This is a genomic window from Aquimarina pacifica (assembly GCF_000520955.1).
GTDB classification, from domain to species: Bacteria; Bacteroidota; Bacteroidia; order Flavobacteriales; family Flavobacteriaceae; genus Aquimarina; species Aquimarina pacifica.
In genome coordinates this window covers 1-54,481 of record NZ_JACC01000034.1, presented here as the reverse complement: position 1 = coordinate 54,481, position 54,481 = coordinate 1, and the positions used below count along the sequence as shown (strand labels likewise).

Here is a 54,481-nt window from a genome sequence, read left to right as displayed (position 1 = left end):
ACAAAAAAACGCACAAACAATGAAAAAAATACATGAAACTATTGAATCATCACCTTAGCACTTACACTTTTCTTATTACTAGACAGTCTATATATATAATGACCTGAGGATAATTGCGCATTTAACGATTGCTCTAGATCAATCCTATAGCTACCGGGAAGAAATATCTGATTTTTAACATCTCCTAATTTTTGACCAGAAATACTGTACAACGAAACAACTATATGTTGTGTAGTCACAACATCTAAATCAAGGTATACTTTATTATCATCATAAACTGTAGCATGATTAAACACCCTATTACCTAATGAATCTGGCAAATCTCCAATATCGTCATAATCTACAACTACTACATCCCCTTCTTCTTCATCTGTTTCTTCAGTTTCTTCATTACCGCACTTAAACCCTAACTCTAATGATTCATACTCATCATAAAGAACAATTGAATTTACTACAGAAGCATCCACACACATCCACTCTTTCAATATAGAACCATACACACTTCTAAAGTCAGTATTATGATACATATCACCATTAGACAAAAGATCTGTTAAACTTGAATGCTCCCCTACCATTCCACTTCCATTTAAACCTCCGCCAAACAGCATTACAGCACCAGCAGTTCCATGATCAGTACCCGTACCATTTTCTTTAACCCTTCTTCCAAATTCAGAAATCCCCATAGACAACACTTTATCACCCCAGCCTGAATTAGTCAAATCTTCATAAAAATAAGAAATACTATCCGCCATATCTTTAAGCAGTATTGATTGTCTATCAACTTGTTCTGAATGGGTATCAAAACCACCTACGGTAATCATATATATTTTAGTCCCCAAATTACCTTTAATCAGTCTCGAAATAATACTTAATTGCCTTGAAAAATTATTATTAGGATAATTACCGTAATCATTAGAACTATTATAAGCATCATAGATCACATCTGCATAATTAAATGTACTATTCACTAAAGCTCTTACAAATTCTAATTTATCTCCTCGCGTACAATCCGGAAGCCCTTGTAAATCATAAACATTACCCTCTGAAGCTATAGCTTTTAGCCTATTTATATTTGCAACAGAGAAACTATATTGAGAACTCCCCTCTCCATTAAACGTTATATTTTTAAGGTTTCCGATCTGAATAGCCGTTGGGGATTCTGGTGGGTTTAACAAATAATCAGGATATTTATCCTCTAAATACCTACCTAGCCAACCGCTATGCTGAACAGTTCCTAATTGTGCGGACGCCCAAATATCAGACCCTTTAAAGTGCGATCTAGAATGATCTTCATAGCCCACACTATTAATTATTTTCATTTGCCCTTCTCCCCACATCCCTTCTAAAGAGCTCATTACATTATTCATACCATACTCATCACTGAGTTTTATAAGATTGTTTTGAGGAACCTTTATAGTAGGTCTAGCATTAGCGTATGCATCATACTGATTTATTGGCACTATCATATTCAAGGCATCATTTCCCCCAAAGAGCTTCACTATCACAAGAATATTATCACTCTCTGCTTTATTAATAGCCGAACTAAGCATAGAATCTTTAGAATACGCTATTGAAGAACCACCTAATGTCATTGCTCCACCAGTTGCAAGACCTAATGCTTGTAAAAAAGACCTTCTATTCCAACGATCATGATCATTATGGTTACAACTATTATGATTTATAGACTTGTAATGCTTTTTCATTTTTTTTACTTAAGTTGAAATTCTGGTATCTTAATAACATGCAGTAATAATGACAAAACCTGATTGGGCACTTCTTGATAATATAAGTTCCAGGTACCATCTATAAAATAATTATCCGGAACGCCATCTTTAAAAACAGCTATAGCCTCATCGTATTCCGATTCATGCACCAAATCATATGACAAAAAATGATTTACAATTCCCTTTGCAACAAAACTTGCGTCGGCATTGGCATCAAATAAATTTAAAGCAAAAGCCCTAAAAACTTCTGTATCTACTTGTCTTTGATACTCCAACATCCTCTCCATCCTCAACCATCTTTCAGGAAAACTAACCGAAGTTAACCAAGATTCATCCTCTTCCCACCCAGAAACGTTTGGAGGAATAAACAAAACTTGTTCTAAATTATTAAGTGCATTATAAGCTTCGTCGTCCAAATCGTATTCATTGGTAGCAGAAAAATCCATTTCTAATTCTTTTTGAAAACCAATAACTAAATCCACAGGGCTTTTAATTAATGTCGATAAACTATAGTCATCAAAAAAATGATTGCTTTTAAAAAGCTGTCTCAAAACAGGTTCTATTTCGAAGTTATTTGCTAAAAAAGTCTGCGCTAATTGATCAACAATCGAATCATTTATTTCGAAATTGACAAAATATTGATAAAACTTGCCACAAATGAATTTGGCAATTAAATCTCCTTTTTCCTGAAATAAAATATTAATTACGTCATCATAGCCCCAATTTCCTGTGAGACCGAATATAGTCTTCTCTCCATCATCGAAATCCCTATCCCTAAAAACAACATCTCCCCAATGTGGACTCCTATAATTATACCCGGTCAAAGCTCTAGCTGTCTCTACTATATCCTGTTGAGTATAACCATTATCTACTCCGAGCGTAAATAACTCAAATAACTCCCGAGAATAATTTTCGTTAGGACTCCCTGCTTTGTTATAAAAACCATCAAGATACCACAGCATTGCATTAGCCAACCCTACCTCACTTGTAAATTCCTTGAAATTTCCGATTGCATATCTTTGTCTTAAATTAAAGAATTGATATGTATAGCTAGGCGAAGAATTAACTGCAATAAAATGATTAAACCAGAACATCGTTAATCGATCTCTCAAATTATTTTTGCGCATATCTTTACAAAAGGTTCTGGACATTTCATGCCTTAAAGTTCCTGTTGCGGAAGAAACCTGAGAAGAAGTACCATAGAAACTCAAAAAATCTGTATAATCCCAATACCCCCATTCTGGCGCAGGGTCTGTACCCATATTAACAGCTTCATCTATGAGAGTATCTACAAAGTCTAAAGGATTCTTAGACAATGCCTCCTCAATCATAGCGGGTGTTGCTCCAAAACCTATTCGGCGATACACATGTTTTACCCTTTGCTTATCCCAAGGCATAACACTTGAAGGGCTGTACTCAGATAAATCCGATACATTACAAGAAACTGACGTTATTACGACTGACATTATATACTTTATATTGTTAACACATCGTCTAAATTAGAGTTTACAATCATTAATTTCTAAACTATCTAGTATATGCTCCATAAACTCTAGAATTCGTTTAAAAACCTTTTTTTTATTGACTTTTATTTAACAAATAAGACACAAAAACAATACAAACTCTTAAAAAAACCAATCTAAAAACCATAATAGTTTGACTTTTATCTCTTTACATTAAGTATCTTTTCTTAACTATAAATGGCAAGCCGTACGCATATTGAAAGTTATATATTAAATGTAGCAAATACTATTGCGGGAGTTTTATTATCGTCTTATCTTTGCGTCTTATAATTTATAGAACAATGATCAAAATCACGTTACCTGACGGTTCGATTCGAGAATACCATAATAGTATTACTGTTATGGATGTAGCAAAAGATATTAGTGAAGGATTTGCTCGAAATGTTATTTCGGCAAAGTTTAATGGCACTACAATAGAAGCATCGACAGAATTAACAACGGATGGTAACTTAGTTTTATTTACATGGAAAGATGATGAAGGAAAAAAAGCTTTTTGGCATTCTTCTGCTCATATACTTGCACAAGCACTAGAAACACTGTACCCAGGCGTTAAACTATGGGTTGGTCCTGCAATCGACAGGGGGTTTTATTATGATGTTGATCTTGGCGACAAGATAATCTCTGAAAAAGACTTTAAGGCCATTGAGGATAAAATGCTAGAGATAGCACGCGGAAAGCACGATTTCAAAATGCGCTCTGTGAGTAAAGCTGATGCTTTGTCTTATTATAAAAACACAAATGAATATAAAGTTGAACTTGTAGAGGGCTTAGAAGATGGAGATATTACTTTTTGTGACCATGACACTTTTACAGATCTTTGCCGAGGTGGACATATACCTAACACTGGTATTGTAAAAGCCGTGAAAATCATGAGTGTTGCAGGTGCTTATCATAAAGGTGATGAAAACAGCAAACAACTTACTCGAGTTTACGGAATCACTTTTCCTAAGCAGAAAGAGCTAAAAGAATATTTAGCACTCCTAGAAGAGGCTAAAAAACGTGACCATAGAAAACTTGGTAAAGAACTTCAATTTTTTACCTTTTCACAAAAAGTAGGGCAAGGTTTACCTTTATGGCTCCCTAAAGGAGCCGCTTTGAGAGATCGTCTAGAACAATTCCTTAAAAAAGCACAGAAAAAAGCGGGATATGAAATGGTGGTTACTCCTCATATTGGGCAAAAGGAACTCTATGTAACCTCTGGTCATTATGCAAAATATGGTGAGGATAGTTTTCAACCCATAAATACTCCTGCAGAAGGAGAAGAATTCCTGCTAAAACCTATGAACTGTCCGCATCATTGCGAGATTTATAATAGTGGCCCTTGGTCATACAGGGACTTACCAAAACGATATGCCGAATTTGGCACCGTATATAGATATGAGCAAAGCGGAGAACTTCATGGTTTAACAAGAGTAAGAGGATTTACTCAAGATGATGCGCATATTTTCTGTACTCCTGATCAATTGGATGAAGAATTCAAAAAGGTAATCGATTTGGTTCTTTATGTTTTTGGATCTTTAGGATTTGAAGATTTCACAGCACAAGTTTCTGTAAGGGATTTGGATAATCCAGATAAATATATTGGGGATGTTGATAATTGGGACAAAGCCGAAAATGCCATTATTAATGCGGCCAAAGATAAAGGTTTGAATTATGTTATAGAAAGTGGTGAAGCTGCTTTTTATGGCCCTAAGCTTGATTTTATGGTAAAAGATGCTCTTGGTAGAAATTGGCAACTAGGAACGATACAAGTTGATTACAACCTACCAGAACGTTTCGACCTAACTTACAAAGGTAGCGATAACGAAATGCACAGGCCTGTTATGATTCATAGAGCTCCATTTGGTAGTATGGAACGATTTATTGCTATATTGCTGGAGCATACAGGAGGTAATTTTCCGTTATGGTTGATGCCAGAGCAGGTTATTATACTCTCTATCAGTGAGAAATATGAAAAATACGCTGAAAAAGTTTTAAATTTGTTAGAAAATAACGAAATTCGCGCCCTTGCCGATGATAGAAATGAAACTATAGGTAAAAAAATAAGAGAGGCAGAAATGAAAAAAATTCCTTACATTATAATCGTAGGGGAGCAAGAAGAACAAAATGATACAATATCTGTTCGGAAACATGGAGGTGAAGATTTAGGTGCAGTATCAATTGAAGAGTTTTCAAAAATAATAAAAGAGGAAATTAATAAAACATTAAAACCTTTTAACGGGTAAAAAATAATTAAGTTTAATTTAAAATTTTAAGTCATAGCAATAAGAAGAAGAAGGTCTCAGAAACCATTAAGAGTAATCAAAGAAGATGCTCACAGAATCAATCATAAAATTAGGGTTGATGAAGTACGTCTTGTTGGCGATAATGTAGAAGTTGGTGTTTATCCAACTAAGAAAGCACTGACACTCGCCGAAGAGCAAGAACTAGACCTTGTGGAGATTTCTCCCAAGGCAATTCCTCCTGTTTGTAAAATAATGGATTATAAGAAATTCCTTTATGAACAGAAGAAAAGAGACAAAGCTTTAAAATCTAAGGCTACTAAGGTTACGATTAAAGAAATACGATTTGGTCCTAATACTGATGAGCACGATTATGAGTTTAAGAAAAAACATGCTATCAAATTTTTGAGTGAAGGCTCTAAACTTAAGGCATATGTATTTTTCAAAGGACGTTCTATCATATATAAAGATCAGGGACAAATCTTACTTCTTAGACTGGCTCAAGAGCTAGAAGACTATGGTAAAGTTGAACAAATGCCAAAACTTGAAGGTAAGCGAATGATAATGTTCATTGCTCCAAAAAAATAAAAGTAAATTCTTTAAGTAAGGATTTATAAAAAAATAAGTGAGATAATTAAAACAAGGATACAATGCCTAAAATGAAAACAAAATCCAGTGCTAAAAAGCGTTTTAAGCTTACAGGTACAGGTAAATTAAAAAGAAAGCACGCATTTAAGAGTCATATTTTGACAAAAAAATCTAAAAAGCGTAAGCTTGCTTTAACGCACTCAACATTAGTGCACAAAAGCGATGAAAATAGTATTAAAGAACAATTACGTTTAAAGTAAGACTTTTTTAATCAGGTTAAAATTATTATAAACCCAGGAGTTAGGCCAAAATATTTTTTGAGATTTTATATTAAAAAATGATTGACTAAGTATACAAAATCGTATCGCCTACTACTAAAAAATTTAAAGAAATGCCAAGATCAGTAAATTCAGTTGCAAAAAGAGCTAGAAGAAAAAAAGTTCTTAAGCAAGCAAAAGGTTACTTCGGAAGACGTAAAAACGTTTGGACAGTAGCAAAAAATGCGGTAGATAAAGCGATGCAATACTCGTATAGAGACCGTAGAAATAAAAAGAGAACTTTCCGTGCATTATGGATTACTCGTATTAATGCGGGTGCCAGATTATACGGAATGTCTTATTCTCAATTTATGGGTAAAATCAAAGCTAATAACATTGAACTTAACAGAAAAGTTCTTGCTGATTTAGCGATGAATAATCCAGAAGCTTTTCAAGCAATTGTAGAAAAAGTTAAATAACATTATTTAAAAAATAATACAATCTCACTTACAAAAAATCCCGCTCAATTAGAGCGGGATTTTTTATTTCCAACCAACCTTAAACCCACACTTTATCGTCAAAAACTGCACTTTACCTATAAAAAACACCTGTATACCGTATTTTTTCATTACTTTTAGCAAAACTCATTTGGTTATGAAAAAAAACCTTTTTACACTTATTTTGGGATTGCTTTTTAGTGGTCAAATACTAATCGCTCAGGAACACAGTGCACTTCATAAAAGTACATTTGATGCAGAACAAATTTTTGGGCTTTTAGAAATGCCTTTTCTTGCAATAGCACTTATTTTTAGTTTTTTGACTGCAACTCGACTAAAAGGAGGAAAATTTGGGTCAGGAATGACGCTTTTAGCATGGGGTTTTGTTGTTATGGCTCTTGGGCATCTACATATGCAAATTGCTCATATTTTTAATTACAGCGTATTCAAAACTTTATTCGGAGATACCATAGGCAACTATATATGGTTTGTCGCCCTAATTTTAACCTGGGCATTGTCAGCAATAGGGTTTTACAAAATATACAAAGCCAGTAAAATATGAATCATTAATGAGTAGAAATTGGTTTAAGAGAATATTAAAACCTATCAAAGTCCCTTCTGTAGAGACCCAAGAAGAACAAGAAATTATTGATCTTATTGACTTTTTATGGAACAAAATTGACATACCCGTAAATGCTTCAGATTTAAAAGTAAAAATCAAAAATTTCAAACAGTTACCTGGAACTAAAAAAATAGAATCTCTTCCAGAAATATACCTGCACGTAGAAAAACATATTACAGAAAAAAATAAAATCAATTTCTTAAGTGCTCAATCCATAAGAACAGAACTTTTAGAAAAGTATCCTTTCATAAAAGAATTCAAAAACATTAGACTAATATTTACCTCACTTCCCGAACAAGAGTTATTAATCTGTAAGTTTTTCTTATTTCAGGTCTTAAACAAATCATCCGAACTTATGGGAGTTAACAATGACCCTAAAGTTATAAGTATAAAAAAATATCTCAGTGATGACCCAAAACCACAAGAAATAGACTTAATAAAAGAACGAAAAAAGCTATTAGATTTCTCTAATGAAATTTTCAATAAAATTAAAGACAGCCTAGGAATAAATGCAATAACAAATATATATTTACTCATTTACAAAAAACACTTTCAGTCATATCATCTTTTAGATTCATTCACGACTATATTAAATGTAATACCAGAAGAAATTCTGGCTAAAGATCTTATAAATTTCCCCAGTAAGCAACAGATGCTTAAGATGCTTCAAAAACAACTTTATAGTTTAGAAGAAATAAATGAACGACTGACTAAAGAAGTTGTTGGAAGAAAAAAGGTAGAAGATGAATTAAAACATAGTGAACACCTTAATACTACTATCCTAGAAACGGCCATGGATGGTATAATTCTAGTCAACAGTGATGGTATAGTGCTGAACTGGAATAATAAAGCTGAACAAATCTTAGAACTACAAAGAGAAGAAACTATTGGTCATAGCATCTACCCTTTGGTTCCTAGAAAGCTTAGAGAAGAACTCAAAAGAAGTTTTAACAACTATATAAACAATGGTAAGGATGATTTAATCAATAAAAGAGTAGAGACTTCGGTTAATAGAAGAAACGGCTCAATTGTTTATGTCGAACTTACAATTATTGCTATAAAATCTAAGGGAGACTATCTCTTTAATGCCTTTTTTAGAGATATTACAAATAGAAAAACAAGAGATAACGAAATTCGAGAAGCCAAAGTAATTGCTGAAAAATCTGCAAAAGCAAAATCGGTATTCTTATCGAATATGAGTCATGAAATTAGAACTCCTCTAAATGTTATTCTTGGGTTAACTGGTATTCTACAAAAAAGTGATTTTAGTAATCCAGAAATTGACAAAAATAATCTAAACGGAATACAGTTCTCTGCAGAAAATCTATTAATACTAATTAATGATATTCTAGACTTCTCTAAAATTGAAGCAGGAAAACTTACAATTCATAATACCGATTTCAACATATTTAGATTAATAAACAATATCTCGAGAGGTTTTAAGATCAAAGCAGAAGAAAAAGGCTTAAAATTTATTACTGAAATTGACCCAGTAATTCCGAAATTTATAGTCGGAGATCAATTAAGGCTCAATCAAATTCTAATTAACTTAATTGGTAATGCCATAAAATTTACTCAATCAGGTAAAATAACCTTACAAGTAGTAGCCAAAAAAATTGAGGATACAGATATCACTATTAATTTTTTGGTAAAAGATACGGGTGTTGGTATTCCCGATGATAAACTAATAAATATATTCGAAAGCTTTTATCAAGTTCACAAACCAGGAAAAAATAAAATTGAAGGAACTGGACTTGGACTATCAATATCTAAACAGCTTATCGAAATTCAGGGAGGAAATCTTAACGCTCAAAGCAAATTAGGTAAAGGATCGTCTTTTGATTTTTCTATTCAATACAGTAAAAGTGACTTTAAATCGGTTGATATTAATACAGATGCACTTTCTATAAAAAAAACAGACAATTTATCTGGAGTTAAAATATTAGTGGTCGAGGATAATAAAATGAATCAATTCTTTATTCAACAATTATTATCGAATTGGAACATCGAAGTTGATACCGCCGACAATGGAAAAATCGCATTAGAAAAACTAAAAGATCATACATACAACCTTATCCTTATGGATATGCATATGCCTGTTATGGATGGACCTGAGACGGCTCTAGAAATTAGAAAATCAAGCAACTTAAGCATTAACCAAATACCTATAATTGCGTGCTCTGCAGACGTTTTCCCGGAATCAAAAAAGAAAGCAATTGAGTCAGGTATGAATTTTTATCTTACGAAACCAATAAGCGAACAAGCCCTTGAAGAATTATTGCTATCGATACTTGATAAAGAATTAACAAACAACCTTTCTAATAAAGCATATCCTATTGATAATACTTCTAACATAAACCTTATATCGAATAGTAATCTACTTTGTGACCTATCGTTTTTAAGAAAGACCTTTGACAATGATAAAGAAACTATTCAAAGTGTTCTTGAAATGTTCATCGAAGAGACCCCAAAAGATTACGAGAAACTAAAAAAAGCCATATCAGAATCTGATCTAAATACAACAAAGGGGTTGGCCCACAAGCTTAAGTCCAGTTTTAGAACTATTGGATTGCAAAATGAAAGTAGTATTTTAGAAAGAATTGAAAATTTTTGCACTGAAAAAGACAAGCATGAAACCCTTCATCAATACTTTAGTCAATTAGATGATTCTTATCTTCAAATCTTAAAAGAAATCGAAGAGGCTATCAAAGAATTATCATCGACAAACTCTTAAAAAAAACAGTCTTTTCCTTGCTATTATTATATCTTTGTCTACATGCAGCATCAGATAAAAAGCATTCAAAATGAAAAAATAAAACTTCTTTTTCAACTTAAAGAAAAATCTAGAGTACGTAAAAAAGAAAAAAGTTTTATTATTGAGGGTAGACGAGAACTTACTTTGGCCATTCATGGCAACTATACAATAACACAGGTATACTATTGTTCATCCATTATACCAGAATCAGAAATTTTGGAACTAATCAAAAAGTCAAAAGTTCAAATTTCTGTATTTGAAGTTACCCCTGAAATATATCAAAAAATAGCATATAGATCAACCACAGAAGGCCTAATAGCTGTAGTGAAATCTAAAAATATTGATATAAAAAATCTAGAATTACCATCAAAAAACCCACTTATTCTCGTTGCCGAAGCTCCTGAAAAACCAGGTAATATTGGCGCTTTGCTTAGAACTGCAGATGCCGCTCAACTAGATGCTGTACTTATTGCCAACCCAAAAACAGATTTATTTAATCCAAATGTAATTCGATCAAGCGTGGGTTGTATTTTTACAAATACTGTGGCAACAGGATCCACCCAAGAAATCATAGACTTTCTTAAACAAAAAAACATTGCAATGTATGGAGCCGCTTTAGAGGCCTCAGTAAATTATAACACCCAAGATTATACTAAACCAACCGCTATTATCGTTGGTACTGAAGCCACTGGTTTGAGCAATACATTTTTGTCTAACACAAATCAAAACATTAAAATACCAATGAGTGGAGTAATTGATTCAATGAATGTTTCTGTAGCTGCAGGAATCCTCATTTTTGAAGCAAAAAGACAACGAGACTTTTAGTAAGAAAAGTTGCAAAACAACACAAAAAACATAAAACAAATTAAAAATCATTAACTTACACTCTGCTAAATTAATCCTGACCCCAAATGTTTGACTCTTTAACCGCAATAAACTAATGACCCCCAATTCCTTATTTTACTTACTGATTGCAATTATTGTAATTGTTTTTCTTATTGATTCGCTTTTAGACATTCTTAATGCAAGACATTATAATAATACAATTCCTGAGGAACTCGAGGATGTCTATCCCGATGACGAATATCAAAAGTCTATTGACTACAAAAAAGCAAATTTTAATTTTAAGCTTGTTTCATCTACTGTATCCTTAGTGATAATGCTCTTGTTTTTCTTTTTAGACGGTTTCGCATTGATTGACAACTTAGCACGAAGTATATCTAATAATTCTATCTTGGTTGGTCTTATTTTTTTCGGAATAATTATGATTGGTAGTGATATTATGTCTACCCCAGCCGCCTATTATAAAATTTTTGTAATCGAAGAAAAATTTGGTTTTAATAAAACTACTGTAAAAACTTTTTTTATCGATAAGATAAAAAGTCTAATCATGATGATGATTGTAGGAGGAGGATTATTGGCTATAATTATCTGGTTTTATGAACTCACAGGAAGAACATTTTGGGTGTACGCATGGGTATTAGTGTCTCTATTCACACTGATGATGAATATGTTTTACGCCAAACTGATTGTGCCGATATTCAATAAGCAAACACCATTAGAGCCTGGCGAATTAAGAGATACCATAGAAGCGTACTCCAAAAAAGTTGGTTTTCAGCTAAAAGATGTTTTTGTAATTGATGGCTCTAAAAGAAGTACCAAAGCTAATGCCTATTTTTCTGGTATTGGTAACGAGAAAAGAATTACATTATATGATACGTTGATTAAGGACTTAAGTAAAGAAGAAATTGTTGCTGTTCTAGCTCATGAAGTTGGGCATTATAAAAAAAGACATGTGATTTTTAATCTGCTCCTATCTGTCGGTCTTACAGGATTAACCCTTTGGTTTTTATCTTTATTTATAGCAAATCCGTTACTATCAGAAGCACTTGGTATTACTGTACCTTCTTTCCATATAGGACTTATTGCTTTTGGAATTTTATATAGTCCCATTTCTGAAGTAACCGGATTAATTATGAATGTAGTATCCAGAATTTTTGAATACCAGGCAGACAATTATGCTAAAAAAACTTATGACGGGGAAGCTTTAATTAATAGTCTAAAAAAATTATCTAAAAATAACTTGAGTAACCTAACACCTCATCCCGCAATGGTATACATTCACTACTCACACCCTACTCTTTTACAAAGGATTAAAAAACTCCGTGAGTAAATCCATTGCTTAAGACTTGGTGGTTACATTTCTTAATTGTATTTTTAATACTTATTGATGAATGATTTCGTATCTACTATATACCAAAATCTCGTTAATAAACTGGGGAATATTATATTACATAATCAAAATAGGGCTTTCTTAAAATACGTTATGTTATGACCGAAGCTGCTATAGACGAAGAAAACAAGAAAATTGCCAAGCAATATAAAGAGTTGCTTCGTATTAGTTATAGGGATCTGAGTAAGGAGGACCAAAAACTTATTCGACAAGCTTTTGACATCGCTGTAGATGCACATAAAAACCAACGACGCAAAAGCGGAGAAGCTTATATCTTTCATCCAATTGCCGTAGCAAAAATTGTTGCTAGCGAGATTGGTTTAGATGCCACATCTATTGCCGCTGCACTATTGCATGATGTCGTCGAAGACACAGAATATACACTAGTAGATCTTGAACAGATTTTTGGAGAAACCATAGCACGCATTGTTGATGGACTCACCAAAATTTCATCTCTAAAAAAAGATAGGGATATATCGCTACAAGCAGAGAACTTCAGAAAAATGCTGCTTACACTTAATGATGATGTTAGAGTTATCATTATTAAGATCGCTGATCGCCTGCATAATATGCAGACAATGGACGCAATGCGCTCTGACAAACAAGTAAAAATTGCCTCCGAAACGTTGTACATATATGCCCCTCTTGCCCATAGAATTGGCTTGTATAACATCAAAACAGAATTAGAAGATCTAGGATTAAAATATACCGAGCCAGAGGTATACAAAGATATTCTTGAAAAAATCAAAGAAAGTAAAGAAGAGCAAGATGCTTATATTAAGAGATTTTCTGATCAAATTAGAGAAGGTCTTGATAAAGAAGGATTAAATTATGATATAAAAGGGAGACCGAAATCCATTTTCTCAATCCGCAGAAAAATGGTTAAACAAAACATATCATTCGATGAAGTATACGATAAGTTTGCCATAAGGATTATTTACAAATCTGATCTTGAAAATGAAAAATTTATTGCCTGGAAAATTTATACCGTAGTAACCGATTATTTTAGACCCAATCCTATAAGATTGAGAGATTGGATTTCTCAACCTAAATCTACAGGCTATGAAGCATTACATATTACAGTTATAGGTCCCGATAGTAAATGGGTAGAAGTCCAGATACGCAGTGAACGTATGCATGAAGTCGCAGAGAAAGGGTATGCCGCACACTACAAATACAAAAATACAGAAGAGAAACAAGATCAAGGTCTCGATGGCTGGTTAAACCGATTACAAGAAGCTCTTGAAAATTCAGAATCTAATGCGGTTGATTTTGTAGAAGAATTCAAATTAAACTTATATGCCAAAGAAATATTTGTATTTACTCCAGAAGGGGATCTAAAATCATTACCAAAAGGAGCAACAGCTCTAGATTTTGGTTTTAGTGTACATACCGAGATAGGGTTAAGAACACGAGGAGCCAGAGTTAATGGCAAATTAGTCCCTTTGAGTCAGGAACTCAAAAGCGGAGATCAGGTAGAAATAATAACATCTACTAAATCAAAACCCTCCTCTAACTGGTTAGACTATTCTACAACAGCTAGAGCTAGAGCAAAAATAAAGTCAGCCTTACGTGATGAAAAGAAACAAATCGCAGAAGAAGGAAAAGTTATATTGAAACGTAAGCTTCGTTCTCAAAAAATAACAATGAGTGAAAAAGTAGTAAACGAACTTGTGCTATATTTTAAACTCAAAACAAGTCTTGACTTATTTTATCGAGTCGGTATTGGTACGATTGATAATCAAAAAATTAAAGATTTCGCTACTACCCGAAGTAATGTCTTTATGAATTTTATCAAAAATCGAATTCGACGAGGCAACGTAAAGGATATTAACAAAGAAGAAATTACATCCAAATATGACCTGCTAGTTTTTGGAAAAGACTCAGAAAAACTAGAGTATAAGCTATCAAATTGTTGTAACCCTATACCGGGAGATGAAGTATTTGGTTTTATAACTGTTAATGAGGGAATCAAGGTACACAAAAATAACTGTCCTAATGCATTACAACTACAAAGCAACTATGCATATCGTATTATAGTTGCAAAATGGATAGATTCAAGTCAAGAAGAATTTAAGGCCGTAATCAGGCTAAATGGTATCGATAATATTGGGGTGGTTAATGAAGTTACACAAATCATATCCAACAATATGCATCTAGCCATGTATAATATGAATTTTGATACAGATGATGGTGTTTTTACCGGAAAAATAACCGTTGGTGTTAAGAACAAAGACACCCTAAAAACCGTTATGAAAAATCTTTCGAAAATTAGTGGTATTGACAAAGTTGTTAGAGAATAGTTTACTTTGATCTAGTAATAACAACTTATTCGATAGAATTAAATTTTATATTTAGATATTAGGAATTCTACCGTCGACATTTTGACAAAAACAGAAAAAGAACTAAAAAAACGGTACTTAATTCAATTCTCTCTTTGGGGGGTTAGGGAGCTAATAAAAAATAGCGTAACTTTGCGTTTTTAAACGTATGAGCACTAAAACAACTACACAAAACGACCAGGTAATCGTTAAAAATGTGTTTACCAGCTTCTTAGAAGAAAATGGTCATAGAAAGACACCCGAAAGATACGCTATACTTCAAGAAATTTATGACAGTGAAGAACATTTTGATATAGAATCATTGTATATCAAAATGAAAAACAAAAACTATAGAGTAAGTCGTGCTACTTTGTATAACACTATTGAACTTCTGTTAGAATGTAAATTGGTCAGAAAACACCAATTTGGGCAAAATCAAGCACAATACGAAAAATCTTATTTTGACAGACAGCACGACCACCTTATACTGACTGACTCTGGAGAAGTATTAGAATTCTGTGATCCAAGAATTCAATCTATAAAAAAAACAATCGAGGAAATTTTTGATGTTGATATTACAAATCACTCTTTATATTTCTATGGTACTAAAAAGAAACCAACTAATCAACAAGATAAATAATGGCAGTAAATTTATTACTTGGTCTTCAATGGGGAGACGAAGGTAAAGGTAAAATTGTAGACGTTCTTACAAAAGATTATAATATCATTGCCCGATTTCAAGGAGGACCAAATGCAGGTCACACACTTGAGTTTGACGGAATTAAACACGTATTACATACGATCCCAAGTGGAATTTTTCATGATAAGGCGATCAATTTGGTTGGAAACGGTGTTGTAATTGATCCCGTAATTTTTAAAAAAGAATTAGATAACCTAAATCAATTCAATTTAGATTATAAATCCAAACTACTAATCTCTAGAAAAGCACATCTAATTCTTCCTACTCATAGAATTTTAGATGCTGCCTCTGAAGCTGCCAAAGGAAAAGCAAAAATTGGTTCTACTCTAAAAGGTATCGGTCCAACATATATGGACAAAACCGGTAGAAATGGTATTCGTATAGGCGATTTAGAATTAAGTGACTGGAAAACAAGATATCGTGCTCTTGCCAATAAGCATGAAGCAATGATTGATTTCTATGATGCAAAAATCGAATACGATCTAGAAGAATTAGAAGCTGAATTTTTTGAAGCGGTAAAAGTATTAAAAACACTTACTTTTATTGATAGTGAAGAATATTTACATCAAGCGCAGAGAGAAGGAAAAACTATTCTTGCGGAAGGCGCACAAGGGTCTCTGTTAGATATTGATTTTGGGACCTATCCTTTTGTGACATCATCAAATACTACTGCAGCTGGTGCATGTACAGGTTTAGGAATTGCCCCAAACAAAATCAAAGATGTTTTCGGAATTTTTAAGGCATACACTACACGAGTAGGAAGCGGACCGTTCCCTACGGAGTTATTTGATAATGACGGAGAAACAATGGCGCGTGTCGGTAACGAATTTGGGGCTACTACAGGAAGACCAAGACGTTGTGGATGGCTTGATCTTGTTGCACTAAAATATGCTGTGCATGTGAATGGTGTTACAAAACTTATGATGATGAAAGGAGATGTCTTAAGCGGATTCAAAACACTAAAAGTATGTACTGCTTATGAATATCAAGGTAAAAAAATCACTCATTTACCATACAACATAGAACCTGAGAATGTAACACCTATTTATACAGAAATGAAAGGCTGGTCAGAGGATCTAACAGGTATGAGCGATGCTTCAGAATTACCTAAAGAACTAAATGACTATATCGCATTTCTAGAAAAGGAATTAGAAACACCAATTACAATAGTTTCTGTAGGACCGGATAGAACACAAACGATCCATAGATAGATATATATGTCTTAATGTATTAAAAACCTCAAGCATGGCTTGAGGTTTTTTTGTAAAACCAAAATACTAGAGTTGTTAAACCCAGAATATATATGACATCTTTTTGACCTCAACTTATCTTATAAAACAAATCTATTTGACCTTTCAAAAGAAAAGAAGTCTATGTTAATACTTATTCACTTGCTTGCTTAGAAACAAATGTTAAATAAAGACTTTGCCCAGACAATCTATTTTTACGTTCAACAATCATAAAAATTTTATGCTTTGCATATAGTACAATTAACCATATCTGCCCTCATTTTAAATTGAAGAAAACATCCTATTTTGGTACTAACAAAAATTTTATTACCAAGTTCGAATACATAATCTGGATTGATCTTTTTATTAGTGTCAGACTTTTCTACATTCTAAATAACAAAATGCAACAAAAAATAGATTTCAAGGTCATTAAATCAGAAGTGCATTTTATTTTAACTTCAAGCTGTAATCATTAGACACAATTTTCGTTATTTTGCATACAAATTTAATTTACTTGAAAAATATAATCCTTATTACATATGCACTCTTATTTGGTGCAGGAATTCTTGCTCAAGAAGGCAAACAGATTAAGGTACAATCTGATCGTACGATAAAAGACCAGAACAGATTCCCTAACGCTACCATTCTTGCTAAAGTAGACAAACAAGTCTATATGGAACATGAAGGAATCGAAATATGGTGTGATCAAGCGATTCATTATGGAGAAGATAAATTCGTAAAAGCACTTGGTAACGTTGTAATTAAGCAAGGAGACACACTTACTATGACAAGCAAATATGCCGAATACAACGGGAACACTCAATTTGCATATGCTAGTGATGATGTATTTATGGAAACTCCTTCTAATACATTACGTAGTGACACCTTATTTTTTGACAGACTTAAGCAGCAAGCATACTATAGAAGTGGTGGTACCGTAAAGGACTCTGCCAATAATGTCCTTACTAGTAAAATAGGTCGCTATTTTATGGATCGAAGACAATATTCTTTTAATACAAAAGTAAAGATCGTAAATCCTGAAAATACTGTAGACTCGGATAGACTAGATTACTATACAGAAAACGGTCATGCATATTTATATGGTCCATCAACGGTAAAAGGAAAAGAAAGCACATTATACTGCGAACGCGGATTCTATGATACAAAAGTAAAAACTGGATATGCCATTAAAAATGCTCGAATGGATTATGACAATCGCACGGTTTTTGGAGATAGTATTTTTTATAATAGTACCACTCAGTTCGCATCAGCAACAAACAACATTAGAGTACTAGATACCGCCAATAATTCTGTTATTACAGGACATTATGCCGAAGTTTTTAAAGATAAGGACTCTGTTTTTATTACAAAAAGAGCATTAGCTGCAACGCTACAGGAAAAAGATTCTATATTTATTCATAGCGATACCCTAAGAATCACGGGGAAACCTGATCATAGAATAATGAATGGTTTCTACGATGTACGCATCTATAAAATTAACATGAGCGGCAAAAGTGATTCTATTAATGTCGATCAAACTACAGGATATACAAAAATGATTGGTAACCCCATCTTATGGGCACAACGAAATCAAATGACTGGTGATACCATAAAAATTATTTCGAATACAGAAACCGAAAAATTAGATTCTCTTGTAGTATACCAAAATGCTTTTCTTGCACAAGAGGACACATTAAAATTAGGGTATAATCAAGTAAAGGGTCAAATACTATATGGACTATTTAAGGATAACGAAATCTATCAGGTAGATATTGATAAAAATACAGAGACTGTATTTTACCAAAGAGAAAGTGAAGGAGAACTAAAATTAATTGGGATTAACAAAGTACTTTCTAGCTCAATCAAATTATTGCTTACAGATCAAGAAATTGATGACGTATATTACTATCAAAATATTGAAGGTACTTTATATCGTGAAAGTGATCTACCAGAAAATGCTCGAGAACTTAAAGGTTTTAACTGGCGCGGAGAAGAACGGATTAATTCTAAAATTGATCTTTTTAGAGGCGAATCTCCTCCACAACTTACTAAAATAAAGGGAATACCCCTACCCAAAGATGAAGCAGATTTCTTTGATGAGGAAACTATAAAACGTCTTGAGGAGAATAAATCTGAAGGCTCGCGATTATTAGACCAAGAACTCAAAGATGCAGAACTTAAAGAAACCAATGAAGAATTAGATATCAGTCCTGACGATGAAGAACTGCCTACAGAAGTTGATAAAAAAATCAAGACCGAAATTAATAAAAACAAAAAGAAAAGTTCTTTTGTTGATCCAGATTTAAATAGATCAGCACATCAAAGAGATAGTATTACGGTAACCACCATACAATATAACAAATCAGACACGATAAAAAGAACGACCAAAGAAAATTAAACATAAAGGTACCTTTTCTTTGGTATGATATTATTTAAAAACTGATATTCTATTTTTTTGAAACAAGATTTTTTTACATATCAAGCGCAAACGACTCCGCATCCATTAGCCTTAGAAATTTCGCATGCAGAGGGTAGCTATATTTACTCTAAAAAGGGTAAGAAATATCTTGATTTTGTGGCCGGAGTATCTGCATGTAGTTTAGGACACAGACACCCAAGGGTTGTAGAAGCTATAAAACAGCAACTAGACAAGTATTTGCATGTAATGGTTTATGGCGAATATATACAGCAACAACCCGTAGCACTTACCAAACTACTTGCTGACAATCTCCCCCAAAATTTTGAAAAAACATATTTAACCAATTCAGGAACAGAAGCAATTGAAGGATCGTTAAAATTAGCGCGCAGAGCTACAGGACGTAGTCAAATTATCGCCGCAAACCTAGCATATCATGGTAACACAATGGGGTCAATGAGTGTAATGGGCTATGAAGAACGCAAGCAAGCTTTTAGGCCTTTGATTCCGGATGTATCATTTATAACTTTTAATTCAGAAAAAGAGTTAGAAAAAATCACAACCAATACTGCAGGAGTCATTTTAGAAACAATTCAAGGAGGTGCCGGTTTTATTGAGCCAAAAAATGAATACTTAAAAAAAGTACGCAAACGATGCACTGATGTTGGAGCACTTCTAATTTTAGACGAAATACAACCGGGATTCGGGAGAACAGGGAAACTATTTGGTTTTCAAAATTATGACATTACACCAGATATAATTGTTATGGGCAAAGGAATGGGTGGGGGAATGCCAATAGGGGCATTTACTGCTTCGTCATCACTCATGAATCAACTAAAAGATAATCCGAAACTAGGTCATATTACTACTTTTGGTGGCAATCCAGTAATTGCAGCTGCCGCTTTGGCAACACTACAAGAGATTACTGAAAGTGACGTTATGGCAGCCGCGTTAAGAAAAGAAAAAATAATACGCTCTAGATTAAAACATCCCTTAATAAAAGAAATTAGAGGATTAGGACTCATGTTAGCTTGTATTACATTTTCTGAAGAAGTTGCAAATAAAATTATTTTACAATGTCAGGAAAAAGGACTCATTCTTTTTTGGTTACTGTTTGAACCCTGTGCAGTGCGCATAACACCGCCATTAACTATATCAGAAGATGAGATAAAAGAAGGCTGCCAAATCATTCTCGAAGTATTAAATGACATACAAAACAATATAGATAATAAGGATATGAATTGATTATCTCATAAAAAAATCGTAACTTATATACGTATTCTTCCACTAACTATATATAATAGGCTTCCTAAAAAGTAAAACTCATGACCATTAACAATATAATGGTACGTATTTTGTTAATTAGTTTGTTAAAAACAATTGATGAGCGAAGTTTAATGATACAATTTCATTTGTAATTTTAATACTGAGGAAATCAATAATGCAAAATAAATTAAGTAATGGAATTACCAAGTACTTAAATTTGTTGGGGAAAGCAAAAAGAGAGTATTTATGTTCTTTTACCTATTTATTGAGCATCAATAATCAATGTGTATGAAATTTAACCATGAAGAAGACGATAACTTCTCAATTACTCGGTATGAGTCTATGTTGAGATCTAATGATGTTAAATTTTTTGATTCAGACGAATTCGAATCTATTATTCATCATTATCTAGAGAATGGAAAAATTGCAAAGGCAAAAAAAGCAATTGCTTTGGGCCTTTCTCAACATCCATCTTCGGTTAACCTCAAACTACTGCAAGTCGAAGTATTAGTTTTTGAAAATCGTTTGGATAAAGCAGATACCTTATTGGCACAATTGTATGCAATAGAACCAGAGAATGAAGAAATTTATATTCAGAAAGCCAATATTCTCTCAAAACAAAATAATCATGTTAAAGCCATAGAGCTATTAACAATGGCATTAACATATACTAATGATGATGCAGATGTCTATTCACTAATAGGCATGGAATATCTGTTTATGGACGATTTTGAAAATGCAAAAATCAGTTTCATGAAATGTTTAGAAGTAGACGATCATGATTATTCGGCTCTATATAACATTATTTACTGTTTTGATTTTCTTGAAGAACATGAAGAGGCTATTGAGTATCTCAATATGTACCTAAATAAAAACCCATATTGTGAGGTTGCATGGCATCAAATAGGAAAACAGTACTTTGACCTAAAAGAATATGAAAAAGCATTAGCTTCTTTTGATTTTGCCATTATAAGTGACGAATATTTTATAGGTGCCTATCTAGAAAAAGGGAAAGTTCTTGAAAAACTAAAAAGATATAATGAAGCTATAGAAAACTATAGAATCACACTCGAATTAGATGACCCAACCTCTTTTGCTCTTTTAAGAATAGGAAAATGTCATGAAAAACTCGGAAATGATGATTTAGCAATTCAGCATTATTCTAAAACCGTACATGAGGATCCACTCCTTGACAAGGGATGGATTGCCATTACAGATTTTTATATGCGCAAGCGTGAGTATCAAAAAGCACTATATTATACTAACAAAGCAATCAATATTGACAGTGAAAATGTCCTATATTGGAAACGATATGCAAAAATAAATAATAGACTTTCGTTTTTTGAGGAAGCAGAACGAGGGTACAGAAAAGCTTTAGAACTAGGTAATTACGAAATAGAAACATGGTTAAACAGATCAGATATATTACGCTTTATTGGTGAGTCTGATGCTGCCATACAAAACTTACATCAAGCCATAGAGTTCTATCCAGACAATGCCGAAGTTCAATTCAGACTTGCGGGATTATATTATGAGATGCAAGATTTTGAAAAAGGTGAATACCATATCAGAAAAGCTTTAGAACTTGATTTTGAATACCATATAGTATTAGAAGAATTATTTCAAAAGATTTTTAATCTTACTATGGTAAAAAACATTATTTCAGAATATGAATAGTAGCGCCATTCATATTCTAGTTTAAGCGCATACTCCTGAGACTATCTATTTATTTCGTAAAAATCTATTCTGTCATAAAACTACTACACTAACTATAGGGATCCCCTATAGTTTTTGATGTAATCAATTAATTGCCCCTACTATATTAAAATCAAGGAAATAACCGTCTTTAGTACGTTTTAAAAACCTAAAAAAACTAAATTCTATTACATGAGGAAGGTTTAAACTATAAGCGCTTTCTTACTAAACTTTTTTATTATTCTTAAGGACATGATCAACTTACTTATTATGTCTTTTTTTAAGCACAAAAATGTATACATTTGTTTTGACTTAAAAAACATCAAAAACAATAAGAATGAGAAGAAGTCTCAAAGACTACCTCTTTATTAGCGTAAAAGGACTTGCTATGGGGGCAGCTGATGTTGTACCTGGAGTTTCAGGAGGAACAATCGCTTTTATATCAGGGATTTACGAAGAGCTAATCGAAACCATTAATACCTTGGATTTAAATTTCTTTTCTGTTTGGAAAAATGAAGGTTTCTTAGCTTCCTGGAAAAAATATAATCTTTCATTTCTGGCAGCTCTCTTTCTGGGTATTGCCATAAGCATCCTTTCTCTATCTAAACTTATAAAATGGCTACTTCATAACGAAGCGCTATTATTATGGTCCTTTTTTTTCGGGTTAGTTCTTGCTAGTATTCTATTTATCGGAAAACAAATTACTTCTTGGAAACCCAAAATAATACTAGGAGTTTTAGTTGCTGTGGTTATTTCATATGCTATAACCATTGCAGAACCTTTTGCTTCACCTGATAGTAACTGGTATTTACTTTTTTGCGGTTTTATTGCCATCATAGCGATGATACTCCCAGGAGTTTCTGGTTCATTTATCCTTTTAATTTTGGGAGCTTACCAATCTTTTATAAACATTCTTAATCAATTGCTTGAAGGGGTATTGCAAATGGATTTTGATATTTTATGGAAAGCCATTTACAAAATCATCATCATCGCAATTGGAGCAATAGCAGGTCTAAAACTATTTTCTAAAGTCTTAAACTGGATGTTTAAAAATCATAAAAACATGACATTGGCTGTACTTACAGGGTTTATGATAGGCTCATTAAATAAGCTTTGGCCATGGAAAAAAATATTATCCTGGAGAACAAATTCTGAAGGATTAAAAGTTCCTTTAATAGAAAAAAGTATTTTACCTACCCAATATAGTGAAGACCCAAAAATAATATGGGTACTATTCTTTATGATCATTGGCTTTCTTGTAATCTTTATATTAGAGCGCCTTTCTATGAAAAAAGATAAGTAAAAATGCAACAAAGCACGCGAACCTTTACCGATAGACTTTTTCTTGTTATAAAAGGGCTTGCCATGGGTGCTGCAAATAAGGTACCAGGGGTTTCTGGAGGTGTTGTTGCATTTGTAGCTGGGTTTTATGAAGAATTTATTTATTCATTACAGAAAATAAACCTAAAAGCTTTTAAGCTTTTTATAAATTTTAGATTTAAGAGCTTTTGGCGGTATATCAATGCACGATTTCTTGGGCTTTTATTATTAGGAATGCTTATTAGCTATTTCAGTGTTTCTAAGATTTTAGATTATCTGATTATTCATTATGAATTATATGTATGGGCAGCGTTCTTTGGTATGATAATAGGCTCTATTTACTATATCATAAAAGGCTTTAGTGATTGGAGTCGAAGAAACATATTTCTAATTATTTTGGGATGTGTTATAGGCATTGCCATTAGTCTTCTTGATCCGGCAAGAGAAAATGATAACCTTTGGTTTGTTTTTGTATGTGGCATTATAGGTGTATCGGGGATGACATTACCAGGATTATCAGGATCATTCATTTTAATATTGTTAGGCAATTATGTACTTCTATTAGTAGATTCGGTTAATGCTCTTTATGATACGATAGCAGATATTATTCAATGGGATCTCTCCTTTATTTATGATGAGAAAAGAGTTCGTTTATTACAAGTTCTTCTAATATTCAGTCTTGGATCATTGACAGGTCTTGTGACTCTTTCCCATTTTTTAGGATATGTTTTAAAAAATTATAAAAGCGCTACTTTTGCGATTATAATTGGTTTTATTACGGGATCTCTTGGTGTCGTTTGGCCATGGAAAAATAAAATTTACAAAACAGACATCTTAGGAAAAAAACTTAGTGATGCATTAGGAAATCCTATATTGGATAATTACGATCGTTATTTTCCTGATTTTACCATTTCAGAAACTTATATTGGTATTTTTTATATCCTGATAGGTATTAGTATCGTATTGGCCTTAGAATGGTATGGAAAAAAAATGTTAAAAAAATCAAAATGAAAAAAAAATTTGGCTTGCTCGGGAGAGATATTGGATATTCTTTTTCTAAAGGATACTTTACAAACAAATTCGAAAAAGAGAATCTAGATTATCAGTACGATAACTTTGATCTTAAACAAATAGAAGATGTAAAAAAAGTTATAGCAAATTCGCAGGTCAAGGGACTCAATGTTACTATCCCTTATAAAGAAGAAGTTATTCCTTATATGGATGATTTAGATCCTGTTGCAAAAGAGATCGGAGCTGTTAACACAATAAAGTTTGAAAAAAACCAAAAGCTAAGAGGCTACAATAGTGACTATTATGGTTTTACAGAATCGCTAAAACCACTATTAAACGATTCTATAAAAAAAGCATTGATTTTAGGGACCGGAGGCGCATCAAAAGCCATTGCTTATTCTCTTAACAAACTAAATATCGCTTACACTTTTGTTTCTCGCAATCCTGATGTTAATCAACTAAGTTATACAAATCTGGATGAAGATATTATAAAATCATCAACACTGATTATCAACTGTACACCTTTAGGAACTTTTCCTAACATACAAGATTCTCCAGATATACCATATGAGTATATTACCAAAAATCATGTTTTATACGATCTGATTTATAATCCCGATGAAACGGTTTTTTTACGCAAAGGAAAAGAAAAAGGAGCTACTATTTCTAATGGATCTCGTATGTTAGTGCTACAAGCAGAAAAATCCTGGGAAATATGGAACACATGATTTTAACAAGAATTTCGTAAGTAAACCTATGATTCTAGTATGTTTAACAAAATCTTAAAACGTATTAATAACTTTGAGGTTCTCTAATATGTTAGTATCTTAGATGTGACAAACAAAAACAACCACACAATGTCAATACGTGATAACCTGTCTCAGACAGATGGAAATAAAGAAAATAAGACGGAAATGTTAAAAACCAACTCAGAAAATACTGATGTTGATAGTTTAACTGTAGCAGAGTCAGAAATACAAGTCGACACTACAATTGATACTGTTACTGATAAAGATTCCGAACAAGAGGACACCACTGTAATAGCTTCTGATACAAAAAGTACAGATTCTTCAGATACTCCAGAAGTTGTTGATACTGCAATACCAGCATCTATTCTGTCTAAAGATGATGAAAAAAAACCTGAAATGATCGAGGAAAAGGATATAGATCAAAATGATCAAATTCAGGTAGAAATGAACGAGGCCGTAGCAGAACACAGCGAAGATGAAAGTACTCAGGAAAAACATGATATCGAAAAGAAAGACTATCATGCAATGACCAAAGAAGAATTAATCAACGAACTTCGAGGATTAATTAAAAGTGAGAAAATACAGGCGATCAAAGAACATGTCGAAGAAATAAAGAATGAGTTTACTGAAAAATTTAATGAGGAAGTAGAAGAAAAAAAGGAAGAGTTTTTGGCAGAAGGTGGTGACATCATTGATTTTTATTACTCTACACCAATAAAGAAAGAATTTAATTCGGTATACTTTGATTACAAAGAAAAGCGTAATGCATACTATCAAAACCTAAAAAGAGACCTTCAGGAAAATTTAAAGAGAAGACTTGAGTTGGTTGAAGAGCTAAAAGGATTACTCAATATCGATGAAAATATAAATACTACATACAACCATTTTAAGAGTATTCAGGAAAGATGGAGAACTGCTGGTCCTATTCCTAGAGACAAGTATAATACCGTTTGGAATACGTACCACCATCACACCGAAAATTTTTATGACTTCTTACATCTAAATCGAGAATTTAGAGATTTAGATTTCAAACATAATTTAGAACAAAAGCTCAAGATTCTCGAAAGAGCCACAGAACTTGCCCAAGAAACCGATGTAAACAGAGCTTTTAGAGAGTTGCAACTACTACATAAAATGTGGAAAGAAGATCTGGGACCTGTAGCAAAAGAATACAGAGAACCTATCTGGGAAAAGTTTAGTGCACTGACAAAACAAATACACGAAAATCGTCAACTCTATTTTAAAGAATTTGAAAAAGTTTTAGAAAAAAACTTAGAAGTAAAAAAAGAAATTATTGCTAAAATTGTTGAAGTAAGCTCTGATCATCCTAAAAATCATAGTGGTTGGCAACAAAAGATAAAAGATATTGAAGTACTCAGAGATGCATTTTTTAAAGCTGGTAAAGTACCTTCAAATGTAAATGAACAAACTTGGAGTGAGTTTAAAGCTTCAGTAAGGGATTTTAACCGAAATAAAAATGCATTCTATAAAAGTCTTAAAAAGGATCAGTTCGAAAATCTAAGTAAAAAGATGGAACTGATCAAAATTGCTGAAGACAATAAGGACAATGACGATTTTGTGACTACAACTCCGCTCATGAAAAAAATCCAATCAGATTGGAAAAAGATCGGACACGTACCTAGAAAAGATAGTGACAAAATCTGGAAAAGGTTTAAAGATGCTTGTAATGCCTACTTTGATCGTATTCATGCAGAAAGAAACGAAGCTAATAAAGAGGAAGAAGCTTCACTAGAAAAGAAACAACAGCATATAGAAGCATTCAAAAAATTAGAATTATCTGGTGATCCTCAAGCTGATTTGGCAACTATAAAAGAAAATATTGCCATCTGGAAAACCCTTGGTAGAGTTCCTTATAAAAAGAAAAATATTGAGTCAGAATACAACAAAGTTTTAGACACTCTTTTTCAGCAACTCAACCTTAATCGTCAGGAAACAGAACTTATCAAATACGAAAACAAACTAGATTCTTTGTCAAACCAAAGCGATGACAGAGCACTTAGAAATGAACAAGTTTTTATTCGTAAAAAAATTGAAGAAGTTAACAGTGAGATTCGTCAATTAGAAAATAATCTTCAATTTTTCAAAAATGCGAAGGATGATAACCCAATGGTCATTGATGTTCGAAAGAATATCCAAAAACACAAGGACAACCTAGATGTTTGGAAAGCCAAACTCAAAAAAATCAAACAACTATAAAAAATATCGGATCTTATGGATCCGATATTTTTTTATACCCCATATTTTTTACATTCAGAACTAGTAGCCATCACTTTAGTTCTGAGTGTAAAAAATAAACTCTTTTAGAATTCCCTATACCACTAGTAACCGGGATTTTGCTGCCCATTAAGTGCTGGATTAGCGTCTAATTGTCCTGCCGGAATAGGAAATATTGTCTTATTCGCTCCAAAAACAGCAGAAGAAAACTCAGGATCTCCTGCTTGTCTTAGTCCTCTACTATTTCTTAACAAATCCATTCTTCTGTGTCCTTCGCTAGCAAATTCTTTTAATCTTTCTTCAAGAATATCGTCTAAAGTAACTGCTGTTAAATCAATAAGACCAGCTCTTGAACGTATCCGATTAATATCATTTAAAGGGGTATCACCTATAGTTAAATTACCTCTCAAATTAGCTTCTGCTCGAATAAAATACATTTCGGTAATCCTGATAATGGGTAAAGGATCATTGCCCGTAGAACTAATTTTATTCTGAAACACCTCTTCTACCCCATTTGCATCATTACCTATAATTACAGGATCTATCAATCGTAAGTCTTTGCCTTCTGTATTTGTAACATCGGGAATTCCGCTTTCTAAAGCAGATACTAAAAAGTCTGAATAAAATAAATCACCTCTACCCGCCGGAGAAGGACTTGCAAAATTATGCAAACTAGTGCCCCCAAACGTTCCATCTGTTGCTGTATTTGCTAGAATAAATATACTCTCATCAGATACAGTTTTATAAAACGAATAATCATCAGAAAACTCATATAAATCAGAAATAATTACTTCATTGGCAAGGGTTGCAGCCGCTGTCCATTCTTCTCTATATAAATATAATCTAGCCAATAGTGCTTGAGCAGCACCTTTTGATGCAATTGTATTATCGGTACTTTCTTGTAATAAAGTAATTGCATCTTCTAAATCTTCAATTATCAATGTATGTACTTGATTTAATGTAGAACGCGATAACTCAAAATCTTCAACCGGAGCACCTGATTCAAAAGGTATAATAGTAATTGGGACACATAAGTTATTTCCATTCTGTAACTGAAATGGTTGCGCATATACACGTGACATTTCAAAATACATTATAGCTCTCATAAATTTGGCTTGACCGATAATATCATCTTTCTCCTCCTCTGTAAAATCAACAATATCGGCATCAGGGACTTTTGCAATTAAAAAATTAGCATTATTAATTATTTCATATCCTTCATCCCAAAACTCTTGTGTATTGGTATTTGTAGCTTGCGTCTCATACTCGAATATATCGGCTAATGAAGTAAAAGAACCAACAAAAGTCATTTCATCAGATTGCAATCCAGAAATTGCATATCTATTACCATTTAATGCATCAACTTCTCTCGCTTGCCCATAAAGTCCATTGGTAACTCCTCGGATAGCAAATTCTGACTCAAAAGCACTATCTTCTGTTAGACTATCTTCTGGATTAATCTCTAGCTCATCATCACAGCTATATAAAATGCCCATAGCTCCTACTATTAATAGTACTTTATATATTTTATAAATTGTTTTCATCATTATTTATGTATTTAGGGTTTAAAATGTAATTCGTGTCCCAAGCAAAAATTGTCTTGCTTGCGGAGCAGTAAAGAAAGTTTCGCCTTGGATCAATGGGTTAATATTATCAGTAACCTCTGGGTCAAAACCATCCATATTACTTCCTCCTTTTATCACAAATAAATTATTACCAGTAGCATAAATCCTAAGCTTTTTAAAAATTTTATTATTCTTAAACACACTATTTGGCAAGGTATAACCAAAAGTTAGGTTTCTCATTCTTAAGAAAGTACCATCTCTCAATTGAAACGAAGAAGCCTGCCTGTATAAGCTTTCTGTATCACTCCCTAGTCTCGGATACTTGGCATTATCACCAGGTTGTTGCCAATAATTAAGCACATCAGAGGACTGATTAAAGGTACCTACTCTATCTGGTGCACCCACAAATCGAAGTCCATCAAGAAAAATATCATTTCCATATGTAAAGGACATCAAAAAACTAAGGTCAAAGTTTTTGTAGGTAAACGTATTGGTTATTCCGCCATAAAAATCAGGTAATGCATCTCCTACTATAACTCTATCTGTATCAAAATTTGGTGAGGTAGTTGTGTTTCCGTCCTTATCAAGATATTCTGCATCCCCGGTCTGAGAATTCACACCGACATAACGTACTAGATAAAAGTTATTCGTAGATTCTCCTTCTATTGCTCTTTGTCTTGCGCCTGCAGCTTCTATAAATTTTCCTTCATCAGAATCATTTGCTCCTGGCAGAGAAATCACTTCTGTATCCACAAACGAGATATTAAAATTTGTTGACCAGGTAAAATTGTCTGTAACAACATTCTTTGTATTCAAACCTATTTCGACACCCCTATTCTCTAACTCCCCTGCATTTTTATTAATTGTAGCAAAACCAGTAATCTCTGTAATAGGAACTGGTAATAAAAGGTCCGTGGTATTTTTTTTGAAATAATTGAGATTAAGATTGAAGCGATTATTAAAAAGTCCCAGTTCTAAACCTACGTCCAACGTTGCACTTTCTTCATATGTGAGATCAGGATTAACGGGCTGAATCGGAGCTATACCTCCGCTACCATTATAATTATAGGTTGCTGTTAGCAAAGGTACTGCCGAACCAAATAACCCTTGAGAAGGAAAAGATCCGCCAATTCTGTCATTCCCAGAAGTACCATAACTCACCCTTAGTTTTAGAAGGCTTATATTTTCTAGCTCCTCCATAAATGATTCTTCAGAAACTAACCATCCTCCGGCTAATGACCAAAAATTACCAAACCTTTTGTTGACCCCAAATCTTGAGAAACCATCTCTTCTAAAAGATCCTTCTATAATATACTTGCCCTTATAATCATAATTTATTCTACCAAATGCTCCATATAAGCTTCTCTTTTCTCTTGATTGTGCCGTTAATGTAGGAACTGCACCATTTGACACATTTCTCAAATCATCAGAAAGAAAATCCTCTGATGCTACATTTATGGTATTAAACGTTGTTTCTTGATATGACAAACCTGCAACAGCGCCGATAGTATGAATATCATTAAAAGTTGTATTATAACTCAAAGTATGATCTGAGATAATCCTATTATCATTTGCCATAAAATTTTGGGCATTACCTCCTGGGGTTATTCCTCCGTCGGCTGAAGGGTCTATTAATTCTGGGATTCTTAGAAAATTATTATTTTGACTTCTATCAATTCCAAAAGATCCTTTATAATCTATTTCTTCGGTAAGCTTTATCGTAGCGCTCATATTACCTATAATCCGCGTGCTTTCTGCAGAGTTTTCTTGCAATGCCTCAATGGCTTCTATATTTTGTATAAAATCATTATTAATAAAGTTACCTTCTTCATCTCTTGACTGAATAAATGGTCTTATCAAATATGAAGAAGTTAAAGGCGCAAAGGTTGTATTTTCAACATTGACTCTATCATTTAAAGTATTTGTAACAGATAGATTTAGACCAAGATCTAGCCATTCATTGGCAGTGTGGTTAAGATTAACTCTTCCACTAATTCTTCTTAGATTATTCCCAACAATTCCGCCTTCTAAACTTGAGTATCCTGTACCTATGAAAAAGCTTGTCTTTTTTCCTCCTCCTTGAGCAGACACATTATAATTTTGAGAAAACCCGGTTCTTGTTGCCAAGTCTAACCAATCAGAACCGTCTGCAGGCAGATCGGAAACAGCATTTATCCCACCACTTGCTCCTACAAGTCCTCTTTCAAACCGATATTTCGCATATTCGTTAACATCTAAAATATCAACCAAGTCTGTAACATTAGTAAACGAGGTCCATACATCTGCATTGATTTTTGTATCTGTATTTATGCTTCCCATTTTTGTTTTGATTAAGACAACCCCATTAGCTCCTCTAGAACCCCAAATTGCTGTTGCCGCAGCATCTTTTAGTACAGAGAAAGATGCTATATCTCCTGGACTCAAATCTGAAATAGGATTTAGACCTGTATTTCCTCCTACGTTAAATGTATTGACATCATCACTCAGAGGAACCCCATCAATAACAATCAACGGTTGTGACCCTCCATTAAGAGAAGCAACTCCTCTTACCCGAATTATATTCGCAGCTCCTAATACCCCCGAACTTTGTGTAAATTGTACTCCACTGGTTTGTCCCTGCAAGAGTTCCTGTGCAGTAACAGCCGGAATATTTTCTATAGCAGCTGTTCGTACTGTTCCTATATTCTGGATTAATTTTCTTTCTGTACTTGTACCAAACCCAATGATTACGACTTCATCTAATTCTGCAGCGCTAGCCGTAAATTGTACATTAATAATAGTCTTATCACCGACCTTTACATCTTTGGTTATAAAACCTATAAAACTAAAAGAAAGGACATCTTCATTACTCGCAGCTATGCTATAGTTTCCGTCAAAATTAGTTTGCGTTCCTTTATTACTATTCTTTATAAGAACATTAACCCCTGGCAAGGGCAACCCTTTGTCATCAGTGACTGTTCCTGATATATTCATTTCTTGAGAAAATGTAATATTGTATATAAAAAAAAGGAACAATAAGAGTTTGTGATATTGTATTTTCATAAGCAAAAGTTTAAAAAATTAACACTATAATTTCTATAAACCACAAAAGGAAGGCTAACATATCTTGAGGGCTAATTCAAAATCTGCTTTCAAAAACTCAAACAAAGTTTTAGTTGAAATAACAAACACACCTTCCTATTTGTGATTATTGCCTAAAGAAACGTACTGAATAAGGAAGTCTGGGGAATCCCTATCATCTATTACCCATGCCGAAGAAGATTTACTCATCAGAAAAGTCAAAGCTACTTTACTATGATTTCGTTCAAAGGAAAATGATGTATTTTATGTTTACGAAGAATAATAAGGATACGATTTCATCCGCGCAAAATTATTCGGGCATTGATCAAAGAGGATTTAATAAAATCTACCCGTTTTTAATTCTGCCTTAAAAAAATCAAAAGTAAAATCCAAAAAATAGGACTTTTACAATTCATTATAGTTTTTATAAAGATGTATTCTGAGAAGCAGGAATTCTCTATACTTCATTTGATGATCACAAAGTCAAATTAGTATACGAAAGGCTTATAAAAACTCATACTAGATTCATTTAAAGTTGCCTAAAAGGGATGCTATAAAATTTGTAATTTTAATGACACTTGTGGAAATAATATTCAGATGATAATACGTAAATAGATGATAAGAATAGAACCTATAATCGGCGTTAGCAATGTTAAAAAAAGTTCAAAGTGGTACCAAAATCTTTTAGGGTGTAAAAGTAATCACGGAGGGGATTTCTTCGAAATATTAATAGACCAAGACGAAACAACCATTCTTTGTTTACATAAATGGGAAGAACACAACCACCCAACCCTAAGTAATCCGAAAATGGCAGGAAATGGACTGATTTTATATTTCAGAGTAGATAATTTGAAGGAGATATGGAAAAATGCTCAACATTTGAATGCCGTAATAGAAGCCACCCCTAATTTGAATAAAAACTCTGGAAGAGAAGAGTTTTCAATTAGAGATTTGGATAATTATTTTTTGATTATTTCTTTATAAAAACAATTAAGGAACAGACGATTACTATTTAATCAAAAATCTCTGGATATTAATAAACACTCAAAACAGGAAGATAACAAGAGATAAAAGAAATCTAGATATCAGGTAATTATATACTATCAAAAAACTAGAAAGTCTTCGCTTTTACTAGATAATATTATCGCATTTATCCACTCTGCGTCTCCTATTTACACTGATAGAAACAACACACTAATTAGTTTAACTATATTATTAGAACGTAAAGAGCTAAGCTATGCCACGTATAATTTCAAATACTGAGAAGGTGTAATTTGATTGTATTTCTTGAAGGATTTATTAAAAGTGACTTTGTTATTAAAACCTACTTCATACGCTACATCTATGATATTAAACCCTTTGTATTTCTCTCCTTTCAAAATTTCTTTAGCCTCATCAATCCGGTATTTGTTAATCAATTCGAAAAAATTAAGGTTAAAATGCTCGTTAATAATCTGTGATGTATTATGGCGTGTCGTTTCAAGCATTTCTGATAGTCTCTGAAGCGTTATGTCATTTTGCTTATATATCTTCTTTTCATTAAGCAAATACAGCAATTTTATTTTGAGTTCTAGTGATAGACTTTGAGTAAGTCCTGATTTTTCATATTTAGCTTCTTTTGACTTTGATTCGAAATCAATTACTTTTAAATTTCCAAATAGCGAAGGTTGCACAAATGCCATATAACCAACATAAAGCACCAATAAAGACATTGAAACAACTTGTGTATAAAATAAAAAACCACTAAATACCTGTTGCATTATTAACACGGTATAAATAGCATATGAAATCACATAGACGGAACAAAATATTACAATATTTCTTTGCCAATTATGCTTTAATTTTGACCTAAAAATAGTATTCTTAGTATATTTCAGATACATTCTAATCACGAATATTCCATACACAAGTAATGACGCTAGCTTACTTAGCATAATTAAGGTTATATAAGGTCTATCACCATTAATAAGTATCCTTAGTTTTTCTTCTGCAGATAATAAATATATAGGTACGAGTAAGAAAGCTAGCAGTGCTGTGGGAAATAAATGCCATAAATCAGAATACTTGAAGCAATATTGAGCAGTTACTCTTTTAAAATAAAAATAAACCAATGGACCATATAAAAATGAGAATACTGTAGACATATAGTAGGTATGCGGAAAATAGTATCCATAATTCATTAAATAAAGGCCAATATGAATGATAAAAAAAGAGTGAAGTAATACAAAGGCGCTCATTATAAAGTTGGCAACTTTGTCCGCACGTTTTCTAAAATTTAAGACAACAGCTATAAAAATACCAATAAAAGCAACATAAAAGCAAAACACTGCCCACATACTAAACTTTTTGAGATATTTACTAGCCAACGCTCTATATGGTTTTGATCCACTTATCTCGTCAAAATAACTATGATCAACGAAAGTAATATCTAAACTAGACTTGACATACTTTTCTGCAAACGCACAGGCTAAAGAGGCTTTTCTTTCTTTGGCATGCATTAGTGCTAGTTTCCTAAATATAAAAGTTGAATCAACTACGGCACTTTTTGGGTATTTTTGGATAGTGTTTTTTGAGTCGATAAAACCTACTTCCTTTATATGCTCATTCTCTTCTTTCTGAGAAATTGAGTTATAGGTATCTATATCCTGATTTCTTATATACAATTCATCATTATTGCCATAGACAATAGAAGGATAAAAGAATAAAAAAAGGATACTCAATACTGGTATTGACGTTACTATTTTTTGAATTAGCCCCATAATTATATTTAAATAACTATACTTACTAATTTACGATATGTTTTTCAAAAATTCATTACAAATGGGGGTCTCCCGATAATATCTTACCCAAAAACTTAGTAAAATCAACACTTTGGAGAGACAAAAATATTTTTTTAGTTAAGTAAAAACCATACTAAAGCGAGGATAAAACAGCATTTATGAACTGTGATTTAACTTAAAAAAGTCATTTCTTAATAAAACCTTAAATCCAGTTTGTAAAAACAATTGAACAAATACAATATTGAAAATATATTCATAACGATAGTAACCCGTTATATTTTTTTGGCTTCTTCCCAAAAAACATCCATCTCTCTCAACGTCATATCCTGCAAACTTTTATTATTTTCTTTTGCCTTTTGTTCTAAATATTGAAAGCGTTTTATAAATTTTTTGTTCGTACGTTCTAAGGCATCTTCAGGGTTTATCTTTAAAAAACGAGCATAATTAATCATAGAAAAAAGAACATCTCCAAATTCTGCTTCAATTTTATCTTGATCCTGTACTTTTATCTCATGTTGCAATTCATCAAGTTCTTCCTTTAATTTTTCGAACACTTGATAGGGTTCTTCCCAATCAAACCCTACGCCTGCCACTTTATCCTGTATTCTACTTGCTTTTACAAGTGCAGGTAATGATTTTGGCACACCTTCTAAAACACTCTTCTTTCCTTCTTTAAGTTTTAAATTTTCCCAATTTCGTTTTACTTCTTCTTCATTTTCAACTTTTACATCACCATAAATATGAGGGTGTCTATGAACTAACTTATCGCAAATCTCATTAGCAACATCAGCTATATCAAAATCCTTTGTTTCACTCCCGATTTTTGAATAAAACACAATGTGCAATAAAAGGTCTCCTAATTCTTTTTTTACTTCTTCAAGATCATTATCGAGAATTGCATCGCCCAACTCATATGTTTCTTCTATAGTGAGGTGCCTCAACGATTGTAAGGTTTGCTTTTTATCCCAAGGACACTGTGCTCTCAGTTCGTCCATAATCGTTAATAACCTATCTATTGCAATAAGTTGTTCTTTTCTAGAATTCATATGTATAGTTATATGGAGATTTCTTTCATCATTTTTTGCGTAGCCAGAAACTCATTGATCATTGTATCAACAATATCTGCAGCGGGTTTAATATCATGAATCAACCCAGATACTTGTCCTATTTCTAATTCTCCCTCATCAAGATCACCTTCAAACATTCCTCTTTTGGCTCTAGCTCGCCCAAGTAATACCTTTAATTCCTCTACCGATGGAGCCTGAGCATACAGTTCATGTACATCTTGATAAAATTTGTTTTTTAATAAGCGTACAGGTGCTAGCTCTTTGAGAGTTAATGTCGTATCTCCTTCTTTAGCGTTTACGACCATTTTTTTAAAATCAATATGCGACGATGCTTCTTCGCTAGCTACAAATCGACTACCTACTTGCACACCATTAGCTCCTAACGCCATAACAGCATACATAGCAGCGCCTGTTGCGATTCCTCCTGCGGCAATAATTGGGATATCAATTTTTTCTTTGATCATTGGTATTAGTGCCAATGTTGTCGTCTCGTCTCTACCATTGTGCCCCCCTGCTTCAAAACCTTCGGCGACAATAGCATCTACACCTGCTTCTTGGGCTTTGAGTGCAAATTTTAAGCTACTTACCACATGAACCACTATTATCCCTCTCTCTTTAAGAAAAGAAGTATATGTTTTAGGGTTTCCTGCAGACGTAAACACTATTTTTACATCCTCTTCAATAATAATTTGAATAATCTCTTCGAGATTAGGGTATAACATAGGGATATTTACCCCAAATGGTTTGTCTGTTGCTTTTTTACATTTCTGTATATGCTCTCTTAAAATATCTGGATACATAGATCCTGCTCCAATAAGCCCTAACCCTCCTGCATTACTTACTGCACTGACTAATCTCCAACCGCTTGCCCAAATCATTCCGCCTTGAATTATTGGGTACTTAATAGCAAAAAGATCATTAATTTTATTCATTATTTTCCTTTTCTAAATACTCAAAAACACTATTTGTGTTATAGGTTATCCTATAATAGACAAGTTACGAAATTACACCAGACCCTACTAATTCATCATCAATATACCAAGCTACAAATTGACCTTCGGTGATGGCACTTTGATGATTCTGAAAAACAACATACATTCCCGCATCTACTCTATGTAATATCGCATTATCTAAAGGTTGTCTATATCGAATTCTAGCTTTTACAATAAGCTCTTGATCCACACCAATCATGAGATCTTCGCGTACCCAATGCAATTCGTCATTGGCAATAAACAAAGCTTTTCTGTATAATCCGGGGTGCGTTTTTCCTTGGCCAGTGTAGATTGTATTGGTTGTAACATCAGTTTCGATTACAAAAAGTGGTTCAGGGGTCCCTCCTACAGCAAGTCCTTTTCTTTGGCCTTTTGTATAATAATGTGCTCCCTGATGTTTTCCTACGATTTTGCCTTCGGTCACATTATACGTATACTTTCTAGACAGAAATTTTAATTCTTCTTTTTTAGAACTAAATTCTGGCATTATACGCTGATATTTTTCTTCAGAAGAAGGGATTTCTATAATGTTCCCTTTTTTGGGTTCTAATTTTTGCTGAAGAAATTCAGGCAAACGTACCTTACCGATAAAACATAATCCTTGAGAATCCTTTTTATCAGCAGTTACCAGATCCTGTTCTTTGGCAATATCACGTACTTCTGGTTTTAACAACTCACCTACAGGAAAGAGTGTTTTTGCAAGTTGATCTTGCGATAGCTGACATAAAAAATACGATTGATCTTTATTAGGATCTTTTCCTTCTAGTAAACGATATACTTCTTTTCCTTCTTTTACAATGGTATCTTTTCTACAATAGTGACCTGTTGCAACGTAATCTGCTCCCAAAGAAAGTGCAATCTTCATAAAAACATCAAACTTAATTTCTCTATTGCACAATACATCGGGATTAGGTGTTCTTCCTTTTTCATACTCATTAAACATATAATCTACAATACGCTCTTTATACTGCTCACTGAGATCTACTGTCTGAAAAGGAATCCCTAATTTCTCGGCTACCAATAATGCATCATTACTATCATCTAACCATGGGCACTCATCTGATATAGTTACCGAATCATCATGCCAATTCTTCATAAAAAGCCCAATAACTTCGTATCCCTGCTTCTTTAACAAATATGCGGCTACACTCGAATCAACACCTCCTGATAAACCTACAATTACTCTTTTCATCAAAAAAATCCTTTCTTTTTTTTAATACCATGTATATTCTAAACTAACTAGAAAAGAAAATTCAACTTACACATAATATTATCAGATTTTGCTTTTAAATTATCCTGCAAAAGTAATGAATAAAACGAGTACCTCGATCATATCATTTTATGGTTTTATTTTAAACCCGGATTATACCTTAAAAAGTTTATTATTGCTTAAAACTACAAGAAAACACTATTGATCGCTATATCTACACTATTACTAAGTCTTATTACAAACTCCTATTACAACGTTTAGATATACGAGGATAATACTACTTCTTGGGATAAAAATGGCAATTATTATACCATCGTCTCATTATTTATAAAGGTGTATACTCCTATTTTAATTGTAGGTGAATATGGTCATCATGTCGCACCGCTTGACAACCGTGATATTTTACTTTTGTATTATTTAATCTAAGTCTTTGTTTTAAATGAGGTTCAATAAAAAGTTTACCTAATAAATTACTTTTCAAAAATCCTTGAATTAATCTTTTTGTGCCTGCATCAGAAAAAGAAAGGTTTTTATTTATTTTTCCGAAAGTTACATATTTAGGAAAGTCATATTGAAGATACCCATTTTTAAGACAAATAGCTATCTGATTAAACTCTTTAGTTTTGGGAGGTTCAAAAACTCCGTAACCACTCATTGATTTCTGAGAAGAAGAAATTATGCCTTCTGGAGTTTCATAAATCAAACTAACATCTATTTTCTTACCATCACTATGGCTCAAATGTGGTAGAAGAGGAAAACTGTCCATGAATGGAAAGTTTGCATCTAAGTAGTGTATGTATATCCCTGTATTCTCTAACTCTTTTGCCGTATTTTGTAACATCTTGTTTAGGTCTGGCCTAACATAGTTTCTGTTGAGCAAAACCGTCATATAATTTACAGGATAAATGTTATTGATATGTTTTACTTTCTCCCTTCCAAAAATCGGAGCTACAATGGGCACTATTACCAATGAAAATATGAGGTATACTGTTACAAAAGTAATGAGCGGTCTACCCAAAAAACTAATTTTCAATTTTTTGTTAATATAAAAACTTAGTAACAGTGCAAATCCGCCGATCTGTGTAACCATTGTCAAAAAGCAAAATAGAAGTATTTTACTTATTATTTTCAATACAATATTCAATAAATAATGTGTTTTGATCAAGTATACTTACCATTTAGGAGAATAAAACCCCTAGGCTTTACAACCCTCTTTTTGAAACAGGAAATAATTTTTGTTCAGTAAGTTTTCCATTTGTATAATAATTCCAGATACTATCTTTTCTGTCTCTTTTATATTTACCTTCTATCATTAATGTACCATCTGTATCATAATACTTAGTTAAACCATGCAATTGACCGTGTTCATAAATAAATTCTTTCAATACTACTCCTGTATCTGAGTACATTATACTTTTACCATGCTTATTACCATTGTAATACGGTGTATCCTCAGTGATTTGTCCGTTCTTGAAATAGGTTCTTTGATAACCATGCAGCTTTCCTGACTGATATTGTTCAATCATCATAATCTTATTATCTTCATTATGATAGTATTGCCAAGTCCCTACTCTATCTTTATTAATTAGTTGACCTTGACTAATTACCCTTCCTTTTTTTGTGAAATATTTTACTTTTACCGTATCCGTATCTTTAGAGTAAAATTTTATAGCTGTGGGAAACTCACCATTTGTAGGTTTATAGAACTTAAATTCACCTACTTCTTTTCCATGCTCAAAAGTTCCTTCATAACGCAGTTGATCAGAGTTTTCATATTTTTTCTGCCATTTTCCATGTCTTTTTCCTTCAGCATCAAATGCATTATATTCTTGAGCCGTAACAGAAAAACCTGTAATATGTATGAGACAAATTAAAAAAACACTTCGCATAATTATTATTTAATTTATATCCTTTATTATTATTCTTTATAGGTGTTGCCTATATAAGAAATAACAAATTCGTGACGTATAACTTGTTCATTTAACTTTTCGATTTTCTGAAAAACATCTCCTTTTTTTTCAAAGAATCTAAACAAATAATACGTTAGATGATTAATTCAACGAATATAGTTTTCAAAAAGTATACCAATATGGTTAATTAAAAATATGAAACTATGGTATAAAACGCAAAAAAGCCCCTTAAAAAAGGGGCTCTTTCTATAATATATCAAAAAGATTTATTTCTTTTTTGCTTTTTGTTCTTCTGCTTGCTCCATTAATTCTTTCATTTTTTTCTGAAATTTCCCTTGTTTCTTGGGTTTCTTCTTATTCTCTTGAATTTTGGCATGAATTTTATCTTCATCTATAATCACATTTTTGATTACTAACATAATACCAATAGTAATTAAGTTGGAGATAAAATAATACAGTGACAATCCACTAGCATAATTATTAAAGAAGAATAACATCATCAGCGGAGAAAGATACATTATGAATTTCATATTTGGCATTCCCGGCTGCTGTGTCTGCATAGTTTGACCTGTAGTCATTGTCATATATATAAAAATAGCTATAGACGCTAATATTGGAAACAAACTAACATGATCCCCATAAAATGGAATTGTAAATGGTAATTGTGCTATATTATCGTAACTTGATAAATCATCTGCCCACAAAAAACTCTTTTGTCGTAACTGAAAGGCACTTGGAAAAAAGTTAAACAAGGCATAAAAGACGGGTATCTGCATTAATGCTGGTAAGCAGCCACTCATCGGGTTCACTCCTGCTTTACCATAAAGCGCCATAGTTTCCTGCTGCTTTTTCATGGCATTGTCTTTATACTTTTCGTTAATTTCTGTAATCTCTGGCCTTAAAACTTTCATTTTGGCCTGAGAAACATATGACTTATACGTAACAGGGGATAATACGATACGAACAATAATAGTCATAACAACAATTGCCAGTCCATAAGGAAGAAAACCACTTAAGAATCCGAAAAATGGTATAAATATATATCGGTTAATAACTCCAAAAATCCCCCATCCTAATGGTACAATTTCATCAAGGTTACGGTCATATGCGTTAAGAATCTCATAATCGGTAGGACCATAATACCAATCCATGTTATAATTTAATTCTCCCCCTTGTAACTCTAATGGCATAGATGCTGCAAACTCTTTGGTTACTTTGATATCCTTATCATCAAGTTCTGTTGTACTTGCAATATTTTTTGAGGTAAAGGATGCTGTCTTAAATGGCGTATCTGTAAACAAAATAGAAGTAAAGAAATGTTGTTTAAATCCTATCCAACTTACATTATCTTCTTGTTCATCATCGAACTCTCCTTGGCCTGTAAAATCATCTCTATCACCATCAAACTCATAATGAATATCTGTATAACGATTCTCATATGATGCACTTTTTGCATGTCGTATTGCTTGTAATTTCCAATCAAGGTTCACGGTTTGACTGCTATTAATAACTTGCTGTAATCCCTGAGACCTAACAGTAAAATCAAGCATATAGTCATTAGGCTTCAGCTCATAGCGATATTCTAAATATTTAGAATCAGAAACCTTTAGCTTCATAGATAAAATTGTATTCTCTCCACTTTTGCTAACTGCAGGTTCAAAAAATAAATCTTTCGTATTAAGTATGCGATTATCTGTTGTTCCGAAATTTATATTGAAAGAAGCATTTTTTCCATCCTTAATAAGATATAAAGGTACAGAATCATATGTCTTGAAATTTTTCAATAATGCTTCTGATATATATCCTCCTCTATTACTTACTTTAAGACTTAACAGTTCGTTTTCGATGAGAGTAAACTCCTCTTTTGCAGATGGCAAACTAGCAGAATAAGCAAATGCTCCTAATTGAGACTTTGCATTTAATAAGGCAACTGAATCCTGAGGATTAACCACTATTGCTTCACTTTCGCTTACAAAATCAGTGGTATTTTCCTTTTCTACTTTTTTGTCCGCAGCTACCTGTTCTTTTTTAGCTTTTTCTGCCTCTATTTCTTCTGGTGTTGGCTGATTTAGATAAAACATCCAAACTATGATTCCAAAAATAAGTGCAAATCCGATTATTGAATTCAGATCAAATTTCTTTTCTTCCATGTACTTAAGTATAAAAAGCCTATTTCTGATGGATTCAGATAGGCTTTCATCTGTTTATATTTATTTATTTTTCAAAAGACTTACAAGAATTTTATTACCCTGGTTCATATTAAAAAATGGACCTAATACTTTATATGTCTAAACTTATTATAATTCAATTTCAATTATCCCGCCAATTACTATCCTTGTGACACTTTGGCACTTTTTTTACTTTTTGAGTATTCTACAGCTGCTTTTACAAAAGCAATAAATAAAGGATGTGGCATAGCTACTGTACTTTTATATTCCGGATGATATTGTACCCCAACAAACCAAGGATGGTCAGGAAGTTCTATAATTTCTACCAATCCTGTTTTTGGATTGACCCCAGTAGTTTTAAGTCCCGCATCCTCTAGTTGCTCTTTGTATGCATTATTATATTCATAACGATGACGATGACGTTCTGCGATATGTGAAACATTATACGCTTCAAAAACTTTACTTCCTTCAGTCAATTCGCAATCCCAGGCCCCTAATCGCATGGTCCCTCCCATCTCAGTAATATTTTTCTGTTCTTCCATAAGATTAATAACTGGATAAGAAGCCTCTTCATCTACCTCAACAGAACACGCCTCCTTAAGCCCTAATACATTTCGCGAATACTCAATAACCGCCATTTGCATACCTAAACAGATCCCAAAAAATGGTACTTTGTTTTCTCGGGCATACTGCACCGCCATTATTTTACCTTCTATACCTCGTTCTCCAAAACCAGGAGCCACCAAAACTCCGTCTAAGTTTGCTATTTTGTTTTTTATAGTATCTTCATTTATATACTCTGAGTGAATTGATACTACGTTTACCTTTACTTCATTTTCTGCACCGGCATGAATGAACGCTTCAAGAATCGATTTATAAGAATCTTGTAATTCAACATACTTTCCTATCAGTCCAACAGTTACTTCGTGTTTTGGGTTTTTATGTCGATCTAAAAAGTTATTCCAACTATCTAGATTTGGTTGATCATCATCTCGCAGCACTAATTGTTTTAGAACGACCGTATCCAGTCCTTCTTCTAACATTAAATTAGGTACATCATAAATTGTAGAGGCGTCAATAGACTGTATAACTGCCTCTTGTTTAACATTACAAAACAGGGCTAATTTTCTTCGCAAATCATCAGAGAGTTCATGCTCTGTTCTGCAAACTAAAATATCTGCTTTTATACCGCTCTCCATCAAAGTTTTTACACTATGCTGTGTTGGTTTTGTTTTTAGTTCTCCTGCTGCAGAAAGATAAGGTATTAAGGTTAAATGAATTACTAAAGCATTGGTATCACCTAATTCCCATTTTAATTGACGAACAGCTTCTATGTATGGCAATGATTCTATATCACCTACGGTTCCTCCTATTTCGGTAATAACTATATCATAATCTCCACTCTTTCCTAAAATCTGAATTCTTTCCTTAATTTCATTTGTGATATGAGGAACGACCTGAACTGTTTTTCCTAAAAACTCTCCACGGCGTTCTTTTTCGATTACACTTTGATAAATCCTACCAGTTGTAACGTTATTAGCTTGAGAAGTTGGAGTATTCAAAAAACGTTCATAATGTCCTAAATCAAGATCTGTCTCCGCACCATCATCAGTTACATAGCATTCACCATGCTCATATGGATTCAAGGTTCCTGGATCAACATTAATATAAGGATCCAGCTTTTGAATTGTAACTCTGTATCCTCTTGCTTGTACAAGTTTTGCCAAAGAAGCAGCAATAATTCCTTTCCCCAAAGAGGAAGATACACCTCCGGTTACAAAAATATATTTGGTATTAGCCATGAAAACTAAATATTTGTAAGATTGTATTAAAATTTGCCCAAAAATACAAAGAAGTCATGTAATGGTACATCGAAAATGCATCATTATTACACAACTTATTCATAATCCTTTTAATATCTCAATCTCGGTTTATATACAAGAAACCTCATGAGATCCTTAAGCTACTGTAAACACAGTTATTTCGCGATGTTTTATATCAAAATGCTCTAACGATATCAACAAAGACAGTATGAGCTAAAAAACTAAAAATGAAATAAATAGATGCAATAAAATCAAAATCCCGTCTCTCGACAGGATTTTGATAGTAAAAGCTATACTTTTATTCTTCTTCTTCAGAAGATTTTTCTTCTGGTTCAGAAAAATCTGTTATTCCTTTTGACTGTAAAATATTATACCATTGAATGACTTTCTTCATATCACTAACATACACTCTATCTTCATCATAATCAGGCAATACTTCACTAAAGTAAGTTTCTAGTTTGTTCTTAGATTCTTTATGGCTTATCGACTGATCCCCTCCTTCTTTCTCATGAATCTTCTTAAATATTTCTCTCAACGGCACTTCTTCTGTAAATGTATAAATGGCAATTTCACTTAATACACTTACATTATTTCTTATACTGACCGATATTTTTTTTCCATCTAATAAAGATTCCGCCAAAAAACCACTACGTGTTTGCGTCTTCAATTCATAAAGACCTGGCTTACCGGATATTGCTAATATTTTATCTAAACTCATATATATACTTTTCAAAGTTGGCAAATATCTGTAGTTCGTTTTAAAAAATCAAGCATTAATGAACATAAATATTTGTAAAATAAATGAAGGCATTTATCTTCCTTTTTTTGCCAAAGGAAAACGCATACGATATTCTGAATTAATTTTTCCTTTAGAAATATTCATCAATTTCCCTTTTATCAACCTTTTCTTCAGGGTAGAAAGTTTATCTGTAAATAAAACTCCTTCTATATGATCATATTCATGCTGAATAACCCTTGCAATAAGTCCACTATAAACTTCTATATGTTCTACAAAATTCTCGTCAACATATTTTATTTTAATCGTTTCTTTTCTAAATACATCTTCACGAACATCAGGAATACTAAGACACCCTTCGCTAAAAGCCCATTCTTCTCCTGTTTCTTCTAAAATAGTAGCATTAATGAACACCTTTTTAAACCCTTTAAGCTTACTTGCTTCTTCTTCTGACAACTCCTCATCTTCAGAAAAAGGATTCGTGTCCACAATAAATAATCGAATAGGCAACCCTATCTGAGGAGCTGCTAATCCAACTCCGTGGGCATTATACATGGTTTCAAACATGTTTTCTAATAATTCTGTCAGTTTTGGATATACTGCATCAATTATTTTTGCTTTTTTCTTTAGTACAGGATCTCCGTATGCTACAATGGGAAGTATCATATAGTATATTACTTATTTATTTTATTATTGGTTATAAAGATAATCCTGAAGTATAATGGTTGCACTAATTTGATCAACCAATGCTTTATCTCTTCTCTTCTTTTTTGAAATACCACTAGCTATCATAGTATCAAATGCCATTTTTGAAGTAAAACGTTCATCCAATCTTTTAACCGGAATATCAGGAATTAATTTATTTAATTTTTCTAAAAAAGGCTGAATTAACTTTTCGCTTTCTGAAGGCTCTCCATGTAATCTTTTTGGTTCACCAACAACAAAAAGCTCAACCTGTTCTTTAGACACATACTCTTGTAACCACGACAAAATATCCTTGGTATCAACTGTTGTTAATCCTGAAGCAATAATCTGAGATTCGTCAGTAATTGCTACACCACAACGTTTACCTCCATAATCTATTGCCATGATTCTTGCCATATCTATTTTTCTGCAAAAATATAACATTATTACAAAAACACCTTATTTATTATCGATTTCCTAAATCATCAAGAATTGATACTTTTTTTATGTGGAAGCTATTATCTTTACCAAAATTTTTTAATCGATGGACCAACTAAAGGAAATCATAGAAAAGGCCTGGGAAAACAGAGCTCTTTTAAAAGAATCAGACACGCAAAGTGCAATAAGAGAAGTTGTTAATTTGTTAGATGCAGGTGAACTTAGAGTTGCTGAACCTGTTGCAGATGGGTGGCAAGTAAATGAATGGGTAAAAAAAGGGGTTGTACTCTATTTTCCTATTCAAAAAATGGAAACACTAGAAGCGGGTATATTTGAATATCATGACAAAATCCCACTCAAAAAAGGATATGAGGCCAAAGGAATTCGTGTAGTACCAAATGCGGTTGCGCGACATGGAGCATACATATCCCCTGGTACTATTCTAATGCCAAGTTATGTAAATATTGGTGCGTATGTAGATGAGGGAACTATGGTTGACACATGGGCAACTGTGGGTAGCTGCGCTCAAATCGGAAAAAATGTACATCTAAGTGGCGGTGTCGGTATTGGTGGTGTTCTTGAACCACTGCAGGCAGCACCCGTTATTATTGAAGATAATGCTTTTATCGGATCGAGATGTATTGTTGTAGAAGGTGTTCGAGTAGAAAAAGAAGCTGTACTTGGTGCCAATGTTGTTTTGACTGCTTCAACCAAAATAATTGATGTTACTGGTGATACTCCTATCGAAAGAAAAGGATTAGTTCCCGCTGGTTCTGTAGTTATACCTGGAAGTTATACTAAAAAATTTGCTGCAGGAGAATACAACGTTCCTTGTGCATTAATTATAGGAAAACGCAAAGAAAGTACTGATAAGAAAACTTCTCTGAATGATGCTCTTAGAGAATATGATGTAGCCGTTTAACTATCTGCTCATCTTAAAAAACGCATGTATTTTCAATTTGCAAAACACATGCGTTTTTTTGTTAAACACCTAGGAAAACCATATATTCGCCAAACTTTTTTCTTAAATTTAGTTATAGTTTTACTCTCATTATCAGAATCAACTAAAACATTTAATTTTTATCTTAAAAAACGAACTGTCATAGAAAAAAAAACTTCACATCGAGAAAAGCTTACAGCGATCATCCCTTGTTATAATGAAGAACATAATATCAGAGGAGTATTAGAATCTGTTTCTTTTGCCGATGAAATTATGGTAGTTGATTCATACAGTACGGATAAAACAGTTGATATCGCAAAAGAATATACTGACTTTATCATAAAAAGAGAATTTGATTATCCATCGGTTCAAAAAAACTGGGCAATCCCACAAGCTAACTATGAATGGATACTGTTGGTTGATGCCGATGAACGAGTAACACCAGAACTTAAAGAAGAAGTACTAACTATTCTAAAAAACCCAGGTAAAGACGGTTTTGTAGCTTATTGGATAAAGCGAATGAATCATTTTATGGGCGAAAGAATATACTACAGTGGATGGCGAAACGACAAGGTAATTCGATTATTTCATCGAGACGAATGCAAATATGATAATAATCATGTGCATGAAGAAATTATTACCGAAGGTAAAATAGGCATGCTTACCAATAAATTCTATCATAATACATACACTACTTTTGATGCATATATTGCCAAATTAAACAAATATGCAACTTGGCAAGCAAAAGATTATGATACAAAAACAAAGAAACTTACAGCATATCACTTTATAATAAAGCCATTTTGGGGGTTCTTTAAACACTATTTTTTACAAAGTGGATTTAGGGATGGAGTTCCTGGATTAGTTATAGGATACGTACAATCTTATGCTATTTTTATGAGATATGTCAAACTTTGGTTACTTCGAAAGAATAGAAACTAAAGATTATAATTATTCAACTCCTTATTTTTTACTAAAATAATTCTAAAAGAATATTATCCCACTTTATTATTAGTAAGGAAATCAAATTCTGGATTTTTAACGATCCCGTGGTCTGTCCATTTTTTCTTGTGAATCCTAGTAGATTTTCTAATGGCCAAATTCTTATCAATAGACTCTTGATTTTTATATCCACGAGGATGATCCAAATGTATACATATAGCGTGGTAGCGAATCTGTTTACTTTTTATACCTAGATTAAACAATCGTTCTCCTAATTCTCTATCCTGACCACCATATTGCATGCGTTCATCAAAGCCATTTACCTTAAGAATATCTTCTTTCCATCCAGAAGAGTTATGACCATTCCAACTTGCATTCGTCGGGGTAAAAGCATTTAACAAAGACGCCTCGAGACCCTTAGCAGTAAGTTTTTTTGTTTTAAAAGAGGATCCTAAACCATTCTCCTTTAACCAATCAACATCAAAGCATTGACCTTCCTCAATATTTTCTTGTGATATTAGCTTAGAAATATTCATTGGAAGCATAAAATATCCTCCAGAAAGAAAATAACCCTTTTGTCTTCTGTCCACATGATGAGATACAAAATCTTTTCTGGGGATACAATCACCATCACTCATAATGATATACGAAGTACTACATTTTTCGATTGCCTTATTCAGAATTTGAGATTTTTGAAATCCATTATCCTCATGCCATACATGAACTATAGGATAAAACACTTCTTTTCGCATTTTGGCAATTAATCGCAACGTATCATTTCTAGAGCCATCGTCTGCAATAACAATTTCAAAACCTTTATAATCCTGACAATTATAACCATACAACACCTTTTCTAACCAATCCGGTGAGTTATAAGTACTTATTATTATCGAGGTATCAATTGTTCTCATGAGTACAAATATAGTTGAAATACATTTTATATAGAACTAAAAAATCAAAAGATCGTTTATCTCCTTCCTTCTTAATAATTAATTAAATTTACCTTTTTTAAGTGAAACGAAAAAAATATATGTATAGTATACTGGTTATTCAACAAAAAATGATAGGAGATGTCCTACTTAGTTCAATCCTTTGCGAAGGCCTTAAAAAAAAATACCCAGAAGCAATTATTGATTATTTGGTATACCCGAATACGATCCCAGTTATAAAAAACAATCCTTTTATTGACACTATTATTCCTTTCGAAAAAGAGTATAAGGATAGTAAACAATCCTTTTTCAAGTTTCTAAAAAAGATAAGGAATAAAAACTATACAATGGTTATTGACGCATACGGAAAAACCGAGAGTAACCTCATCACCTTATTCTCAGGTGCCAATGAAAAAATATCATATTATAAATGGTATACCAGTATTTTCTACACGTCTACCATAAAGAGAAAACCAATTACCCTTACCAATGCAGGGAACGCTTTAGAAAATAGATTACGACTAATACACAAAGAAGAAGATATTGTAGCTAACATCATCAGACCGATGATATTTTTGACAAACGAAGAGCGAATATCTGCCAAAAAATATCTCCAATACAATGAACTAGATGCAAAAACTCCGCTGATAATGATTAGTGTCTTAGGAAGCTCTAAAGAAAAATCTTTACCTCCGCTATACATGGCCAAAATTATTGATTTTATAGCCTTGATCACTCAAGGAAATATCATTTTTAATTACATCCCTAATCAAATAAGAGAGGCCAAAGAAATTTATGACCTAACCCACAAAACCACCCAAAAACATATTCATTTTAATGTTTTCGGCAAAAACCTAAGAGAATTTATTGGTATTCTATCTCACTGCACCATGCTTATTGGTAATGAGGGTGGAGCTGTTAATATGGCTAAAGCACTTGATATAAATACGTTTACCATTTTCTCTCCTTGGATCAGAAAAGACGTCTGGAATATGTTTGAAGACGGAAAACACCATGACTCAACACATCTAATAGACTACAATCCAGAAATTTACAAAGAAGTTACGTATAAAAAACTAAAAAACAAGTCAATCGAGTTATATAAAGAATTAACTCCAGAACGAATTATCCCTAAGCTAAATAACTATATTACGAACTTAATGAAATAGTATATTACTATAATTTAAGATTAAAATAATCCTGAAGTGCTTTCCATTGTATCACATTCTTACCTTTATCGATGTTTTCTTTCTTTAGCGATACTTTTTGTGTTCCCATTATGGGAATAGGAATTGGCGGTATCTTATCTGACAACCTACTTTCGGTATGCTGTAATAAAGCCATAGCCTTAAACCATAGATCATCGGCTTTGGGTGCTAATTTAAAAAACAAATTTTCATCAAAAACATCTTTATGCAATGCCCCTGGAGGGTATAATACACCATTTGCTCCTATAGGTAAAATGCTTTTATCAGAAGCACCTTTGTCTTTGTCATATATCCAATTCTTATAGGGTAACAAATCTCCCTCTTTAGAATATCGGATCATTCTTGCCTGATTTGCTACTATTGACTTAGGATATTTGATGTGCTGATTATACAAAAAATCCAACCAGTTTTGATTATAAATAAAATCATCATCACAGGTAACAATAACATCATCTGGATATTCCTGTAGACTATGAATCAATTTTTTATGCGAACAGGTTAAATGCGAAAACTTAATCTCAAAAACTCCTTGTTGCAGTAAGTCTAAACTCTTAGGTATCTTACCTCTTAGAGATTCAGGAAGCCAAAGCACCACTTTTTTAGGCCTTTTAGTCTGCATTAAAATACTTCGTATCGTAATATCAACTTTATTAATTCTAGACGGAATTGTTGTTAAAGATACTATTACCGGAACAGATTCTTCAGAATAACTGGACAAGGTAGTACTTGACAAAGATTTTAGTCTAAGGGTATGATATAAAGATTTTGGTAGTTCTTTTAGCTTCATCTTTTTCTATTTTTTCCTCCAGAAAAGTATTCTATTTTTCCAACGTTTCTTACGATAAAATCGTTCTTGAAATTCTTGTGTTTCTGCCCACATCAAATTAAAAATTGTATTCTCATCCTCTCCCGTACATTTTGAATACTCATTACTCATAACTCGTACAATGGATTCATGAATAGTCAACTTAGAAAAGTTTTTTATCCTTGTTTCAAAATCCATTTCACCAAAGTTCATTCGATTTAGATCTACCAAATAAAATTCATAGTCATTACCAACTTTCTTAATTAACGTATTGCCTGGCGAATGATCCAGAAAATTAATTCCGTTTTTATGAAGATCATGTGTAAATCGGGTAAAGGCACGAAGCATATCTTCGTGATTGGGCAGATCTAAATTTGACGAAAGTTCTCTGTATGTCAAATCACAAGACACTAACTCGCTGATATAAAAACTTTTTTTGAATAAAAGAGAACTCCCTTCTATCTGGTATGCTACAGGAAAGGGTGTGTTTATCCCTAATTCTAATAATTTATTAGCATATTGATACGATCGTTCGGCCTTTGATTTTCGAAAAAATCGATACACTACCTGATTAATAAAATTAGGTATCTTAAATGACTTAATCGTGTATTTTTTAGTCCCTAAACCGACTACTTTTATTACATTCCGATCTCCATCTCCCAATATATCCTCATAAGAATCAAAGGTAGATATGGTGCTTTTTAGCTCCGCTCCTATCGTTTTATAATTAGGATGTATTTCGATCTTTTTTTGCATTTTCTCAATTATTTACTCTGCAACAAAAACTAAAATTCTTGCTTTCTAATTTTCGCAAATATATTCAAATTAAAACCAGAATAGACGGAAAAATCTACGGAGGTCTTTTTTTCTTCGTTCCAAAAACTCGGTATTTACCATGATCAGTTACCTTTTAACAAATTAATCTCCTACATTTGTAAACACAAATCCACATAGGTTAATGAGTCAAAAAACAGTTTATATTCTTCATAAAAATGGTGCAAAAAATCACTACACCGGTTTAGATTACTTATTACAAGAAAATAACATACAACTCAAGCATCGAGAATTTTCGATTTTTAGTAAAACTATAAAATCTATTTTCAAACTGAATTTTAACCTATTCTACAAACAACTAATAAACACTGCCTTTTTCATTAACCTGTTATTTACAAAAGATAAAAAGGTAGTCCTCGGCATTGCTCCTTTTGACAACAAACTAAGTTTCGTGTTATTTTATCTAAAAAGGCACAAAATTTACTATCATACCTCTTGGACCTATTGGGACAAAAGCTTTCACCCAAAAACAAAAAAGAACTCCCCCAAAGTATTTAAGGAATGGCAAGATTTTCTAGAAATAAAAGTAACACATATTTTTGCTGTAACCACTCAAAGTAAAACACAGTTACAGGAAAATTATAAACTACACGAAAACAAAATAAGTGTAGTTAATCATGCAATTGACAAGGAATTTTCACAAGACATAAAATCCAATAGAAAAAGAAATAGTTTTATATATCTTGGTAGATTAGTTGAGCAAAAAGGATTGGAAGAATTATTACTTTTCTTTTCTAATCATCCTGCTGGATCTCTAACCATTATTGGAAAAGGAAAACAGGAAGAATTAGTAAAAAAATATGCCGACACCCATGAAAACATAAGCTACCATGGGCATATGAGTGATAAAGCGGCATTAAATAAAGAGTTAGGCAAGCATGAATACTCTTTGTTAAATTCTAAAAGAAATCGCAAATGGGAAGAACTATTTGGGCTAATTATTATAGAAAGTATGGCTCAAGGACTAATTCCTATTGCTCCAAAACATTCTGGTCCTAAAGAAATAATTACAGAGGAAACAGGATTCCTTTTTGAAGAAGGCGATGTTGCACAAATACTGAGTAAAATACTTAGTTTTGAAAATTTTGATGAAACTAAATCAAAAAATGCCGTAAAGCAATCAATGAATTATTTACCTAATGCTATTGCACAAAAATGGCTCCCCATACTTGAATAAAATGATAGATGTAAGCTGTATTCTAATCAATTATAACACTACCTCGTACACCATAGGGTGTATAGAGTCTATATTAAAAAACACAGGAGATCGTATTTCTTATGAAATTATTATTATTGATAACGGATCCACAAAGGAAAGCTACCAATTATTGCAAGAACACGTTGATGCACTTAACGCTTCTCAAGTTAAATTAATTCGTAGCAAACAAAATGTTGGTTTTGGTGCAGGCAACATGCTGGGTGTACAATACGGAACACCATGTAAATATTATGCTTTTATAAATAATGACACCTTACAGATTAGTAAGGATTGCTTATTTGAACTTAAAAAGTTTATGGACAATCATCCTGATGCTGCTGTGTGCTCCCCACAAATGCTAGATGAGGATAAGAATTTTAGAGTAACCATTGATCATTTTTCTTCAATTCAAAGAGAAATATTCCGAAGACCATTGCTTGAGCATCTTTTCCCGAAAACATACCTAAACCGTAAGAAAACATACGAGCAACCCATAAAAGTACATTATGTACAAGGTTCGTTTATGTTTATTAATGCAAAAGATTTTGATGAAGTTGGCGGTTTTGATTCGAATTTGTTTCTATATTATGAAGAATCAGATTTATGCAGACGACTCCTAAAAGAAAAAAACAAGTACACATTTCTGGTTCCTCAATTAGAATATGTGCATTACAAAAGCATGAGTATCAAGAAAAGTATCCTAATAAAAATTGAGCAAAAAATCTCATTGCTTTATTATATCAGAAAACATTTTGGATGGTTTCATTATCGAATACTGATAACCTATTACATCATTAGGTATTTTTTCACATCTATCATAAAGCCCAGTTATTGGAAACTGTTTTTTATCCTAATTCAGGGAGCTCCCCTTTCTAGATCATTAAAACAAAGACAAATAATCAATTCAACTCTAAAGTGATATAACTTTAGGAAAGACTACTTAATTTCTGAAATAACCAAAGGGTATTCAACCTTGCAAAAAGTATGATGACCAATGTAATTATTAGGCATATGATGAACTTGAGCATCAACATCTGATGTATATGTATTTTCTCCTGAAGAATCAAGAGGAATCAAAGTTCCTTTATATCGCTCCATCTGAAAACCATGCCAACCGATAGCAGAGCGCTCTCTAACTCGATAATTACTGAATTTAAATTTCCATTCTTTGCTTTTCATAAAATTCTTTAATTCAGTCTTATCATAAATCCAAAATCCATAGTAAGGATTGATATCATTAAAAACGAACTTCTTTCCCTCTAGCTCAACTATTTTACTCAAGGGCTTCACAATATCAGAACAATATCTGCGACCATTTTTAGCATCTTCTTCTACGCGGGCAAATCCAAGATTATAGTTATTTTGAATACACAAATCCTTATATGCAAGCCAATACTTAAATGAAGCTGCATCAAAAAGTATATCATCTTCTATATACATTTGCACATCAAAATCTTCAACATGCTTTTCTATATATTTTCTGTTTACCCAAGCCAGGTAATACGGATGTACAAGTTTTGTTAATCCTAACCCTAATAATGTCTGGTAATAAAACCTATGAATACTATGAAGCTTATTATTCTTTTTAGTAGCAAAACCATGAACAATAATTTGCACATTGTCATACTCCTTGAGCTCAAAATGAAGATGAGAGTAAACAAAGATTTTGGTCTCAGCTTTAATGCTTTGTATCCCTTCAATAACCTTTGTCAAATATTGTAACCTATCTTCTTTATAATAAAAAGTAATGTGTGCTGCTAGGGTCATAATGTAATTACAGGTATAATAATTTTAATGTTAGTTTTCTTTTCGAAAACAGTCAAACGTTC

43 protein-coding genes are annotated in these 54,481 nt (G+C 32.7%); 24 read left to right on the top strand and 19 right to left on the bottom strand.

All coding sequences use genetic code 11. The features are described from left to right. Positions 1 to 38: 38 nt before the first annotated feature. Both DZ60_RS0115880 and DZ60_RS0115875 read right to left on the bottom strand, forming a co-directional pair. On the bottom strand, positions 39 to 1,703 hold the full coding sequence (locus DZ60_RS0115880) for a DUF1501 domain-containing protein (protein ID WP_025743028.1): 1,665 nt from the start codon (positions 1,701 to 1,703) through the stop codon (positions 39 to 41). A 5-nt stretch (positions 1,704 to 1,708) separates the two neighbouring features. After that, the gene (locus tag DZ60_RS0115875; RefSeq protein WP_025743027.1) at positions 1,709 to 3,190 is read right to left on the bottom strand and encodes a DUF1800 domain-containing protein; all 1,482 of its coding nucleotides are present in this window, start codon (positions 3,188 to 3,190) and stop codon (positions 1,709 to 1,711) included. Positions 3,191 to 3,528: 338 nt separating this feature from the next. Here DZ60_RS0115875 and thrS point away from each other — a divergent pair, with 338 nt between their 5' ends. The 18 genes from thrS to DZ60_RS0115785 all read left to right on the top strand — a co-directional run bounded on the left by thrS (position 3,529) and on the right by DZ60_RS0115785 (position 27,345). Further along, complete coding sequence (thrS, locus tag DZ60_RS0115870) at positions 3,529 to 5,472, top strand: threonine--tRNA ligase (protein ID WP_025743026.1); 1,944 nt, start codon at positions 3,529 to 3,531, stop codon at positions 5,470 to 5,472. Positions 5,473 to 5,547: 75 nt separating this feature from the next. Then, on the top strand, positions 5,548 to 6,057 hold the full coding sequence (gene infC, locus DZ60_RS23225; RefSeq protein WP_081740513.1) for a translation initiation factor IF-3: 510 nt from the start codon (positions 5,548 to 5,550) through the stop codon (positions 6,055 to 6,057). Between the two features lie 62 nt (positions 6,058 to 6,119). Next, positions 6,120 to 6,317, top strand: coding sequence for a 50S ribosomal protein L35 (gene rpmI, locus DZ60_RS0115860; RefSeq protein ID WP_025743024.1), 198 nt, complete (start codon positions 6,120 to 6,122; stop codon positions 6,315 to 6,317). A gap of 131 nt (positions 6,318 to 6,448) precedes the next feature. Further along, positions 6,449 to 6,793 carry a 50S ribosomal protein L20 gene (gene rplT, locus DZ60_RS0115855; protein WP_025743023.1) on the top strand — a complete coding sequence of 115 codons (345 nt, stop codon included), beginning with the start codon at positions 6,449 to 6,451 and terminating at the stop codon, positions 6,791 to 6,793. A 175-nt stretch (positions 6,794 to 6,968) separates the two neighbouring features. After that, positions 6,969 to 7,373, top strand: coding sequence for a hypothetical protein (locus DZ60_RS0115850; RefSeq protein WP_025743022.1), 405 nt, complete (start codon positions 6,969 to 6,971; stop codon positions 7,371 to 7,373). 7 nt (positions 7,374 to 7,380) lie between these two features. Beyond that, positions 7,381 to 10,167: a response regulator gene (locus DZ60_RS24350; RefSeq protein WP_025743021.1), complete on the top strand. Its 2,787-nt coding sequence runs from the start codon at positions 7,381 to 7,383 to the stop codon at positions 10,165 to 10,167. Between the two features lie 42 nt (positions 10,168 to 10,209). Next, positions 10,210 to 11,013 (top strand): TrmH family RNA methyltransferase, encoded by an 804-nt coding sequence (locus DZ60_RS0115840; RefSeq protein ID WP_025743020.1) that lies wholly within the window; start codon positions 10,210 to 10,212, stop codon positions 11,011 to 11,013. Positions 11,014 to 11,128: 115 nt separating this feature from the next. Beyond that, positions 11,129 to 12,361 carry a M48 family metallopeptidase gene (locus tag DZ60_RS0115835; RefSeq protein WP_025743019.1) on the top strand — a complete coding sequence of 411 codons (1,233 nt, stop codon included), beginning with the start codon at positions 11,129 to 11,131 and terminating at the stop codon, positions 12,359 to 12,361. Positions 12,362 to 12,519: 158 nt separating this feature from the next. Then, on the top strand, positions 12,520 to 14,724 hold the full coding sequence (locus DZ60_RS0115830) for a RelA/SpoT family protein (protein ID WP_025743018.1): 2,205 nt from the start codon (positions 12,520 to 12,522) through the stop codon (positions 14,722 to 14,724). A 187-nt stretch (positions 14,725 to 14,911) separates the two neighbouring features. Then, positions 14,912 to 15,382, top strand: a complete 471-nt coding sequence (locus tag DZ60_RS0115825; RefSeq protein ID WP_025743017.1) for a Fur family transcriptional regulator — start codon at positions 14,912 to 14,914, stop codon at positions 15,380 to 15,382. Then, complete coding sequence (locus DZ60_RS0115820; RefSeq protein ID WP_025743016.1) at positions 15,382 to 16,653, top strand: adenylosuccinate synthase; 1,272 nt, start codon at positions 15,382 to 15,384, stop codon at positions 16,651 to 16,653. The genes DZ60_RS0115825 and DZ60_RS0115820 overlap by 1 nt, the downstream gene beginning before the upstream one ends. Positions 16,654 to 17,185: 532 nt before the next feature. Further along, positions 17,186 to 19,069, top strand: coding sequence for an OstA-like protein (locus DZ60_RS0115815; protein ID WP_025743015.1), 1,884 nt, complete (start codon positions 17,186 to 17,188; stop codon positions 19,067 to 19,069). A gap of 57 nt (positions 19,070 to 19,126) precedes the next feature. Continuing rightward, the gene (locus tag DZ60_RS0115810; RefSeq protein WP_025743014.1) at positions 19,127 to 20,332 is read left to right on the top strand and encodes an aspartate aminotransferase family protein; all 1,206 of its coding nucleotides are present in this window, start codon (positions 19,127 to 19,129) and stop codon (positions 20,330 to 20,332) included. 309 nt (positions 20,333 to 20,641) lie between these two features. Beyond that, positions 20,642 to 22,030: a tetratricopeptide repeat protein gene (locus DZ60_RS0115805; RefSeq protein WP_025743013.1), complete on the top strand. Its 1,389-nt coding sequence runs from the start codon at positions 20,642 to 20,644 to the stop codon at positions 22,028 to 22,030. A gap of 355 nt (positions 22,031 to 22,385) precedes the next feature. Further along, positions 22,386 to 23,351, top strand: coding sequence for a DUF368 domain-containing protein (locus tag DZ60_RS0115800; protein ID WP_025743012.1), 966 nt, complete (start codon positions 22,386 to 22,388; stop codon positions 23,349 to 23,351). Positions 23,352 to 23,353: 2 nt separating this feature from the next. Beyond that, the gene (locus tag DZ60_RS0115795; protein WP_025743011.1) at positions 23,354 to 24,379 is read left to right on the top strand and encodes a DUF368 domain-containing protein; all 1,026 of its coding nucleotides are present in this window, start codon (positions 23,354 to 23,356) and stop codon (positions 24,377 to 24,379) included. After that, positions 24,376 to 25,107 carry a shikimate dehydrogenase family protein gene (locus DZ60_RS0115790; RefSeq protein ID WP_025743010.1) on the top strand — a complete coding sequence of 244 codons (732 nt, stop codon included), beginning with the start codon at positions 24,376 to 24,378 and terminating at the stop codon, positions 25,105 to 25,107. The genes DZ60_RS0115795 and DZ60_RS0115790 overlap by 4 nt, the downstream gene beginning before the upstream one ends. A gap of 129 nt (positions 25,108 to 25,236) precedes the next feature. Then, positions 25,237 to 27,345 (top strand): DUF349 domain-containing protein, encoded by a 2,109-nt coding sequence (locus tag DZ60_RS0115785; RefSeq protein ID WP_034229891.1) that lies wholly within the window; start codon positions 25,237 to 25,239, stop codon positions 27,343 to 27,345. Between the two features lie 122 nt (positions 27,346 to 27,467). Here DZ60_RS0115785 and DZ60_RS0115780 read toward each other — a convergent pair whose 3' ends face one another. Beyond that, on the bottom strand, positions 27,468 to 28,910 hold the full coding sequence (locus tag DZ60_RS0115780) for a RagB/SusD family nutrient uptake outer membrane protein (RefSeq protein WP_025743008.1): 1,443 nt from the start codon (positions 28,908 to 28,910) through the stop codon (positions 27,468 to 27,470). A gap of 18 nt (positions 28,911 to 28,928) precedes the next feature. After that, positions 28,929 to 31,970, bottom strand: coding sequence for a SusC/RagA family TonB-linked outer membrane protein (locus DZ60_RS0115775; protein ID WP_051477670.1), 3,042 nt, complete (start codon positions 31,968 to 31,970; stop codon positions 28,929 to 28,931). Between the two features lie 633 nt (positions 31,971 to 32,603). Between DZ60_RS0115775 and DZ60_RS0115770 the strand changes: the two genes are divergently transcribed. After that, positions 32,604 to 32,972 carry a VOC family protein gene (locus tag DZ60_RS0115770; protein WP_025743006.1) on the top strand — a complete coding sequence of 123 codons (369 nt, stop codon included), beginning with the start codon at positions 32,604 to 32,606 and terminating at the stop codon, positions 32,970 to 32,972. Positions 32,973 to 33,223: 251 nt separating this feature from the next. Here the strand turns inward: DZ60_RS0115770 and DZ60_RS0115765 are convergent, their stop codons facing one another. The 11 genes from DZ60_RS0115765 to ruvX form a co-directional block, all read right to left on the bottom strand. Next, the gene (locus DZ60_RS0115765) at positions 33,224 to 34,747 is read right to left on the bottom strand and encodes a helix-turn-helix domain-containing protein (RefSeq protein ID WP_025743005.1); all 1,524 of its coding nucleotides are present in this window, start codon (positions 34,745 to 34,747) and stop codon (positions 33,224 to 33,226) included. 293 nt (positions 34,748 to 35,040) lie between these two features. Continuing rightward, positions 35,041 to 35,814 carry a nucleoside triphosphate pyrophosphohydrolase gene (gene mazG / locus DZ60_RS0115760; RefSeq protein ID WP_025743004.1) on the bottom strand — a complete coding sequence of 258 codons (774 nt, stop codon included), beginning with the start codon at positions 35,812 to 35,814 and terminating at the stop codon, positions 35,041 to 35,043. 8 nt (positions 35,815 to 35,822) lie between these two features. After that, positions 35,823 to 36,767 carry an NAD(P)H-dependent flavin oxidoreductase gene (locus DZ60_RS0115755; protein WP_034229888.1) on the bottom strand — a complete coding sequence of 315 codons (945 nt, stop codon included), beginning with the start codon at positions 36,765 to 36,767 and terminating at the stop codon, positions 35,823 to 35,825. 64 nt (positions 36,768 to 36,831) lie between these two features. Then, positions 36,832 to 38,019, bottom strand: coding sequence for a tRNA 2-thiouridine(34) synthase MnmA (gene mnmA / locus DZ60_RS0115750; protein WP_025743002.1), 1,188 nt, complete (start codon positions 38,017 to 38,019; stop codon positions 36,832 to 36,834). A 361-nt stretch (positions 38,020 to 38,380) separates the two neighbouring features. Continuing rightward, positions 38,381 to 39,070, bottom strand: a complete 690-nt coding sequence (locus DZ60_RS0115745; protein ID WP_241448751.1) for a hypothetical protein — start codon at positions 39,068 to 39,070, stop codon at positions 38,381 to 38,383. 169 nt (positions 39,071 to 39,239) lie between these two features. After that, positions 39,240 to 39,926 (bottom strand): toxin-antitoxin system YwqK family antitoxin, encoded by a 687-nt coding sequence (locus tag DZ60_RS0115740; RefSeq protein ID WP_025743000.1) that lies wholly within the window; start codon positions 39,924 to 39,926, stop codon positions 39,240 to 39,242. Between the two features lie 287 nt (positions 39,927 to 40,213). After that, the gene (gene yidC, locus DZ60_RS0115735; protein WP_025742999.1) at positions 40,214 to 42,097 is read right to left on the bottom strand and encodes a membrane protein insertase YidC; all 1,884 of its coding nucleotides are present in this window, start codon (positions 42,095 to 42,097) and stop codon (positions 40,214 to 40,216) included. Between the two features lie 179 nt (positions 42,098 to 42,276). Further along, positions 42,277 to 43,917, bottom strand: coding sequence for a CTP synthase (locus DZ60_RS0115730; RefSeq protein ID WP_025742998.1), 1,641 nt, complete (start codon positions 43,915 to 43,917; stop codon positions 42,277 to 42,279). Positions 43,918 to 44,236: 319 nt separating this feature from the next. Next, on the bottom strand, positions 44,237 to 44,656 hold the full coding sequence (locus DZ60_RS0115725) for a DUF5606 family protein (RefSeq protein ID WP_025742997.1): 420 nt from the start codon (positions 44,654 to 44,656) through the stop codon (positions 44,237 to 44,239). Positions 44,657 to 44,749: 93 nt separating this feature from the next. After that, entirely contained in the window at positions 44,750 to 45,340 is a 591-nt protein-coding gene (def, locus tag DZ60_RS0115720; protein ID WP_025742996.1) for a peptide deformylase, read from the bottom strand. Positions 45,341 to 45,364: 24 nt separating this feature from the next. Continuing rightward, a complete protein-coding gene (gene ruvX, locus DZ60_RS0115715) occupies positions 45,365 to 45,775 on the bottom strand; it encodes a Holliday junction resolvase RuvX (RefSeq protein WP_025742995.1) in 411 nt (136 codons plus the stop codon). 127 nt (positions 45,776 to 45,902) lie between these two features. On the opposite strand from ruvX, the gene DZ60_RS0115710 reads away from it, so the two are divergent. Next, positions 45,903 to 46,718 carry a 2,3,4,5-tetrahydropyridine-2,6-dicarboxylate N-succinyltransferase gene (locus DZ60_RS0115710; protein ID WP_025742994.1) on the top strand — a complete coding sequence of 272 codons (816 nt, stop codon included), beginning with the start codon at positions 45,903 to 45,905 and terminating at the stop codon, positions 46,716 to 46,718. Between the two features lie 48 nt (positions 46,719 to 46,766). Next, on the top strand, positions 46,767 to 47,678 hold the full coding sequence (locus DZ60_RS0115705; protein WP_081740514.1) for a glycosyltransferase family 2 protein: 912 nt from the start codon (positions 46,767 to 46,769) through the stop codon (positions 47,676 to 47,678). A gap of 53 nt (positions 47,679 to 47,731) precedes the next feature. Here DZ60_RS0115705 and DZ60_RS0115700 read toward each other — a convergent pair whose 3' ends face one another. Beyond that, a complete protein-coding gene (locus DZ60_RS0115700) occupies positions 47,732 to 48,589 on the bottom strand; it encodes a glycosyltransferase family 2 protein (protein WP_025742992.1) in 858 nt (285 codons plus the stop codon). Between the two features lie 101 nt (positions 48,590 to 48,690). Between DZ60_RS0115700 and DZ60_RS0115695 the strand changes: the two genes are divergently transcribed. After that, positions 48,691 to 49,776, top strand: a complete 1,086-nt coding sequence (locus DZ60_RS0115695; RefSeq protein ID WP_241448750.1) for a glycosyltransferase family 9 protein — start codon at positions 48,691 to 48,693, stop codon at positions 49,774 to 49,776. Between the two features lie 7 nt (positions 49,777 to 49,783). Here the strand turns inward: DZ60_RS0115695 and DZ60_RS0115690 are convergent, their stop codons facing one another. After that, the gene (locus DZ60_RS0115690) at positions 49,784 to 50,602 is read right to left on the bottom strand and encodes a hypothetical protein (RefSeq protein WP_025742990.1); all 819 of its coding nucleotides are present in this window, start codon (positions 50,600 to 50,602) and stop codon (positions 49,784 to 49,786) included. 6 nt (positions 50,603 to 50,608) lie between these two features. Continuing rightward, entirely contained in the window at positions 50,609 to 51,376 is a 768-nt protein-coding gene (locus DZ60_RS0115685; RefSeq protein ID WP_025742989.1) for a lipopolysaccharide kinase InaA family protein, read from the bottom strand. Positions 51,377 to 51,578: 202 nt separating this feature from the next. On the opposite strand from DZ60_RS0115685, the gene DZ60_RS0115680 reads away from it, so the two are divergent. Both DZ60_RS0115680 and DZ60_RS0115675 read left to right on the top strand, forming a co-directional pair. Further along, positions 51,579 to 52,631, top strand: coding sequence for a glycosyltransferase (locus tag DZ60_RS0115680; protein ID WP_025742988.1), 1,053 nt, complete (start codon positions 51,579 to 51,581; stop codon positions 52,629 to 52,631). 1 nt (position 52,632) lies between these two features. Next, a complete protein-coding gene (locus DZ60_RS0115675; RefSeq protein ID WP_034229885.1) occupies positions 52,633 to 53,571 on the top strand; it encodes a glycosyltransferase family 2 protein in 939 nt (312 codons plus the stop codon). Positions 53,572 to 53,588: 17 nt separating this feature from the next. Here DZ60_RS0115675 and DZ60_RS0115670 read toward each other — a convergent pair whose 3' ends face one another. Then, positions 53,589 to 54,419: a hypothetical protein gene (locus DZ60_RS0115670; RefSeq protein ID WP_025742986.1), complete on the bottom strand. Its 831-nt coding sequence runs from the start codon at positions 54,417 to 54,419 to the stop codon at positions 53,589 to 53,591. Between the last annotated feature and the right edge of the window lie 62 nt (positions 54,420 to 54,481).

Excerpts from the sequence above, each read along its gene's own strand:
- DZ60_RS0115770 (WP_025743006.1), top strand. The coding sequence starts at position 32,604 with ATGATAAGAATAGAACCTATAATCGGCGTTAGCAATGTTAAAAAAAGT.
- DZ60_RS24350 (WP_025743021.1), top strand. The coding sequence starts at position 7,381 with ATGAGTAGAAATTGGTTTAAGAGAATATTAAAACCTATCAAAGTCCCT.
- DZ60_RS0115785 (WP_034229891.1), top strand. The coding sequence starts at position 25,237 with ATGTCAATACGTGATAACCTGTCTCAGACAGATGGAAATAAAGAAAAT.
- DZ60_RS0115825 (WP_025743017.1), top strand. The coding sequence starts at position 14,912 with ATGAGCACTAAAACAACTACACAAAACGACCAGGTAATCGTTAAAAAT.
- mazG (WP_025743004.1), bottom strand. The coding sequence starts at position 35,814 with ATGAATTCTAGAAAAGAACAACTTATTGCAATAGATAGGTTATTAACG.
- rplT (WP_025743023.1), top strand. The coding sequence starts at position 6,449 with ATGCCAAGATCAGTAAATTCAGTTGCAAAAAGAGCTAGAAGAAAAAAA.
- DZ60_RS0115690 (WP_025742990.1), bottom strand. The coding sequence starts at position 50,602 with ATGAAGCTAAAAGAACTACCAAAATCTTTATATCATACCCTTAGACTA.
- DZ60_RS0115680 (WP_025742988.1), top strand. The coding sequence starts at position 51,579 with ATGAGTCAAAAAACAGTTTATATTCTTCATAAAAATGGTGCAAAAAAT.
- yidC (WP_025742999.1), bottom strand. The coding sequence starts at position 42,097 with ATGGAAGAAAAGAAATTTGATCTGAATTCAATAATCGGATTTGCACTT.
- DZ60_RS0115740 (WP_025743000.1), bottom strand. The coding sequence starts at position 39,926 with ATGCGAAGTGTTTTTTTAATTTGTCTCATACATATTACAGGTTTTTCT.
- DZ60_RS0115775 (WP_051477670.1), bottom strand. The coding sequence starts at position 31,970 with ATGAAAATACAATATCACAAACTCTTATTGTTCCTTTTTTTTATATAC.
- DZ60_RS0115705 (WP_081740514.1), top strand. The coding sequence starts at position 46,767 with ATGCGTTTTTTTGTTAAACACCTAGGAAAACCATATATTCGCCAAACT.
- DZ60_RS0115765 (WP_025743005.1), bottom strand. The coding sequence starts at position 34,747 with ATGGGGCTAATTCAAAAAATAGTAACGTCAATACCAGTATTGAGTATC.
- DZ60_RS0115795 (WP_025743011.1), top strand. The coding sequence starts at position 23,354 with ATGCAACAAAGCACGCGAACCTTTACCGATAGACTTTTTCTTGTTATA.
- DZ60_RS0115805 (WP_025743013.1), top strand. The coding sequence starts at position 20,642 with ATGAAATTTAACCATGAAGAAGACGATAACTTCTCAATTACTCGGTAT.
- rpmI (WP_025743024.1), top strand. The coding sequence starts at position 6,120 with ATGCCTAAAATGAAAACAAAATCCAGTGCTAAAAAGCGTTTTAAGCTT.
- DZ60_RS0115880 (WP_025743028.1), bottom strand. The coding sequence starts at position 1,703 with ATGAAAAAGCATTACAAGTCTATAAATCATAATAGTTGTAACCATAAT.
- DZ60_RS0115780 (WP_025743008.1), bottom strand. The coding sequence starts at position 28,910 with ATGATGAAAACAATTTATAAAATATATAAAGTACTATTAATAGTAGGA.
- DZ60_RS0115670 (WP_025742986.1), bottom strand. The coding sequence starts at position 54,419 with ATGACCCTAGCAGCACACATTACTTTTTATTATAAAGAAGATAGGTTA.
- DZ60_RS0115710 (WP_025742994.1), top strand. The coding sequence starts at position 45,903 with ATGGACCAACTAAAGGAAATCATAGAAAAGGCCTGGGAAAACAGAGCT.
- ruvX (WP_025742995.1), bottom strand. The coding sequence starts at position 45,775 with ATGGCAAGAATCATGGCAATAGATTATGGAGGTAAACGTTGTGGTGTA.
- DZ60_RS0115755 (WP_034229888.1), bottom strand. The coding sequence starts at position 36,767 with ATGAATAAAATTAATGATCTTTTTGCTATTAAGTACCCAATAATTCAA.
- DZ60_RS0115840 (WP_025743020.1), top strand. The coding sequence starts at position 10,210 with ATGCAGCATCAGATAAAAAGCATTCAAAATGAAAAAATAAAACTTCTT.
- DZ60_RS0115850 (WP_025743022.1), top strand. The coding sequence starts at position 6,969 with ATGAAAAAAAACCTTTTTACACTTATTTTGGGATTGCTTTTTAGTGGT.
- DZ60_RS0115730 (WP_025742998.1), bottom strand. The coding sequence starts at position 43,917 with ATGGCTAATACCAAATATATTTTTGTAACCGGAGGTGTATCTTCCTCT.
- thrS (WP_025743026.1), top strand. The coding sequence starts at position 3,529 with ATGATCAAAATCACGTTACCTGACGGTTCGATTCGAGAATACCATAAT.
- DZ60_RS0115685 (WP_025742989.1), bottom strand. The coding sequence starts at position 51,376 with ATGCAAAAAAAGATCGAAATACATCCTAATTATAAAACGATAGGAGCG.
- mnmA (WP_025743002.1), bottom strand. The coding sequence starts at position 38,019 with ATGAAAAGAGTAATTGTAGGTTTATCAGGAGGTGTTGATTCGAGTGTA.
- DZ60_RS0115800 (WP_025743012.1), top strand. The coding sequence starts at position 22,386 with ATGAGAAGAAGTCTCAAAGACTACCTCTTTATTAGCGTAAAAGGACTT.
- DZ60_RS0115790 (WP_025743010.1), top strand. The coding sequence starts at position 24,376 with ATGAAAAAAAAATTTGGCTTGCTCGGGAGAGATATTGGATATTCTTTT.
- DZ60_RS0115835 (WP_025743019.1), top strand. The coding sequence starts at position 11,129 with ATGACCCCCAATTCCTTATTTTACTTACTGATTGCAATTATTGTAATT.
- DZ60_RS0115875 (WP_025743027.1), bottom strand. The coding sequence starts at position 3,190 with ATGTCAGTCGTAATAACGTCAGTTTCTTGTAATGTATCGGATTTATCT.
- DZ60_RS0115725 (WP_025742997.1), bottom strand. The coding sequence starts at position 44,656 with ATGAGTTTAGATAAAATATTAGCAATATCCGGTAAGCCAGGTCTTTAT.
- DZ60_RS0115700 (WP_025742992.1), bottom strand. The coding sequence starts at position 48,589 with ATGAGAACAATTGATACCTCGATAATAATAAGTACTTATAACTCACCG.
- DZ60_RS0115820 (WP_025743016.1), top strand. The coding sequence starts at position 15,382 with ATGGCAGTAAATTTATTACTTGGTCTTCAATGGGGAGACGAAGGTAAA.
- def (WP_025742996.1), bottom strand. The coding sequence starts at position 45,340 with ATGATACTTCCCATTGTAGCATACGGAGATCCTGTACTAAAGAAAAAA.
- DZ60_RS0115830 (WP_025743018.1), top strand. The coding sequence starts at position 12,520 with ATGACCGAAGCTGCTATAGACGAAGAAAACAAGAAAATTGCCAAGCAA.
- DZ60_RS0115675 (WP_034229885.1), top strand. The coding sequence starts at position 52,633 with ATGATAGATGTAAGCTGTATTCTAATCAATTATAACACTACCTCGTAC.